Origin of the sequence: Pseudoalteromonas phenolica, from assembly GCF_005886345.1 — a bacterium.
In the GTDB taxonomy this organism is placed as follows: domain Bacteria; phylum Pseudomonadota; class Gammaproteobacteria; order Enterobacterales; family Alteromonadaceae; genus Pseudoalteromonas; species Pseudoalteromonas phenolica_A.
The window spans coordinates 1-57,671 of record NZ_PNEC01000062.1; the positions used below are offsets into that span (position 1 = coordinate 1).

Sequence of the window (57,671 nt, forward strand, 5' to 3'; positions counted from 1 at the left end):
CACCCCTAGGACCCTCACCTACTTCAACAGTTTCTTCTGCTTTAGGTGCTTCAACTACTTCAACAGTGTCTTCTGCTTTAGGTGCTTCAGCTACTTCAACAGTTTCTTCTGCTTTAGGTGCTTCAGCTACTTCAACAGTTTCTTCTGCTTTAGGTGCTTCAGCTACTTCAACAGTGTTTTCTGTTTCAGGCGCTTCAACAACCTCTTCTGTTACCTGCTTAGCTTTAAGCTCTGCTTCGTATTCTGCTGCAGCTTGATCTGCTACAGGGATGAATGCAGGCTCTTGCTCTTTTTCTGCAGATTCAGGCTTTCTTCTACGCTGACCGGCTGCACGAAGGTGGCGAGGAGAGCGACGAGAACGTGTTCTAGGTGCTTCTTCAGCTTGCTCGACAGATTCAGTTATCACTTCAGTTTCCGGAGTTGCTTCTGTAGAAACAGCCTCTATAGGTTTATCTTCTGCTTGAGCTGCTTTTTTAGGCTTCTCAGCTCGCTTTGTTTCAGAACGTGCAGCTTTTTCCTCAGCCTGAGCTTTAACTTGGGTTTGCTCTTGAGAAACACTCGTATTTTCAGACTCAGAGCCTACAGCTGTATTGTTACTATCTTGATTTTCAATAGTCGCTTCTTGATCAGCAATACGTACTTTTTTGCGAAGGTTGCGACGTTGACGTCTCGGTTTTACGCGAACTTCAGCATTTGCAGTCTCTTCGGTATTAGTTTGTTGCTTTTCATCAGCTTCTTTATTAGTGCGATTGTCAGGACGACGACGCGTGTTTTGACGACGGCGCTTATTGCGATTCTCCTGACCTTCTTTCTTCTCACTCTGGTCTTTGCTTTCAGAATTGTCTTTAGCTTGGGCATCATCACGTTTTTTGTGATTGCGACGCTTCTGCTGATTGCGACGACGATTATCATTATTGCGACGCGGTTTACGTTCTTGGTTTTTGTTCTCTGTTTCTTTCTTCTCTGGTTCTTCCTCTGATGAAAACAGACCTTTTAACCAATTGCTTAAGCGCGTTAATAACCCTTCGGACTTAACCTCTTCTGCTTTAGGAGCAACTGTTGCAGGTTGAGGTGCAGGCGCTGGTGCAGAAGGCATAACTACACCTTTAAGTACCGGCTCTTCTTTAGGAGTTGTGTTTACAGCAACTTCGATTACTTCAGGTTCAGGTGTAACAATTTGTTCGTAACTTGCCGTCTCTGGTGTTTCATCCTTGCGCAAACGAACCACTTCATAGTGAGGTGTTTCTAAATGCTGGTTTGGAATGATGAATACATTACAGTTATGACGTTTCTCGATACGATGAACAGACTTGCGCTTTTCATTTAGAAGATAAGCTGCAACAGCTACAGGCACTTGCGCATTGACTTGTGCAGTATTCTCTTTAATCGCTTCTTCTTCGATTAAACGTAAGATAGAAAGGGCGATAGATTCGTTTGAGCGAATTGTACCTTGGCCACTACAACGCGGGCATGAATGCTGGCTTGCTTCACCTAATGAAGGGCGAAGACGTTGACGTGACATCTCAAGTAAACCAAAGCGTGAAATTTTTCCAATTTGAACGCGCGCTCGGTCCGGACGTACAGCATCTTTTAGACGGTTTTCAACTTCACGTTGATGACGTGGTGGAGTCATATCGATGAAATCGATAACAATTAGACCACCTAAATCACGCAAACGTAATTGGCGTGCAATCTCATCAGCCGCTTCGAGGTTAGTATTTAACGCGGTTTCTTCAATGTCGCCACCTTTGGTCGCCTTTGAAGAGTTGATGTCAATTGATGTTAGTGCTTCTGTTGGGTCAATGACAATTGAACCACCAGAAGGTAAGCGCACTTCACGTTGGAAAGCAGATTCAATTTGGCTTTCGATTTGGTAATGCGTGAATAGTGGCACGTCGTTTTGATAAAGTTTAACGCGGTTGATGAAGTCAGGGCGGAAGCGCTCGATATGTGCTTTAGCTTCTTCAAAAACACGTGCTTTATCAATTAAAATTTCACCAATGTCGCGACGTAAATAATCACGAATCGCTCTGAAAATTACATTACTTTCTTGATGAATTAAGAATGGTGCTTTGTCACTGTCAGCAGCTTGTTGGATTGCATCCCAATGAACAAGCAGTGCTTTTAAATCGTACTCTAGTTCTTCGAATGATTTACCAACACCCGCTGTACGAACAATAAGTCCCATGCCTTTTGGTAAATCCAAACGGCTTAGCGCTTCTTTTAGTTGAATTCGCTCGTCACCTTCAATACGGCGAGAAATACCACCTGCTCGAGGGTTATTCGGCATTAGAACTAAGTAACTACCTGCAACACTGATGAATGTTGTTAAAGCAGCCCCTTTTTGGCCACGCTCTTCTTTATCTACCTGAACGATAACTTCTTGGCCTTCTTTTATCACATCTTTGATGTTAGGGCGGCCATTAAATGTGTAACCTTCTGGGAAGTAAGTTTTAGCGATTTCTTTAAGAGGAAGGAAACCGTGTCTCTCAGCACCGTAATCAACAAATGCAGCTTCTAGAGATGGTTCGATTCGAGTGATTTTACCTTTGTAAATATTGGCTTTTTTCTGTTCGTGGCCAGGACTTTCGATATCTAAGTCATATAATTTCTGACCGTCAACCAGTGCGACGCGCATTTCTTCTTGCTGCGTAGCATTGATCAGCATACGTTTCATATTGTTAACTCTACTTTCAAATTAAGTCGAGTCTGATGTGCAAAGCGTGGACCTGACGAGTGCCCCATATTTAATGATGCAGTCTCACGACTGGGGTCAATGGAATGTTCTTACAACTTATTTTTTTTAAGCACACGGTGACGGTTATCACTACCAGTTTATTCGCACGGTAAGGGCGCTTCTTAGTGAATAAGTTTTATCTCGTTTTTGGCTTTTACTTACGCAATCAGACATTTATTTCTATTTTTGCTTTCTTTTTTAATCATGCTTAGCCTTCACAGCGATCTGTTACGCGCATCGAAGTGAGCTAAAGGCACGTGTTATTCGGGTGACAAAAGCTTTGGAAATCCAAGCTGCTATCTGTATGATCGTCACCCATGATGTGCATCACGATTATTGTCTTTGCGATAAAAAGCAGTTTCGCAAAAAAATTGCGCGTCGATTATCCCATTAATAACGTCGTGATAGCAACTAAATTATTACTCAAATCAGTGATTAGGCAATGTCAGAAAAATCTCCTTTAAAAGTCAGCTTTGTAACCGTAACTGAAGATCAGCAAGGTCAGAGAATTGATAACTTCTTAGTGACCCATTTGAAGGGGGTGCCTAAGAGTGCAATTTATAAAATTCTTCGCAAGGGAGAGGTAAGAGTTAATAAGAAGCGCGTTAAGCCAGTTTACAAATTGCAAATCGACGACTTAATTCGTATTCCACCTATTAAAGTGGCTGAGCGCGAAGAGTTTGTACCAAAAAATCTAGATAAAATATCAGCTCTAGAAGATGCAATCTTATTTGAAGATCAATATCTCATTGTGATCAATAAGCCTTCAGGCATGGCTGTGCATGGTGGCAGTGGCTTGAGTTATGGCTTAATTGAAGCGTTACGCGTTTTAAGGCCCCAAGAGAAAAACCTAGAGCTGGTGCATCGTTTAGATAGAGATACATCAGGTTGTCTTCTAATTTCAAAAAAACGTTCTATATTAAAAGGACTCCACGAGCAGCTCCGTGAAAAAACCATGGAGAAAAACTATTGGGCATTAGTAGTGGGTGAGTGGGCAGCGAAAATTAAAAATGTTACCGAGCCACTTCGCAAAAATACCCTACAGTCTGGCGAACGTGTTGTTCGAGTAGATGAAGAGCAGGGAAAAGCATCTCATACTCGCTTCAGAGTACTTGAGCGATTTGCGGGTTGCACGTTGGTACAAGCATCGCCAGTGACAGGTCGAACTCACCAAATTCGTGTTCACACTCAATGTAAAGGCCATCCTATTGCTTGTGATGATAAGTATGGCGACCAAGTTTTCGATAGCCGTATGAGAGAAATGGGACTTAGCCGTTTATTCTTACACGCCCATGATCTTCGCTTTTTGCATCCGAAACATGAAACAACCATGCATGTTGAGGCACCGCTAGATAAGGCATTAAATAATGCCTTAAAAACATTAAGAGCCAAGTAATGCAGTACAAACTTGTTATTTTTGATTGGGATGGCACTTTAATGGATTCAGTGCCAAAAATCGTCAATGTTTTAAAGCTTGCTGCCAAGCAATGTGGTGCTGCGATTCCGACTGATGATGCTGCCAAATCTATTATCGGCTTATCTCTGCTTACCGCAGTTGCAAAGCTGTTTCCAAACGATGAAGAGAAGTGGGAAGCGTTAGCTCAAGCTTATAAAAAGGTTTATAAAGAGGGTGACAATACACCGACGCCGTTATTTACAGGTGCAAATGAGTTATTAAATGCTTTAGCTGAAAGTCAAGTGCAACTGGCTGTTGCGACAGGTAAGTCTCGTACAGGGTTAAACCGCTTAATGGCTGAAACATCGACAGAAGAATACTTTGTTACCACTAAAACAGCTGATGAAGCGCAGTCTAAGCCAAATCCTGATATGTTAAATCAAGTTCTAGCAATGACAGGTGTGGCTGCTGAAGATGCCATTATGATTGGTGATTCATTATTAGATATCGAAATGGCCAAGCAAGCGGGTATTGCAGCGGTTGGATTGACCCATGGCGCAGCAACTCGGGCAGCGCTTGAAAAAACGCAAGCGCTGACAGTACTAGACAGCCTAACTGAATTACATACTTTTCTGTTGGCTGAGCAACACATCGACGTCAAAGCGAGCTAATAACTCGGTTAATCTAATTAATGGCAGCCCAATCAATGAATTTGGATCGCTGCCTTCTAATTTTTCAAACAAACAAATCCCCAAACCTTCGCTTTTAAAGCTGCCAGCACATTGATAGGGCGTTTCAGCATCACAATATGCCTCGATTTGTGCGAGAGTTAACTTCTTAAAATGAACGTTGAACGGTTCAACAATGACTTCATGTCGGCCGGTTGCTATATCGTATAGGCACAATCCAGTTAAAAACTTCACTTTATTACCACTAAAACTTTGCAGCTGTTTGATGGCATTTTCTTTTGTATGGGGTTTACCAAGGATTTTTCCTTCGTGAACAGCTACTTGGTCTGAACCAATCACTAAACCTTCTTTGAATTTGTCATTGCTTGCTTTTGCTTTTAACACACTTAACCTTGCCACTAATTCGTCAGGCGACTCATCGTATAAATGACTTTCATCAACATCAGGTGAAAACGATGAGAAAGGAAGGTTTAATTTTTTTAAAATTTGCTGCCTAAATGGCGAGCTTGACGCTAAAATAAGAGGAGTTTTCATAAACACTTAGTTGTCAAAATACCAATAGCGCTAGAATAGGGCGCAATAGAGCGAAAAACAAAGGAAACTTTGATTTTTATTTTGACTAAAACATTAACTATCTATATGATGCAGCCCCTATGCAAAAGGTGAAAATTCCCATCACTCTTGATCCTTGCAGAGCAGCTCAACGCAGACTCAATTATGACGGCGTTGTTCAGCTCGAAGAACTTTCTCGTTTAGAGCAAGTTGTGCAAGATCAAACTGGTGAAATAGCGGTAGAAATTCATTGCAGTAATGATGAACAAGGGTTGGTTGTAATTCGCGGTTCTTTCCGTGCACATCTGACCGTTATTTGTCAGCGTTGTAATGGAGATTTAGGGTTGGATTTGGAACATGACTTTGCTTATTCACCGGTTAAATCGGGTGATGAGTCGGACCATCTTCCTGATTGCTACGATGTGGTTGAACTGGATGAAGAAGGTGAAATAAATCTTCGTCAACTTATAGAAGACGAGCTTATTTTAGCGATTCCTATAGTACCAACACATGACGAAGCATCTTGCGCTTATTCCGAAGAGCCTGCGAGCTTTGGTGAAGTAGTTGCAACAGAGAGCAAACCAAATCCATTTGAAATTTTAAAACAACTTAAGAAAGATTCTTAGGAGAAGGCTAATGGCTGTACAAAAAAGCAAAAAGTCTCGCGCAAGACGTGGCATGCGCCGTTCACACGACGCAATCAGTGGACCAGCTCTAACTGTAGATCAGGTTTCTGGTGAGACTCATCTTCGTCACCACGTGACTGCTGATGGTTACTACAAAGGCGAAAAAGTAATTTCTAAATAAGAGATTGCTTTTATGCTGACTCATCTAACCATTGCGTTAGATATGATGGGGGGCGATTACGGCCCCCGTTCATCTATTCCTGCCGCAATTTCTGCGGTATATAAATATCCCAACCTTACATTGCTCCTTTGTGGCGATGAAAATTGCATTTCTGATGCTTTAAGAAAACATAAAGCAGACACACACCCTAGATTGATCATTAAGCACTGTAGTGAAGTTGTTTCTAATAATTGCGAACCTGCGCAAGCACTTCGAAACAAGAAAGACTCCTCAATGCGTGTCGCTTTAGATTTAGTAAAAAACAAACAAGCTCAAGCTTGTGTTAGTTCAGGCAATACTGGCGCACTGTTACTGATTGCGCACTTTGTGTTAAAAATGCTTCCTGGCATCAAACGACCGGCACTCATTTCTGCTGTACCTACAGAAAAAAAACAACCTGTCTATTTACTGGATCTTGGTGCTAATGTGCATTGTGATGCACAGACATTGTTTCAATTTGGTATTATGGGCAGCATTGTTGCCGGTGAGACATGTAAAGGAGATAGACCAAAAGTTTGTTTGCTTAACATTGGCTCTGAAGACATTAAAGGCAATGACACAATTAAAGAAGCCGCAAACATGATGAAGGCAACGCCTCATATCAACTACACAGGTTTTTGTGAAGGCAGTGATATGTTTTCTGGTAAGGCCGATGTTGTGGTATGTGAGGGCTTTGTGGGTAATGTCGCTCTAAAAACATGTGAAGGTATTGCTAAACTTATTATGCATAAGTTTACAAAAGCGTTGAAAAAACGTTTTTTCTACCGATTATTAGCTGTATTACTCAGTCCAATCATAAAAAAACTCTATAGAAGGGTGAACCCCGACCAGTATAACGGTGCAAGTCTGGTAGGATTGCGTGGTATTGTTGTGAAAAGTCACGGAAATGCTTCGAACAAGGCGTTTCTTGCTGCAATCGAAGAAGCTATCAGAGAAGTTGAAAAACAGGTTCCTGAAAAAATAGAAGCGACCTTCGAACAAATTGCGTTAGATGAAGAACACTCGCCATCGTCCCTCGAAAATCACTGACTTGGGGTGAGGGTGGCATAACTATTATTATAAAGAGCATTATATGTCACAGAAAATTGCACTTTTATTCCCAGGTCAAGGCTCACAAGCAGTTGGTATGCTTGCAGAGTTACTTGAATCATCAGAAATTGTAAAAGCAACATTTGCAGAAGCATCACAAGCGCTTGGTTATGACTTAGCAAGTCTTGTTGTTAACGGCCCAGCTGAAGAACTAAATCAAACTCATCGTACACAACCAGCACTACTAACTGCGAGCGTTGCAGTTTACCGTGAATGGTTATCAAACAATGCAGAAGTTGAGACTGTTCTTGCTGGTCACAGCTTAGGTGAGTACTCAGCTTTGGTGTGTGCAGGTGTAGTAAGCCTTGCTGAAGCAGTAAAATTGGTTGAGAACCGTGGTCTTTACATGCAAGAAGCGGTACCAGCAGGCGTAGGTTCAATGGCTGCTATTATCGGTCTTGATGATGACAATATCCAAGCAATTTGTGCTGAGCTTTCGGGTGAGCATGTGGTTGCACCTGTTAACTACAACTCTCCTGGTCAAGTTGTTATTGCGGGCCACAAAGAAGCGGTAGAAAAAGCGTCTGAGGCTTGTAAAGAAGCGGGCGCAAAACGCGCACTTCCACTGGCTGTAAGCGTGCCTTCTCACTGTGAACTAATGAAGCCTGCAGCAGAAAAACTGGCTGCTGATTTAGAAGCTCTTGCATTCAATACACCGAAATCAAGCGTGATAAACAACGTTGATGTTGCCAGTGAAACAGAAGCAGCAGCGATTAAAGATGCGCTAGTACGTCAGCTTTACAGCCCTGTTCGTTGGACTGAAACAGTTCAAGAACTTGCAAAGCTTGGAATTACACAAAGTTATGAATTCGGCCCTGGTAAAGTACTGAGTGGCCTAGTTAAACGTATTGATAAGTCAATTGCATGTGCATCTGTGAACGATGCAGCAGCAATTGAATCTGCTAAATAAGAAGAGATAAAGAATGAGCAATCTATTTTCATTAGAAGGTAAAATTGTTTTAGTAACAGGTGCAAGCCGTGGTATCGGTAAATCTGTTGCTAATGCACTAGTTTCACAAGGTGCGATTGTTGCGGGTACTGCGACGAGTGAATCTGGCGCTGAAAGAATTAGTGAATATTTAGGCGAAAACGGTAAAGGTTACGCGCTAAACGTGACGGATGCTGATTCAATCACAGCAACGTTAGCGGCAATTAAAGCTGATTTTGGTGATATTGACGTGCTTGTTAACAACGCAGGTATCACACGTGATAACCTACTTATGCGTATGAAAGACGATGAGTGGAACGATATCATTGATACCAACCTAAGCTCTATCTACCGTCTTTCTAAAGCGGTTCTTCGTCCTATGATGAAGAAAAAAGCTGGGCGTATCATTAACATTGGTTCTGTTGTGGGCACAATGGGTAATGCAGGTCAAGCAAACTATGCTGCTGCAAAAGCGGGTGTAATTGGTTTTTCTAAGTCTCTAGCGCGTGAAGTGGCTTCTCGTGGTATTACAGTGAACGTTGTTGCTCCAGGTTTCATTCAAACCGACATGACTGACGAGCTAACTGACGAACAAAAAGCAGCAACACTTGCTAACGTGCCTGCAGGTCGTTTGGGTCAGCCGGAAGAAATCGCAGCTGCTGTATGTTATTTAGCGTCTGATGCGGCTGCGTACGTATCAGGTGAAACTTTGCACGTAAATGGTGCGATGTACATGGTTTAATTGCTGTAGATCATAAAAAACATTCAATTAATTTTTTATGATCTTGCTGCAATCTTACTTGAAATTGCTATTAAAATAAGCGATAAAAGTATAAATTAATTTATAACAGGTTTGACCAGATCAAAATATCTGAGCAAATCCTTGAAACACAGAATTATGCGCCGTACACTACGCCGCAATCTGAAAATAACGCAAATGCGTTTTAATAAAGGAAAGAAGAATGAGCGATATCCAAGAACGCGTAACGAAAATCATTGTTGAGCAACTAGGTGTTAAAGAAGAAGAAGTTAAAAACGAAGCGTCTTTCGTAGACGACTTAGGTGCTGACTCTTTAGACACTGTTGAGCTAGTAATGGCTCTAGAAGAAGAATTCGACACTGAGATCCCTGACGAAGAAGCAGAGAAAATCACTACTGTTCAAGCAGCGATCGACTACGTTACTGCTCACGCTGAGTAATCAAACGTATCACTTGGGGCAGCATTCGCTGCCCTTAGTCTTTTCTACCCCCTCATAAAAATAATCAATCCCTTTTGGAGGAAACCGTGGCTAAACGTCGAGTCGTAGTAACTGGCTTAGGTATGTTGACGCCGCTAGGTAATGATGTTGCATCAACCTGGCAAGGCTTACTAGAAGGCCAAAGTGGCATTTCTAACATCACGCACTTTGATACCACAAATTTTGGAACTAAATTCGCAGGTCTGATCAATGACTTTGAAGTCACTGAGTACATGCCTAAGAAAGAAGCCAAAAAAATGGACTTGTTTATCCAATATGGTGTAGCAGCAGGGGTTCAAGCTTTAAAAGACTCTGGTATTGAAATCACTGACGAAAATGCACCACGTGTAGGTGTAGCTGTAGGTTCAGGTATCGGTGGTTTAACTTTAATCGAAGAAAACCATGTAAAACTACTCAATAGTGGCCCACGTAAGTTGTCACCGTTTTATGTGCCTTCGACAATTATCAATATGATCTCTGGTCACTTGTCTATCATGCATGGCTTGAGAGGTCCAAATATTTCAATCGTAACTGCTTGTACAACTGGTTTGCATAACATCGGCCATGCTGCGCGCATGATTGCTTATGGTGATGCAGATGCGATGGTTGCAGGCGGTGCGGAAAAAGCATCTACGCCAATTGGTATGGGTGGTTTCAGTGCAGCACGTGCACTTTCAACACGTAATGACGATCCACAAGCTGCTTCTCGTCCTTGGGATAAAGACCGTGATGGTTTTGTATTAGCAGATGGTGCGGGCGTGATGGTACTTGAAGAGTACGAACACGCAAAAGCACGCGGAGCAAAAATTTATGCTGAGCTAGTTGGCTTTGGTATGAGTGGCGATGCATTCCACATGACGTCACCACCTGAGGATGGTTCAGGTGCGGCACTTGCGATGGAAAATGCTCTTAAAGACGCTGGTGTAAACGCAGAAGAAGTGGGCTATATCAACGCACATGGTACTTCAACGCATGCGGGCGACAAAGCTGAAACGCAAGCGGTTAAGTCTATCTTCGGTGCTGCTGCTGATAAAGTGATGGTTGGTTCATCTAAATCAATGATGGGTCACCTTCTTGGCGCTGCAGGCTCTGTTGAGTCAATTATCACAGCGCTATCGTTACACGATCAAAAAGTATCACCGACCATTAACCTAGATAACCCAGATGAAGGGTGTGATCTAGATTATATTGCTCACACCGGTCGTGACGCAAAACTTGAGTACGCTTTATGTAACTCATTTGGTTTTGGTGGAACCAATGGCTCGTTGCTATTTAAAAAGGTATAATCCTTAAATACGGCCACAAACTACTAAAGAAAGCCTGGCGATGCCGGGCTTTTTTGTGATTAAAATGAGCTTAAAAATAACAACCACAATCACACCTCAAGACCGCGGCTTTCAATATGGCGATGGCTTTTTTACCACTGCAGCCATTAAATCAGGCAAAGTCGAACACTGGGATTTACATCTCACACGCCTGCAATCATGTGCCAAAGTGTTATATTTTCCAAAAATTGATTGGCAACAGTTGCAATTCGAGTGTGAAAAGCATGCTATAGGTCATGAATTAGCCGTATTAAAAGTGGTTATCACTAGAGGTGAAGGAGGGCGTGGTTACCAAGCACCTGACGAGCCAAGCCTCAATGTTATTGTTTCCGTCCTTCCTTTTCCTACACATTATGCTGATTGGCAGGCTCAAGGGATCAAAGTAAGTACTTCAAACGTAAAATTAGGTCATCAGCCATTGTTGGCTGGTTTAAAAACGTTAAATAGACTTGAACAAGTAATGATAAAACAAGATGCCAAGCAGTTTACTGATAGCCATGATGTGATAGTGTTAGACATTCATAATCAAGTGATTGAAACATCAGCAGGAAATTTAATTGGTTTTAATAATGGTGAGTTATTTACGCCTAAATTGTCAAAAGCAGGAATAAAAGGTGTTTACCTTAGTGCATTGCAGCAATTAAATACCATTACTGAAGTTGAAGAGAGCATCGGTTTTTGGACTGACATGGACGCGATGTTTACTTGTAATAGTTTGATGGAGTTAGTGCCAATTATTCAATTAGATGCGAAACAGTTTGAGCTTGAAGCTGCTTTAATCGTCCAACAGAGTTTAATGAGTTCCTTACATGCTTAAGGAGATAACCGCAGCCTTTGTGCTTTTGATGTTATTTGCTGCAGTATTCATTCAACAGCAAATCACACAATTCAAGCAGTTACAACTGACAAACATCCCTGAACTGTTTGAAGTTAAACGTGGTACGGGTGTTCATCGACTTTGTAATGGGTGGTTAGCGAAAGGTAATATTGATTCGTGTTTTGCACTACAAGTATATGCCAAGTTATATCCTGCGAACACCTCGCTAAAACCAGGCTTATATGAGCTACAAAATTTAACCGTGTTAGAGGCCATTGACAAAATTCACCAAGGTCAGCAAAAACAGTTTAGTTTTACTGTTATTGAAGGTGACACTTTAAAAATGGTCCTCAATAAGCTCAAATCGGCTGATTTTATCGATTACGATATTGACGAGGCAAAGCTTTCAGAGCAATTAGGAGTGATTAACTATGCGGAAGGCTGGTTACTACCTGAAACTTATTTTTATCATGCAAACAATAGCGCATTGTCAATAATTACTCGGGCACATGAGGCAATGAAAACAGAACTCGCGCAAGTGTGGGAAAATCGAGTGGCTAATTTGCCGCTGAAAAATGCTTATGAGGCGCTAGTATTGGCATCGATCATTGAGAAAGAAACGGGTTATGCTGGAGAGCGCAAAAAAATCGCTTCAGTGTTTATTAATCGACTCAATAAGAAAATGCGTTTGCAAACTGATCCTACTGTAATTTACGGATTGGGAGAACGATTTGATGGCGATATTAAACGCAAAGATTTAAAAGAGCATACGCCTTATAACACATACAGAATAAATGGTTTGCCGCCAACACCCATTGCCATGCCTTCAAAAGAGGCCATCATAGCGGCGACTCAACCTGATACAACTGATTACTATTATTTTGTTGCCAAAGGCAATGGCCAGCATCAGTTTTCTAAAAACTTAACGGATCATAATAAGGCCGTAAGACAGTATATTTTAAAGAGAAGTAATGACAGCTAAATTTATTGTGATTGAAGGTCTTGAAGGGGCTGGTAAATCAACAGCAATGCAAATTTGCCAGCAGTTTCTAGCAGACAAGCAAATTGACTTTATTAACACCCGTGAGCCGGGTGGCACGCCAATGGCTGAAGCACTTCGAACGCTCGTTAAAAGCCAGTATGAAGAAGAGGTGGCAGGTGAAACTGAGCTTCTTATTATGTATGCTGCACGCGCGCAGTTAATTCATAATGTGATCAGACCAAATCTTGCTGCCAACAAGTGGGTACTGGGTGACAGACATGACATGTCTTCACAAGCATACCAAGGTGGTGGCAGAGGCTTAACCCAAGCAACATTGAATAGTCTTTCTGATATTGTGTTACAAGGTTTAAAACCCGATCTGACTTTATATTTGGACATTTCACCAGAGGTTGGTTTAACACGCGCGCGTGGGCGCGGAGAATTAGACAGAATTGAGTTAGAGGCGATTGAGTTTTTCGAAAAAACTCGCGCACGTTATTTAGCATTAGCAGAATCTGATGAAAACTGCGTGGTCATAAACGCCGAGCAATCGATGGATAGAGTGCACGCTGACATTCTGGCGGCACTAGAAAACTTTTATCAGCAGGTTAGTTTGTGATGATGCCTTGGCTAGAGCGCCCTTGGCAACAGTTCAATACGAGCTTTAAAGCGGGTCGCTTTCATCATGCTCAGTTACTTGCAGGGTTGCAAGGAGTAGGCAAGTTAGCATTAGCACAGGGGCTAGCTGATGCCATTCTGTGTGAAAATACTTCAGAGCTTTTGGCATGTGGTCAGTGTAAAAGCTGCGCCTTAATTGCAGCACAAACTCACCCTGATAAACTGCTTGTCGGCTCTGAGGGGGCGACCATAGGTGTCGATGAAATAAGAGCAATCGCCGATTTCATCTATCATTCAGCGCAGCAAGGTGGCAACAAAGTGGTTATAGTTCACCAAGCACATAAAATGACGCATTCAGCGGCCAATGCGCTGCTAAAGACCCTTGAAGAGCCAAACGCAAAACGCTTTTTAATTTTAACTTGTGATGATGTCGCGCAATTGCCAGCGACGATTGTGAGTCGCTGTGCAAAGAGCGATATAGCGGTTCAATCCGAGCAGCAAGTTAGGGCTTGGTTGACGCAGCAATTAGGTGATTTTTCTGAACAGCCATGGATTAACTTGTTTATATCGCAGCCTTTAAAAATTGAGCATTGGTTTGAAACGGGTCAAGTTGAACAAATTAACCAATTATTCCATAGTATTGACACACTAAATCATGCGGCGGATGTGTCGCAATGTGTTGAATTATTGATAAAATCGCCAGAATTGGTCAATGAAATGGGGCGCTTTGTTCAAGGGCGAATAAAGCAAGCTTTATACGATGGTGCTGACTTCTCAAAGATTACATTCGCACAACAGGCTTTGGCTGACTTTATAAAGGATCATCAACAGATCCCAGGCTTGAATTTACAATTAGCCTTGCTTAAGTTATTTACAGCGCTAAAACAGGCTTTGCAGTAGGGGAGCACTATGCAAATTTTACTTCTAGATTTTGAAGATTTTGACGAGTTATATCGTTGTTATATGCCCGCATTAAAGCACGGCGGCTTGTTTGTTAAAACTAACTCTCGTTTTGATATGGGGCAGCCTTTATCGCTTCGCGTGACTTTGCCAGATGCATTAGAAGAAGATGTAATTGAAGGTAAAGTAGTATGGATAACACCGCAAGGCGCACAAAATTCAAATCCACCTGGCGTGGGCGTTGGCTTTTCTGAGGGCAATGAAACCGTCAACGATAAAATCATTAAGTTGCTGGGGACAGCACTTAATTCAGAAAAACCCACCTACACCATGTAAGAGTAGTTATGATTGTAGATTCGCACTGCCATTTAGATAGATTAGATTTCGATAAACTTGGTTTATCACTCCCAGAAGCATTAGATGCAGCAAGACAAAAGCAAGTCGAGCACTTTTTATGTGTGAGCGTCACACTTGATCAATTTCCGAGTATGCTTGAAAAAGTACAAGTATTTGATGATATTTCAGTCTCATGTGGTGTGCACCCTTTAAACCAAGATCAAGCTCTCGATAAAAGTCAGTTATTGTCATTGGCTCAACACGATAAAGTGGTTGCGATTGGCGAAACGGGCCTAGATTATTATTACTCAAAAGATACGCATTCAGTGCAACAAGAGAGTTTTGTTGGACACATTGAAGTGGCCAATGAACTACAAAAGCCACTGATTATTCATACTAGAGATGCCAGGACTGATACCATCGAATTGATGAAAGCCCATGGTGCCGATAAGTGCGGTGGTGTTTTGCATTGTTTTACTGAAGATTGGTCAATGGCAAAGCAAGCTCTTAATTTGGGTTTTTATATTTCAATCTCAGGTATTGTGACATTTAAAAACGCGGTTGAATTAAAAGAAGTGGTGAAACAAATTCCACTAGATAGATTGCTCATAGAGACTGATTCACCTTACCTTGCACCAGTACCTTATCGTGGCAAAACCAATCAGCCAGCTTATGTGCAAGATGTTGCTTATTATATTGCTGACTTAAAAGGCATCACATATAAAGAGCTCGCAACGGCAACAACAAACAACTTCTATGATTTATTTAGCTTAGCCAAGCGCAAATAATCGTCATGTCAGTTGTAAACACACATCTTCCTGAACTTTTACTTGGCCCGATGGTTCGTCGGGCGGAAATTAATAATGTGTGTTTGCAACTTGTTACCTCAATGCCTCGGGCTGTGCGTTTTGAGTTTACGGGCACTGAGGTTGAAAACGAAGTACTCGAAATACCACTGGGTAAGCATTGTTTTTTCTACATAGTGAATGTAAAACCAACAAGTGGTGAGCTTATTGCCGATACAGCAATAGGCTATACGTTGTATCTCGATGAGATTAAAACGGATTTATCAGCTTATTGTTACCCTGATGCAGATACGCCTAAGTTTGTGATCCCAAATGTTTTAAAGCAGGTATTACACGGCTCTTGTCGCAATCCGCATTATCCTGTTGAAGATTCGTTGGCGAGTGCAGATGAAACGCTTTCTCAGGCGAGACTCAATCAAACAACAACACCAACCTTATTACTGCTTTCTGGCGATCAAATCTATGCCGATGATGTGGCTGGGCCAATGCTTCAGGCTATTTACACAGTCATCGAGCAACTCGGTTTATACAAAGAAGCACGGACTGAGTATATAACTTTGCCTGATAATTTATCAGAGCAATTATTTGCAAGAACGCCGTACTTACCAAAAACACCATGGCAAGATCGTTCAAAGCGCAGTTTAGGATATTGGCTTCGCAAAGATGATCCACACTTCACCAGCAGCCATGCGGTGAATCACCTCATTTATCTTGAAGAGTTTGTTGCTTATTACTTATTGGCGCATAGTGAAGCATGCTGGCAGTTATTTGATTTTGAAAAAGCACATTTCAAAACTGCCAACGCCAAACAAACTGAGTTATATGAATTACAAAAAAATAGCCTTAAGGGGTTTGTAAAGAGTTTACCAAAGGTAGCAAGGTTATTTGCTAACATCTCAACTTTAATGATGTTTGACGATCATGATGTTACCGACGATTGGAATTTAACCGCTCAATGGGAACAAAACATTTCGTCTAACCCTGCCAGTCAACGCATTATCAGCAATGGCTTGCTCTCTTATTGGCTCTTCCAAGGGCTGGGTAATGACGCAGGTTCAGTGTCTAAAACGCTGTTAACCCATTTCAGCTCCAGCTTAAAGTCAAGAGAATGGGATCTGACAAAGTTTGATATGCACCTTCATCAGTTCGATAACTGGCATTACTGCCTTGAAACAACGCCGAAGCTGGTTGTATTAGATACAAGAACCCACCGTTGGCGCAATGAGCAAGACTTTAATGAGCCCAGTGGCTTAATGGACTGGGAAATGCTGATGTTTCTTCAAACTCAACTTCAGCATCAAAAAGAAACAATTATAGTGTCTCCTGCGCCAGTATTTGGGGTAAAAGCCATTGAAGCGGTGCAAGCCATTTTCAACGCCTGTGGGCATCCTTTGGTGGTGGATGTTGAAAACTGGATGGCCCATGAAGGCGCGGCAAGAAAACTAATGGACATTTTTAGACGTAGTGACACGCCGATAGAGACCATTATTTTGTCTGGTGACGTACATTATTCGTTTTGTTTTTCTGTGCAAGCACGCTTTGGTCAACACGATAACCGTATTTGGCAATTAACTGCATCAGGGATTAAAAATGAGTTCCCTAAAACCCTGTTGAAGTGTTTTGACCACTTAGACTCATTTTTATATGCGAGATGGAGTCCGCTCAACTTTTTTACCAAGCGCTGGCAAATGAAAGTGACCAAGCACCTATGCCGTTCTGAGCACTTGCGATCACCTTATCTCCTATCTCACGCTGCAATTAGCCTTATAAAGCTTGAAAACAATAAACTCGCAGGCTACTACCTATTACACGCTGACGGCACAAAGAGCGACTTTGAACTCTAAAAACTTGTTTATTTTTTAGTGAGTTTTAATTGCTTTGCTATATTTAAAACACTTTGGTGTGTTTGATGGCAGGGTATGAGAGCGACAATTCTATCTTTTTTATTTCTGCTTTTTTCTAGTCAATTGGTACTGGCTGTGCCTCAGTTTACCGATACGGCGCAGATTATGCGGTCTTACGATTATAGTGCCGGCCTTACGCAAAGCTCTATTACAGCGCTAGCTCAAGATCAGTTTGGTTATATTTGGGTTGGCACGCAAGCAGGTCTAAATAGATTTGATGGCCATGAGTTCAAGCAGTTTCAACCAAAACAGCAAGATAGAAATAGTCTCTCTGGCGGCTTCGTCAACGATATTTGTATTAATGGTCAAGATGTGTGGATTGGAACACATACAGGTCTGAGTCGATATAATACACAAAATGGTCAGTTCACTTCATTCTTAGCAAATGATTACAAAGCCATTAATTCTGACAGGGTACATCACTTAGCATGTCAAGGTGCGTTTGTTTTAGTTTCAACAGCCAACGGTGAAACTTATCAAGTAGAGAAAAGCAATTTATCAGTAACAAGCACTGGGCTTAAAGGCAACTTTATACGCTCACCAATTATCACTCAGTCAAACATTTTTTATCTTACCGACCAAGGGTTAACAAAACGTGATGATAAACACGAAATTAAACTGTTACTCGAAGGTGAGTTTAAAATGCTTAAAGTTCGAGAGCAGAGAGCTATTTTGATCACAAAATCAGAAGAGCTGTTAGTGTATGACTTACTTTATGATCGTATATTGTGGTCTAAAACATTTGCCGAAGTCCCTAACATTACTTTAAACAATTTAAATATTTCAAATGATGAAATTTTACTTGCAACTAACAATGGTGTTTATCTATTCCAATTTAGCGGTAATTTACTAAATCATTGGTACAAACGACAACAAGCAAATGGCTTACAAGATAACAACATCTTGTCAGTAATGAGAGATAAAAATAAGGGGTTATGGATTGGCACAGAAACAAGGGGCTTACATTTTTTTAGTCAATTAAGTGAATCATTTGGTCATGTCAGTACAGACAACTATCCGGATTCACCGCTTTCTACACCAGATACGAGAAGTTTTGCGATTGATAAACAGGATAGGGTATGGATTGCAACGTCTTCGGGGTTGTTTACTTTTAATGGTGAAGGCTTTATTGAATCTCATTTTATTTATAAGCCTCTTAATCAAATTCAAGGAAGTTTTGTCACGAAATTGCTAATGCATAATGATTCTTTATGGGTTTCGACGCGTGGTAATGGAGTATTTCGTTTTTCATTTAAAGACGAAAAATTAACACATTTTAAGCCTGACTTTGGAAATGGACCAGAGTTGAGCTTTAATGACATTATTTTGTTTGACGATATTTTATTACTTTCTTCAAGAACTATGGGGGTGATGTTTTATAATGAAAACACAGACAAATTGATGCCTTATTTTGCAGACACACAAGATGCCCCTTCGCATGTCTCTTCTATGTTAGTTGTCAAAGGTGAATTGTGGTTCGGCAGTATAGGCAATGGCTTATTTCGTTTCAAAGATGACGAATTACAGCAAATTGATACCTCGGATGGTTTGCTTTCTAACCTAGTTTTTATGCTGGTTGAAGATGCATATGGCAGAGTTTGGGCAGCGAGCGAGCAAGGTATAAATTTAATATTAAATGATTTCAGTATTTTTAAGACTTTTACTCAGGTAGAAGGATTGAATAATACGGCTATATGGGGATTAATTTTTGATGGTATTGGTCATATTTGGGCTGGCACCAGTGGTGGTTTGAGTCGCATAGATATCAGTAATTTTAATATTCATAATTTCTCCCCTACAGATGGCATTCAAGATAATGAGTTTAACTATAATGCTGCTTGGCTCGCACCTGATGGCCGACTCTTTATGGGAGGAGCTAAAGGTTTTAATCAATTTTATCCTCAAAAATTAGATATTGATAATTCGGCAAGGCCTTTGCTCATTAGCGAAATTGAACTATTAGGAGAATCGCTAGAACCTGCTGATAACTCTGTATTATCAATGGCTCCAGAATTATCGGATGGGTTAAAACTCGCGCACAATCAAGACATCATATCGCTTAACTATTCTAGTCTAGATTATGGTGCTGAGCAGACACAATTTTACTATCGTGTGAAAGGACTTAGCGAACAATGGTTAAAGCTTGCAAGTGGTGTTCGTCAGGTGAGTTTGTTAAAGCTCAAACCTGGTGAATATATTATTGAAGCTTATACAATTAATCGATTTAATGTTGCATCTCCTATACATTCTTTTGCCATTAATATTTCAGCACCGTGGTGGTGGAATACAAGCTCGAAAAGCTTTTATATTTTCTTTTTACTTACTTTAATCGTATCAGTCATCTATGCTCGACAACTTAGATTCAAAAAAGTAGTACGAGACAACCAAAAAATGTCTGAACTTCGGCAGCGTTTAGAGTGGTCATTGTGGGCCAGCGGTGATGAACTTTGGGATTGGCATATAAACAGTAATCAGATTTATCGTCATACAGTGTCTAGTAAAGTGGATTATGGCGATGCAAATACGGTTATGACAATTAATGATTTCGATCAGTTTGTGCATCCAAAGGATTGCATTCTGATAGAAGAAAAGCTACTCGACTGTGTAGAGGGCCGTTCAGATAGTTATGAAATTGCTATTAGGGTAAAAGATTTATCTGGGCAATGGGCCTGGGTGCTTGATAGAGGAAAAGTCGTTAAACGAGATAGTAACGGTAAAGCAACAAGAATTGCTGGAGCTTTAAAAGATATTGCGGAATTAAAGAAAAATCAAGAAGCATTACAAAAGCTAAACGAACAGTTAGAAATCAATGTCGCAATGCGTACCGATGAGTTATATAAAAAGAATCAAAAACTCGAGCAAGCTATGATGGAATTACAGCATACTCAGCAAGAGCTGATTGAAAGTGAAAAAATGGCTTCACTGGGTGGCTTGGTTGCTGGGGTCGCTCACGAAATAAATACGCCTTTAGGTGTTGCATTGACTGCCCTTACATACAACCAAGAAAGTTTGGCTGCGATAGAGCATAAGCTCGAAAATAAGTCACTTAGACAGCAAGATTTAGATAATGCAATCAATGAACAAAACCAAGGCTATGCACTGATTTTAAGAAACTTAGATAGGGCGCAAAGCTTAATTAGTAATTTCAAGCAAGTTGCTGTTGACCAATCGAGTGAACAAGCAAGAAACATCTTTATAAAATCTTATCTAAAAGAGGTATTTGATTCATTGGCCCCCTTAACAAAAGGAAAGCAACTAGAGATAGATATAGAAGGCGAAGATTTTGAATTACACACATATCCTGGCGCAATATATCAAGTAATGACTAATTTATTAAACAATTCGATGATCCATGGCTTTGAAGGCGTTGAGACCGGCAATATTAAAGTATCTATTTACCAAGACAAAGAGTTTTGGCATCTGTGTTATGACGAAAATGGCAAGGGAATGAGTGCTGAAATACTTAAAACAGTTTTTGACCCTTTTGTAACTACTAAGCGGAATCAAGGCGGATGTGGTTTGGGTATGCATATAGTTTATAACCTGATAACGCAGCTTTTAAAAGGGGAAATCAAGTGTAACTCTACATTAGGGGAGGGCATCAGCATAAAACTCAAATTACCAATCGAGTTACTTTAAAATTACTGATATACATTGCTTAATATCAACTTTTCGGCTGTGTAGCATTTTAATGTGTTACCTGATTTTATATACTCACCACTCTAGATTATTCTAATTACTTTGAGGTTATAGATGACTCAGCTTTTTCCAAAATCACGACTAAAATGGGCCTGTAGAAGGGGAATGCTAGAACTAGATGTACTGCTTGGACCGTTTGTTGATGAAGCTTTTGATGAGTTGCCTGAACCTGACAAACTAATTTTTCAACGATTACTCGAAGTAGAAGATCCTGATTTATTTGCTTGGTTTATGGGTCATGAAAAGTGCCCTGATCCAGAGCTAAACAAAATGGTTCAGTTTATACTTGGCCGCGTCAAAGTATAAAATTATATTTGCAGATAACCGGCAAGACTTCAGGGTCATAGCACTGTTCTTGTCGGTTTTAAGCTTTGCTACCTTTCTCGTTTCTGCACATCTGTTTTCTTTCTTGTTTATTAGCATCGCTACAGTTTTAGCGTTTTTACTTTTTTATAAAATTACCCAAAATACGACGCCACTTAGTGGAACGCTGTTACTTGACTGTGCAGATAACTATATTGAAGTACATAGTGAAAAGGTGGTGACTGGGAATCTTAATTCAGCACGGCTGCAGTTTTCTGTCTTATCTTTAAAAATCAGAATCAGCCAAGAAAAATCAGAAACCATACAATTTTTGGCTTCTTCGATGAGCGAAAAGGATTGGCGAAGATTGTGTCGATTCGCTTTGAATAAAAAACATACCAATCCTCAAAGTGACCCGAACATTTAGAGGATTGGTGTTGAAGAGCGAGAACAGATTTTTTTATGGTTTTAAAACAGTGGGTGTTGGGTTATCACTCTGTTCAGGATAGTCGAGTGTGTAGTGCAAGCCACGACTCTCTTTACGTTCTAACGCACTACGAATAATTAACTCAGCAACTTGTACAAGGTTTCTAAGTTCTAACAAGTTATTACTAACCCTGAAGTTGGCATAATATTCTTGGATCTCTTGTTGTAACAGCTCAACACGTCGCAATGCACGTTCTAATCGTTTTGTTGAACGAACTATGCCGACATAATCCCACATAAATAGCCTCAGTTCGTGCCAGTTATGGGTGATCACGACTTCTTCGTCTGAATTGCCTACTTGGCTTTCATCCCATTGAGAAATTGTTGCTGAATTCTCTGCATTTTCAAGTTTAGATAAAATGTCTTTCGCTGCAGCATGTGCAAAAACAATACATTCAAGTAAAGAATTACTCGCCATACGGTTTGCACCATGTAAGCCAGTATATGCCACTTCACCGATGGCATATAAGTTCTGTAGATCAGTTTTCCCGTTAAAGTCTGTCATCACGCCACCACAGGTATAGTGTGCAGCAGGTACTACAGGTATTGGTTCTTTCGTGATGTCTAACCCTACACTCAAACACTTTGCATAAATTGTTGGGAAGTGCTCAATGATAAAATCTTTATCTTTGTGTGAAATGTCGAGATATACACAATTGGCACCCAAACGTTTCATTTCAAAGTCTATTGCTCTGGCTACAATATCACGAGGCGCTAATTCTTCTCGCTCATCAAAATCTGGCATAAAGCGTGTGCCGTCAGGGCGTCTCAAATATGCTCCCTCACCACGCATTGCTTCAGTGATCAAGAAGTTTTGTAATTCAGGATGATAAAGGCTGGTTGGATGAAATTGATTAAACTCCATGTTAGCAACACGACAACCAGCGCGCCAAGCCATTGCGATACCATCGCCACTAGAGACATCAGGGTTTGAAGTATAAAGATAGACTTTACTTGCTCCACCGGTAGCTAGTGCGACAAACTTTGCTGAAATGGTTTCAACTGAATCTTTACTGCGGTTATACGCATAAACCCCTTTAATAGGTTGTGTAGAATTCTGAATGTCTTTTACTAAGTCAATAGCATTATAATTTTCTAGCAGTTTTATATTTTTGTGGGCTTGAACTTGGCTAACTAAGGTTGTTTGCACAGCTTTGCCTGTTGCATCTGCTGCGTGCAAAATTCGCCTATGGCTATGGCCCCCTTCTCGGGTTAAGTGATAACGCTCTTTGCCTTTGCTATCAAACTCCATATCAAACGGTACGCCTTGCTCAATTAACCATTTTAAACAGACTTTAGCGTTACTTGCAGTATAATGCACTGTTTCTCTATCACATAAGCCACCACCTGCAGCAAGGGTATCTTCAACATGTGATTCAATACTATCATTCTTTTTATCAAAAACTGCCGCAATGCCGCCTTGTGCATACAGTGTTGAACCTTCTTTTAAGGAACCTTTACTGATGACTGTAACGTTACAATGTTCAGCAAGTGAGAGAGCAAGGCTCAGTCCGGCAGCACCACTACCAATGACAACTACGTCGGTATCATGGTTATTGATTTGTTTCATATTTGAATCTTCGTTTTTTCTATGTGATGTACACCTACTCAGTGTACTATGATCGTAAAAGTACGAAAGTAAAGCCAAAATAGACTTTGTATAAAAAGCTCTTTTTAGGCGTTTGAATGATATTTTAAAAAAAATTTCAAAAAAACAGAACTTTTTATTTATTAGTGTGTCTCAATTGCTGTGAATTATGGCAACTCACATTTAGTTACAATTACAAAAAGAGGAGTACCGGCTCGAATGAGCGAGCAGGAATTGGATTTAGCATTGGTTAAGCGGGTACAGCAAGGAGATAAAAACGCCTTCAACCTCTTAGTTGCCAAGTATCAAAACAGGATCGCAGGTCTTATCTCTCGATATGTATCAAATCAGAGTGATATTGCAGATGTGGCTCAAGAGGCATTCATAAAAGCATATCGTGCATTGCCTAACTTTAGAGGTGAGAGTGCTTTTTACACTTGGCTGTATCGAATAGCGGTTAATTGTTCAAAAAATTATTTGGTGGCTCAAGGTCGTAAACCGCCAGCCAACGATATTGATGCTGAAGAAGCTGAACTCTACGACAACGCAGATTCTCTTCGTTCAAATGCATCACCAGAGAATTTATTGCTGAGTGATGAAGTTAAAGCGGTTATTTATAAAACCATTGATGGTTTGCCAGATGACTTGAAAACTGCCATCACCCTAAGAGAGATTGAGGGTATGAGCTATGAAGAGATTGCGGTTATTATGGATTGTCCTGTAGGGACGGTACGTTCACGCATCTTTAGAGCTCGAGAAGCAATTGATAATAATTTAAACCCAATAGTTAGTGAGTCTTAAATATGACCCAAGCTAATAAAGCTGAAAATAAACAAACATCTACATCTGAGATTTTTGACGGTGAATTTGCTTTAACTGACGCTACCTTAAGTCAGTTGGATGACGAAAAGTTTTCGCGCTATGCAATGATTGGCGATGCTATGAGAGCAAAAGCAGGCGGTGATATTACGATTGATATTACGGCTAGCATTACAGCAGCTTTGGCTGACGAGCCTTGTCATGATGTTAAAGGTATTGAAGAAGCAAAAACTAACCCTAAAAATTCAAATGTGGTAAGTATCAGTAATTGGAAAAAGCCTTTTTCTCAAATTGCGATAGCTGCAAGTGTTGCTTTAGTGGCTGTATTGGGTGTAAATACCATGCAACAATCACCGGTTGTGTCTGACGACCTACCAGTATTACAATCAATACCAGTTGCTGGTGGCGTAGCACCTGTTAGTTTTTCATCGGAAGGCACAGCTTTACAAAGTGCTCAACAAGGCGTAAGAGCGCTTCAACAACAACGTATTGGTGCATTAGTCTTAGAGCATCAGCGTCAATCAAGAATGGCTCAAGCACTTCATGAAGTGAAGTCTGAGCAAGAACAAGAGAGTAAAGACCCTAATTAATGAAGCAGTTCATATTTTTTATTATCTTTAGTTTTACATTGGTGGTTCAAGCTTCTGAGTCACCATCGGCTAAGCAACTTCTTCAAAACATGGCTACAGCTGTGCATCAAAGAAACTTTGACGCTTCTTTTGTAGTAATGAAAGAAAAAGGGATGGAACCATATCGTTGGTTACATGGGCTTCACAATGGGCAAGAGCTTGAATTACTAAGTTTACTGAATGGTGCTGGGCTTGAAATTGTCAGAGTAGATAATAAAGTGACTTACTTTGAACCACAATCAGCACCATATTCAATTCAAACAAACTCTATAACAGGGCCAATTCCAGAAGTCCTTTTTAAAGATATCTCAGTTTTGAATAAAGGTTACGATTTTGTCTTAGGCGGAAAGGGCAGAATTGCAGGACGTCCAGCTCAATTAGTACGATTAGAGTCAAAAGACAGTAACAAATACAACTATTGGCTTTGGATTGATACAGATTCATCGCTGCTCTTAAAAGCTGCTTATGTCAATCAAGCAGGAGAATTACTTGAGCAACTTCAGTTGACGCATATCAGCGTATCACCCGAGCCCGGTGAGCAATTGTTAGAGTTGCTAAGTAAGAGTTTTCCAGAAGCGCGTAAATTGGAAAATAATACGCCGCCGACCTTAAACAACTCCAATTGGCAAATAGAATGGTTACCTGATGGTTTTACACTATTAAAAGCCGATAGACACAAATTAGACCTTAATAATGAGTTAGCAGACTATTATTTATTTTCAGACGGGTTAGTTGAGTTTTCAGTGTTTGTGCAAAGACCGCTGGCTGGTAAAAGACCGAGTGGCGCGTTATCATCAGGCGCAACAACTGTTTATGTTCACAACTCAGGTGCTTTTGATGTATCTGTGGTAGGTAAAATTCCACCGCAAACAGCGAAGAGCATTGCCGAGTCTGTAAAACGAGCTCTATGATAGAACAAACCTTAAGTGTCGCGAAAATTCGCGGCACGACTGCTTATCTTCAAGCCGAACCAAAACCAGCCTGTGAAGGGTGTAATGGTAAATGTGGCTCACAAATATTTAGCCGTCTTTTTGGTACACATAAGAAACTCTTTCCCATTGACCTAAGTGAGCCTGTTAAAGTAGGTCAAAAAATAAAACTCTCTCTTGATGATAGCCAGCTAGTAAATCATGGCGCGTGGGTCTATATGGCACCGTTAATGGGCGCATTTACGATGATGTTTATTGGCGCGCTGTTGTTAAATTTATCTGAACCGTTACAGATTTTGTTTGCGCTTATGGGTGGGGTGTTGGGGTTTTTAGTCGCTCGTTATCGAGTTAGTCGCATTAAGCACCAAGTAAAAGTGGTAAAAATTTACCCAATTAGTTTCTCTGTGAAGCAAATAGATGGTGATTAGCGCAAATAAAATGTAAAATCCCGCCCTAATATCTAATTTAATGACTTAAGAAGTTTAGAATCCAGAAATATGAAGCATATCCGTAACTTTTCTATTATCGCCCATATCGACCATGGCAAATCAACTTTGTCTGACCGCTTAATCCAAGTCTGTGGTGGTTTAACAGATCGTGAAATGCAGCAGCAAGTTTTGGATTCGATGGACATCGAGCGTGAGCGTGGTATCACCATCAAAGCTCAGAGTGTAACGTTAAACTACACAGCTGATGATGGTGAAACTTACCAACTTAACTTCATTGATACGCCAGGACATGTTGACTTCACCTATGAAGTATCACGTTCTCTTGCTGCGTGTGAAGGTGCACTATTAGTTGTAGATGCGGGTCAAGGTGTAGAAGCTCAAACCCTTGCAAACTGCTACACGGCGATTGAAATGGACTTAGAAGTCATTCCAATTCTAAACAAAATTGACTTACCTCAGGCCGATCCACTTCGCGTTGCTGAAGAAATTGAAGAAATCGTGGGTATTGACGCGTTAGAAGCCGTTCAATGTTCAGCAAAAACAGGTATTGGTATCAAAGATGTACTAGAAAATATTGTTCGCGATGTACCACCGCCAGTAGGCGATCCTGAAGCACCTCTTCAAGCGCTTATTATCGATTCATGGTTTGACCCATACCAAGGTGTTGTATCACTGGTACGTATTAAACATGGTGAATTACGTAAAGGCGATAAAATCAAGATTATGTCAACAGATCAAACACATATTGCTGATCATGTTGGTATTTTCACGCCTAAACAGACAAACACGGGAGTGTTGAAAACGGGTGAAGTAGGTTTTGTAATCGCAGGTATTAAAGATATCCATGGTGCACCAGTTGGTGACACAATTACTCTGACACAAAACTCTGCGCCAGAACGTTTACCTGGTTTCCAACGCGTTAAGCCTCAGGTTTATGCGGGTATGTTCCCGATTGCTTCAGACGAGTATGATGCATTCCGTGATGCGCTTAACAAACTAAGCTTGAATGATGCATCATTATTCTTCGAGCCAGAAAACTCAACGGCACTTGGTTTCGGTTTCCGTGTAGGCTTCTTAGGCATGCTACACATGGAAATTATTCAAGAGCGTCTTGAACGTGAATATAACATGGATCTTATCACTACTGCGCCGACAGTAGTGTATGAAGTAGAAACAAAAGATGGCGTTATTCAAATTGATAACCCGTCAGAGCTACCACCAGTCAACGACATTATCGAAATTCGCGAGCCGATTGTGGAAGCAAATATCCTTGTGCCGCAAGAATACCTTGGTAATGTAATTACACTTTGTATTGAGAAGCGTGGTGTTCAAACTAAGATGGCTTACCACGGTAACCAAGTTGCTGTGACTTACGAGCTACCAATGGCGGAAGTTGTGATGGACTTCTTTGATAAGCTTAAGTCAACAAGCCGCGGTTTTGCGTCACTAGATTATAACTTTAAGCGCTTCCAAGCTTCTGATATGGTTAGGGTTGATATTCTAATCAACGGCGACCGTGTTGATGCATTGGCGATTATCGCGCACCGTGAAGGCTCGCAGCAGCGTGGCCGTCAGCTGGCTGATGCGTTGAAAGAGCTTATTCCTCGTCAAATGTTCGATATTGCGATCCAAGCAGCTATCGGTACGCATGTTATTGCGCGTACAACAGTTAAGCAGTTACGTAAAAACGTAATCGCGAAATGTTACGGTGGTGACGTGAGTCGTAAGAAAAAGCTACTTCAAAAACAAAAAGAAGGTAAAAAGCGAATGAAGCAATTGGGTAACGTTGAAGTTCCTCAAGATGCATTCTTAGCAATCCTTAAAGTAGGTAAATAACAGGATTTATTAATGGCAGGCTATTTTTCTGTATTCTTGGTGCTTTTGACTCTTGGGTCTGGCTTGATTTGGTTGATTGACCACTACATGTTCGCACCAAAGCGAAAAGAACGAATTGCGTTGGCACAAGGTGCCACGCAAACTCCTCTTGATAATGATGTGATTGCGCAGATAGCCCCTGAGCCTGCCATTGTAGAAGGTGCAAAATCGATTTTTCCGATGATTGCTGCGATCACCATCTTCCGTTCGTTTATTTTTGAACCATTTCAAATCCCATCAGGCTCAATGATGCCGACGCTATTAGATGGTGATTTTATTTTGGTTCAAAAATATACGTATGGCATTAAAGATCCGGTTTGGCGTTCACAGATGATCGAAGTCGGTGAACCAGAACGCGGTGACATTACGGTATTTAAATTCCCACTGGATGAGCGAATTGATTTTATAAAGCGAGTTATAGGCTTACCAGGAGATCGAGTTGTATACCGTAATCGTCAGTTATTTATTAAGCCTTCTTGTGAAGCAGGTCAAGAACGTAAAGATAATCTTATATGTGGTGAATATAATAAGATCGCACTTGATATTGTTGACCGTGAGTATATGCATGGGCCACGACAATTAGTGAGACTATCAGAGGATTTATCTGGCGTTCAGCACGATATTCTAATTGACCCACAGGCAGCTGAACTAACAGCAAGATATTATCAACAACCCAACACGCGTGTTGATGAATGGGTTGTACCTGAAGACAGTTACTTTGTGATGGGAGATAATCGCAATAACAGCCAAGATGGCCGTATGTGGGGTTTTGTACCTAAAGAAAACTTAGTGGGCAAAGCTGTATTTATATGGATGAGTTTTGATTTTGATAATGGTCCAGATAGTTTGTTGCCAGGGTGGGTTCCAACCGGTGTTCGTTTTGAACGCCTAGGTAATATTCAATAAAATGAAAAGAAGTGTAGCAGAATTATATAAAAAAATAGGCTATGAATTTAGTGATGAGTCACTGCTTGAACAAGCCATGACTCACCGTAGCCATAAAGGTCAACATAACGAGCGCCTGGAGTTTCTGGGTGATTCTATTTTGAGCTACGTGATCGCCGATGCGTTATACAAAAAGTTTCCCAAAGCACGTGAAGGCGATTTAAGTCGCATGCGTTCGACGCTTGTACGCGGACAAACTTTAGCTGAATTTGGTGTTGAGTTTAATTTAGGTGATTATCTTCGTTTAGGGCCAGGCGAATTGAAAAGTGGTGGTTTTAGACGTGAATCAACACTTGCCGATGCTGTTGAGGCGATCATTGGTGCAGTTTTCTTAGATTCAGACATTGATTCTTGTACTAAGCTTATTTTGTCTTGGTACGAATCACGTTTAGCGGCAATTTCACCGGGCCACAACCAAAAAGACCCGAAAACATTACTGCAAGAGTTTCTACAGGCGCGTAAACTGCCTTTACCAAATTACACGGTGATCGACACTAAAGGTCAGGCACATAACCAGACATTCACGGTTGAATGTGAAGTGGAAGGGATGGAAAGCATTATTTCTGTGGGCAGTTCTCGTCGTAAGGCGGAACAAAAAGCAGCAGAGCAAGCATTGAAGATTTTAAAGAATGACGCCTAATACGCACTGCGGCATGATCGCAATCGTTGGTCGCCCTAATGTAGGTAAATCAACGTTACTAAACAAAATTGTTGAACAAAAAGTCAGTATCACCTCGCGTAAACCGCAAACTACCCGTCACCGTATCATGGGTATTCATACTGAAGACAACTATCAAGCCGTTTATGTCGATACGCCGGGTCTTCATATTGAAGAAAAACGTGCGATTAACCGTTTAATGAACCGTGCAGCATCAAGCTCAATTGGTGATGTTGAACTGATCATCTTTGTGGTTGAAGGCACGCTGTGGACGAAAGACGATGAAATGGTACTAAAAAAAGTCCAAGATAGTGGTCGTCCAGTGCTCATCGTTATGAATAAAACGGATAACGTAAAAGACAAAGAAGCCGTGCTTCCACACATGCAGTGGTTGAGTGAACAGGGCAACTTTGTTGGCATCGTCCCAATTTCTGCTAAGAACGGTAAAAATATCGATTTAGTAAAAGATGAAGTTCGTAAACGCCTTCCTGCGTGTGAATTTTATTTCCCAGAAGATTATGTTACCGATCGCTCAATGCGATTCTTAGCGGCTGAGATTATTCGTGAAAAGCTCATGCGTTTTATGGGTGACGAGCTCCCTTACTCTGTTACCGTAGAAATCGAACAGTTTAAATGGCAAGATAACGGTGTTTGGCAGATCAATGGATTGATCTTAGTCGAACGTCAATCACAAAAGCGTATGGTAATCGGTAATAAAGGCGAAAAGCTAAAAGTTATTGGTCGCGAAGCCCGTAAAGACCTTGAAGATATGCTTGATAACAAAGTATTTCTTGAATTATGGGTAAAAGTGAAATCTGGCTGGGCTGACGATGAGCGAGCACTTCGCTCTCTGGGCTACGGAGAAGACTGATTGCATAACGACTTTCGACAAGCTTACTTGCTGCATAGGCGTCCGTACAGTGACTCTCAGGCCATGCTAAGTATGCTTGTTGAAGGTGTCGGCCATCTAACTATGTTGGCTAGACTTAAAGGTAAACAGTCGGTTAAACACAGTGCTGAACTTCAACCATTCACCCCAATTTTGTGCCGTTATGCTGGCAATTATGACCTTAAATACTTAAACCAATTCGAATTAGTACAAAACCCACTTCCCTTAAAAGGTAAGCCACTATATTGTGCTTTTTATTTGAATGAGCTCAGTTATAGAGTGATCCCAGCCAGCGAGCCGCAAGAATATATTTACGAGCTATATCAAAAGCACCTAAAACAATTAGTAGACTGTAATGACTTCGAACCCGTATTACGTTCGTATGAGTATCAGTTACTTGAAGCTTTGGGATTTGGGGTTGAATTTGACATGGATGCAGATGGTGATGAGATAAAAGATAAGTATTATTACCAATATATTCCAGAATTAGGCTTTGTTGTTACCGACAACTCGCAAATGGGCTTTAATGGTAAAATACTTAACCGTATGGCTAGTGGGGAGTTTGCAGATCCAGAGGTACGCAAACCTGCAAAGTATTTAAGTCGGTATTTATTAAAACCACTTTTAGGAAATAAGGCTTTAAAGAGCCGAGAATTATTTTTATCAAGGTAAGGCAATGAAAGATATTTTATTAGGCGTTAACGTCGACCATATTGCAACGCTAAGACAAGCTCGTGGTACCAGTTATCCAGATCCTGCACATGCGGCAGCGATTGCTGAACATGCCGGTGCTGATGGTATCACCATACATTTACGTGAAGACAGACGTCATATTCAAGACCGAGATGTCTATGTGATGGCTAAAACCATTCAAACTCGCATGAATCTTGAAATCGCGCTGACTGAAGAAATGATCAATATCGCGCTTGAAGTGAAACCCGCATATGTGTGCCTAGTACCTGAAAAGCGTGAAGAATTAACCACTGAAGGCGGCCTTGATGTAATTTCACACCAAGCAGCAATCACTGACGCTGTAAGAAAACTAGAAGCTGCGGGTATAAAAGTATCGTTATTCATTGATGCAGACAAAGCACAAATTGATGCTGCAAAAGCAACTGCTGCACCTTATATCGAAATCCACACAGGTGCTTATGCTGATGCTGAAACAGACAAAGAAATGACACAAGAGCTTGAGCGTATTCGTGAAGGCGTGAAATATGCACACAGTTTAGGGATCATAGTGAATGCAGGTCATGGTCTGCATTACCACAATGTAAAGCCGATTGCTGAAATGCCTGAAATCTATGAGCTAAACATTGGTCATGCCATAATTGCACGCGCAGCGATTGACGGCCTTGAAAAAGCCGTGCGTGATATGAAACGTATCATGTTAGAAGCAAGACAAGCTTAATAAGTTTACATGTACTCTAAAAGGCCGCCCATGCGGCCTTTTTTATATGTGTTTCATTCAAAAGAGGTCAATATGTGTTGGCAAACAGAGTTTTTAGAAAAACATAATCTGTTAAACAGTTACTCAGAAAATGTGCAATGTGTGATCGATTGGCTTGAGCCAGTGTTATCATATCAAAAGGCCCCATTTTGTTTAGCCATTAACGGTGCTCAGGGCAGTGGTAAATCAACATTATCGGATTATTTAAAGGCATACTTAGAGAGTCAAGCTATTGCCACTGAGGTTGTTTCTTTAGACGACTTTTATTTATCAAAAGCACAAAGAGCAGAGCGAGCTAATCAATACCATCCGCTTTTTAAAGTGCGAGGCGTGCCTGGTACGCACGATGTTTCTTTTGCCATTGAGCAAGTAAAACGATTTAAAAATAGTGAGGATTTTATCCTGCCTCGTTTTAATAAGGCGACCGATGAGCCATATAGCAGTGCTATGTGGTTAAAATGCACAAATAAGCCCAAGGTTCTTATTTTTGAAGGTTGGTGCTTAGGGCTACTGCCTCAAAGTTCTGACCAGTTAAATGTGCCGGTGAATGACCTTGAAGCAACGAAAGACTCAAATGGGGAGTATCGTGCTCGAGTGAACCAATTTCTATCGGATGAGTATCAAGTCTTGTTTGCACTTTTTGATAACTTGGTCTTTTTGAATGCGCAAAGCTTCGAGCGTGTTTATAGTTGGCGTTTGCAGCAAGAGCATCAGCTAATAAAACGAGCAGGGAGCGGCATGAGTGATGAAGAGGTCACTACTTTTATTCAATATTTTGAGCGATTAACCCGTTGGGGTATCGAAAGCCTGAGTGCGCGTAGCGAATTGCACATCAAGCTTGATGAAAACCGACAATTTAACTTGGCTACTTGAACTCAGTTTAAGTTAGCTCACTTCATTCAATAGAGGTTTGTTTTGACTAAAGTCGCTCAAGTTACTAACTGTCACATCAGCAATTTGCTCCAGTGCTTCTTCTGTGAAGAAACCCTGATGACCTGTAATAAGTACATTAGGAAAACTCACTAGGCGAGCGAATAAGTCATCTTGTAAAATTTCCTCACTGCGATTTTGGAAGAACAACTCAGATTCTTGTTCATAAACATCTAAGCCCAAGTAACCTAATTTTCTTGATTTAAGTGCTCGAATACAGGCTTGAGTATCTATGAGTGCACCGCGGCTAGAATTAATTAGCATGACTCCGTCTTGCATTTTGTTAAATGCAGTTTCATCGAAAATATAATGAGTGGCTTCATTTAAAGGACAGTGCAACGAAATGATGTCACTTTGGGCCAGTAACATATCTAGGCTAACTTGAGTATAAGAGCCTTCACCAATATTAGGGTCAAACACTAAAACTTCTGCACCAAAGCCATTGAGAATTCGGATCAAGGCTTGGCCAATCTTCCCAGCACCAACAATACCGACTGTTTTCTTATGTAGATTAAAACCGAGTAAGCCATTTAGGTCGAAGTTATCTTCTCTAACACGGTTATAAGCTTTATGGGTTTTACGGTTGAGTGTTAGCATTAAGGCAATACAGTGTTCTGCTACGGCTTCGGGGCTGTAGGCCGGTACACGAACCACGGTGATACCGAGTTTTTTAGCGCATGCTATATCGACATTATTAAAGCCTGCGCATCTTAATGCGATACAGCGTATGCCCTGATCAGCTAATAATTCCAATACTGGGCTTGATAAGTCATCGTTTACAAAGACGCAGACAGCTTGAAAGCCCGAACATAGTGGTGCAGTTTGCACATTTAATGCTTCGCTAAAATGCGACACGCTAATATTACTGGTATTTGATAATGCGTGTTCGAAATAGGGCTGTTCATACCTTTGCGAGCTGAACAAGGCGACTTTCATCATAAAGCTGACTCTCAATAGCTGTTTTTAGTGATTCAGGTTTAGTTCTAGGCGCATAACGTGCGACGAGTTCACCTTTTGAGTTTACTAAAAACTTAGTGAAATTCCATTTAATTGCCCGATTTTGCACTATGCCACGTGTATGCGTTTTCAAATAGTTAAAAATAGGGTGTGCATCAGGGCCAAGCACATGATGTTTCTGAGAAATATAAAAACTGGCAGTGAAGTACTTATTATAAGAATCGAGTAAAGGCTCACCAGACAAAGGTTCGCTATGACCAAATTGATCACAGGGTACTGCTAATATTTCAAAACCATCTTTCTTGTATTCTCTATAAAGAGACTCTAATCCGGCAACTTGGTTTGCAAAGCTGCATTTACTGGCAATGTTTACGATGAGCAAGGTTTTACCTTCAAAGGTACTCATTGGAAGTTTTTTGCCATTAAGTAAATCAATACTGTATCTATAAATGTTATCCATAATTAATACATCCAAAGCGAGTAGATTGCTTTTTATTTTTAATCCGCATGTGTCTATTTCATTTGCCATACCCAAGCGTCTTGGGTATAAAAGCTCCAATCTTCATACCCTAACAAACAAATAGGACAATTTTATGTCAATGAATGTGGCTTTTATCGGTTTAGGTGTCATGGGCTTTCCAATGGCTGGACATTTACAGAAAGCGGGTTACCAGGTAACCGTGTTTAATCGCACCACAGCCAAAGCTGAAGCTTGGGCTAAAGAGCATGGCGGTGATTTTGCAATTACGCCAAAATTGGCAGCTGAACAGGCTGAAATTGTATTTATGTGCGTTGGTAATGACGATGATCTACGCTCGGTTGTGTATGGTGAAGAAGGCGTGCTTGCGGGTATGAAGTCAGGTGCTATCTTAGTCGACCATACAACCACATCGGCAAAAGTCGCGAAAGAAGTGGCTGAAAAGGCAACAGAGCAATCAGTTGCATTTCTTGATGCGCCAGTATCAGGTGGTCAGGCAGGGGCAGAAAATGGCGTATTGACTGTTATGGTCGGTGGTGAACAATCAGTGTTTGATAAAGTACAACCTGTCATGGCTGCATTTAGTCGTTTTAGCCAACTATTAGGGTCAGTTGGTGCAGGTCAAACCTGTAAAATGGTCAATCAAATTTGTATTGCAGGTGTAGTACAAGGTTTAGCAGAGGGACTCCATTTTGCTAAACAAGCTGGCCTTGATGGTGAAAAAGTGATTGAGACAATTTCAAAAGGCGCTGCTGGTTCATGGCAGATGGAAAACCGTTATAAAACCATGTTAGCGGGTGAATATGAATTCGGCTTTGCGGTAGATTGGATGCGTAAAGATTTAGGTATTGCCCTTGATGAAGCGCGAAACAACGGCGCAAGTATTCCACTGACCGCAATGGTTGACCAATATTATGCTGACGTTCAAGCTTTAGGTGGTGGACGTTTTGATACATCGAGCTTATTAGCACGCTTAGATGCGATTCACGACAAGAAGTAATTTAGGTCGAGCGTAAAACAAAAAAGGTATGCGTATAGCATACCTTTTTACTTTTAGAAGAATACGATTATGCGTTTTCTTTTAGGAAGTTAATAACGACTTCGTGATGGTCTTTCGTCTTAAATTTATCAAACACATGTTTGATTTTGCCATCTTGAGACACTAAGAAACTAATTCTGTGAATACCGTCGTATTCTTTACCCATAAACTTCTTTAAACCCCACACACCGAAGGCATCTGCAATGGCATGATCTTCGTCAGATAATAGCTCAAAGTTTAACTCTTTCTTAGTTTCGAAGTTCTTTAAACGCTTGATTGGATCTGGGCTAATACCAACCGCAACAGTATTAAGTTCAGCAAGTTGTGCTTTTTCGTTACGCAGGTTTTCAGCCTGTACCGTACAACCAGGCGTTGACGCTTTAGGGTAGAAGTAAACTAAAACTTGATTTGATTCTAATAAGGTGTTTAGCTCGATTGTTTCGTCATTTTGGTTTTGTAACGAGAATAAAGGTGCGTTGTCACCTGCTTTTAATGTGTTCATATATATCCTTAGCGAATACGTCTTAAAATGTAATCTACATTGAGTGTACTTGAAAGTGCTTCGAATTGTACTTTGAAATCGTCAAGATCGATCTGTGCAGGTAAATTTAATTCTAACTCGCAGCGCATATGTAATTCGTTATCTTGATCGTATGTGTCAGATTTTAAAGATGCAATACTGACATTGTGCTCAGCAATAAAACGAGTAACTTTGCTTAATGTACCAGGAGTATCGACACCTGAGTATTCTAAATTATATGCACCTATGTAATCGTCTTCACAATGCGAGCTGGTGCGCTTCATCATAGTTAACAGGCCTAACTCCATGCCTTTAATTGGTAATGTGTGCTCGACACGGCTCATAGCGGCCATATCACCACTAAGTAACATGATGAAAGTGAATTCTCTACCTAGTATGGCTATGCGACTATCAATGATATTGCAATTACAATCACTTACTAATTGAGTTAGTTCACTTACTATACCTGAACGGTCTTCGCCAATGGCGGTTAAAACTAATTGTTGATTTGTAAACGCGGTCATTAAGCTGCCAAATTAATTTGTCTCTAATGAAAATCATCATTAAACCTAACAGTACGAAGGAATAGAGGTTTCAATGATACTAATATGCATATTTCGGTAAAGTTTTGATTCTACAATAAGGCTTAGACACTTCACCATCATAAAAAGCCGCGCGAGAGTCTAGCATATCGGAGCAGATAACGCGAAAGCATTCATTATTAGCAATAGCACTTTCTTGTGTTTAAACCAATAGACAAGTAACATATTGAGAATTTTTTAATAAAGATATTCTAAGTGGTTAAAATTTATAAAGAAGTTTAACCACATTAATAATTTTCGCTTTTACAGTGAACCAAACTAAGCATTCCCGACTCATACAACTAAATAAAAGGGTCTGCTAAGGAGAATAATCAGTGCAGTATTGGATCCCAAAAGCGGTCGCGTTAGGCGTGGTCCTTGGTTTATCTGGATGTAGTGTTTTTACAAATGACACCCACCATGAAAGAAATTATCGTATTAATAAAGCCGTACAAGTACCAGGTGATTTAAAACAGCCTTATAAAGATCCAACTTATGAAATGTCTGAGGCGCAATACAATAATGATCTGGAAGCACTTGCTTTGAGACCTCCTCAGCAGGTACTCACACTGGCAACCGGTTCTTGGGTGGAACAAAAAGATAAAATAGCTCGAGTTTTCTTTGATAAAAACGATGGTATTGAAGACTTGCAAGATTTTATTTGGCAAGCAGTAGAAGGGGTTGCTCAAGATGAGCAATTCACATTTGCGCAGAAAAATAAGTCTGAAGGTGTTGCTGTTACAGACTGGTATTCAGTTATAGAGCCATCTTCAAAATGGTTTTGGCAAGAAGAGACTACGCCTTCGACGCAGAAATATAAGTTCACAGTTTCACAAAGTGAGCACCAAAGAACCGCTTCTTTGCAAGCCGAATTAGTTGACTACCGAAGTGATGACATTGAGCTGACCGATTTGCTTAAGCAGCAATTAGAAGTACGCGCATTAAACCAAGTGATTGCTGAGTTTGATTTTAAATATCGTATTCTACTTGTTGAACTGCGCAAGCAACAAGGTGAGTTGGCACTAGATGTGGGCTTTGACCCCCAAGGTAACGCCGCAATGGTTGCGCCACAATCTGCGAACTTGGTACTTGTAAATCTAAGTAATGTTCTCGAAAGGTTAAACTTCATTGTTATCAAGGTGGACAGTGAAGAAAATGAGCTACATGTTCGTTATGAAAAGCCTGAAGACAGTGTTTGGGATTCAATTTGGGGTGATGAAGTAGTCGCTTTACCAATAGAAGATGGTGATTACAAAATCAAGATATCTTCACTTGGAGATAGGCAATCTTCGGTGACTTGGCGAGATAATAATGCTGATTTATTATCTGCAGAGCAACTAGCTCAGCTGCAACAGAGCTTAGCAAAAGCAATTGGTAACAAAGGCTTATCTATTTAATTTTTAATTAAGTTTGATTCAGAAAAGAGCTACGGCTCTTTTCTGCGTTTTTGAAGGTATATAAAAATGACAACTGAGCTGTACCAGCAATCTAAAGTACATTGGCGTACTTTGTTTGCTTTTATTGTGCCATCTCTAATTGGCGTATTTTTGTTTATGACACCAATTTCAGAAGGTGAGGGGATGACTATCCCTATCGCAAAATTAGCCAAAGAGTTACAGGCGTTTATTTCACCTTTTGTTCAAGCTATGATTGTGGGGATTGTTTGTGTTACTGCAGTTTTTAGCTTAATAGCTAAGCTTTTGAAACCAAAGGTTTTGATGAAGTTTACTCTGTTTAAACATTTGTTTGATGTGAGTTTGATTTGGTTAGTTACCCGTTTGTTGGGTGCAGCATTTATATTAATGACTTTCTTTAAAGTGGGTCCTGCTTTTATTCATGCTGAGCATACCGGTGCATTGGTATTAAATGATCTTCTGCCTGTTCTTTTTTCAGTCTTTGTTTTAGCGGGTTTATTACTGCCACTATTACTTAATTTTGGTCTACTTGAACTCGTAGGTACTTTGCTTACTAAGGTAATGCGTCCACTATTCGGTGTGCCAGGTCGAAGTGCAGTTAACTGTGTTGCTTCTTGGTTAGGTGACGGCAGTGTGGGTATTTTAATGACAGCTCGCCAATACGAAGAAAAGTATTATACACAAAAAGAAGCTGCCATTATTGGGACGACTTTCTCAGCTGTTTCGATTACTTTTTGCTTAGTTGTAATTGGCCAAGTGAAGCTTGAGCACTTATTTGCACCCTTCTATTTAACTGTATGTTTAGCTGGTCTAGTGGCTGCGATTATCGTGCCTCGATTACCGCCTTTAAGCTTTAAAAAATCAACTTATATTGATGGTACTGAGCCTGCTCATGATGCAGAAGCAGTACCAGAAGGTAAAACCTTATTCCAACATGCGTTATCTGTTGCACTTCAAAAAGCTGAAAAAGCACCAGGAGTTAAAGGCACAGTGAAAGAGGGGATGACCAACGCACTCGATATGGTCTTTGCTGTGCTTCCAGTGGTGATGGCGGTGGGGACGTTTGCACTGATCATTGCTGAATATACGCCTGTTTTTCAGTATTTAGGGATGCCATTCGTTCCATATCTTGAAGTGTTACAAGTGCCAGAAGCGGCGCAAGCTGCACAAACTATCGTTGTTGGTTTTGCTGATATGTTTATTCCTTCAATTCTTGCTGCAAGCAGTATTGAAAGTGATGTAACGCGCTTTATAGTTGCAGCTATGAGTGTGACACAGCTTATCTACATGTCTGAAGTGGGTGCTTTACTTCTGGGTAGTAAAATTCCGGTTAACATCCTTGAACTATTCACAATCTTTATTTTAAGAACCTTAGTAACACTTCCTGTTATTGCTTTAATGGCGCACTGGTTAGTGTAAGGTGTTCAGGAAGAGTAAAGGTTGTAAGCTTTACTCTTCTTTTTCATTATCTGGTTTTATCTGCTTATCAATTTTCTTCTTTATATCAAATTTAGCTGAGTATTTGAGCAGCGCGATATTACTCCAAATAATACCTAGAACACCAATAATGATAAGGATGACTTGCCAAGTCTCGAATTTAGTTGATGCCATGATAGGGCCCTTAAATCGGTTTCAAATTATATTGTTATTATAATTTCGAAAGTTTCATTAAGATACCTTGAATTCAGCTGAAAAAATAAGATTTTATATATATGAGCTGCTATGATCTGCGCATTTAAGATTAATACAGATAGCTTCAAACTTTGTGAGTAATTGATGGAAAAAGTTTTAATTTGGCCTGCACAATATCCATTACTTCTTAAAGGACTTGCGGAGCAAAATGGCGCATTCATTCTCGATGCACTAGAAGCTTGGCCTGAATGTCAGACCTTAACCGATGAGCAAGGCGTTGAAAGTACCATTTTACCGCCAGTTTTCTATTTGATTTGGCTTAAGCCACTCGACCCATTTGAAGCGTGTCATTTTCAACATATCGATGAATATGAAGAAGAGCACCGCACGTATACAGAAATGCTGGTTTCTCATTTCAATCAGGCAGGGCTCGATCATCAAGCAATCGTTTTAATGCTCATTCAGCGTCTAGCTCAATACAGTCAAATTAACGCCCAGCTCAACTGTGTTTCATACCCTGATTTTTTCGAGTTGTTGTCTGATAAAGCTATGGCTGGTGTCATACTTTGGACGATTCAAGATGGCGTAAATTTGTCACCAAAACAACTGCTCACCTGTTGGCGACAAGATGTTTTAAAAGAGCCACTGATAGCACTTCTTCCTGACTGTTTGCAGGGTCTAGATGAAACGACCCAATATTTACTTGCTCAAACTAATACAGAAGAGCCTGTTTTTGATTTACTAAGCCACTTAATTGATGAAGATGAAGTAAAGAATCTTTTAGAACAAGCTTTACTCAATTTGATCACCTCTGAGCATGTAAAACAAGCAGAACTGATTGAATATATTAAGCAAGGTGCAAGAGGTACATTAGTTGACGAGCAAGGCAAAAGCGCATTTATGTATGCCATTGAGCAGGGCTTTGTGAGTATTGTCGAACAACTTATTGATTCACAAGTTCTTAGCCAAAAAGACTATAAGGACAACGGGTTAATGCACTTCGCGGTTCTGTCTAATTCTTCAGCTATGATTTCTTTGCTATTTAAGCATGGTTGCAAGGCAAAAGTTGTTAATGAATTAGGGCAGACACCTTACCGTTTAGCATTGAAGCACGGTGCATTTATTGCCAAAAAGACGCTTGAACAGCATGGGATTAAAGAGCTGTCTAAACATGAGCAGTATAATAAAATCAGATTAGTGCATATATTCGTGGCAATAGTGTGCTTTGCATTTCCACTTCAGTTGTCGTTATTCTTTAGTGATACTTTTGATTATAAAAGCGAATCTGTATGGCTGTTTTCTATCATCAGTATTTTGTTAGTGATCTTATCTAGAAAGATTAAAAATGGTTCGTTATATCCTGTAAAGCATCACCCCTGGTCCCTCAAGTTACTCTATGGCAAAGCTTATTTGAGTACCAGTTTGCAGGTGTTGTTATCATTGCTTGTTTTATTTACTGTATTAACGAGTTAATTGATAGTTTGTTTTAACAAGAAGTAAGGTAAATAAAAAAGAGCATCGATTGATGCTCTTTTTTATTAAAGACTTTTATTGCTCATCATTATGGTCGTGAGCAGCTTTTTCGTCTGCGAGGTCTTGTTTGAGTTTACGGATTCTTAACCCCAGTTCTTGGCCTCGATGTTTCGCGTAATAAGTACAGCCAACAAACATCAAACTTGCAAAGAGTAGCTCTAACAGCACCCAAAGCAGTTCATCAGTTGCAATCCACAGTAACGTAAATCCATGTAAAAAGTAAATTAATACTATAAAGTTAGCCCATGCATACGTATAAGGGTTATCTTTGATAAACCCTCGTAAAGGTAATAGCAATGGAAGAATATATACTGTAAACATAAACCCAAGGCTATGACCTTCTCTTGGAGAAAGTACAAACAGCCACAGTGGCATTAAGATCAGTAACCCTACATAACCAACTAAGGCCATTTTTTGAAAGCGCTGAGTTAGCGGCTTTTTTTCTATAGATGTCATTTTAATTTATCAGCAATAGTGATGAGACGTTTTCCAACAGAGCGACAGATTTTCGTTTCTGTTTCACTGAGTATTGATGTATTTGCAGTGCCTGCGACATGACTGGCACCATAAGGTGTGCCGCCGGTCGTGGTTTGAGACAATTCAGGCACATCATAGGGTACACCTAACAACATCATGCCATGATGAAGTAGTGGCAGTGATAGATTCAACAAGGTTGCTTCATTACCTCCATGCATGCTACTTGAAGAAGTAAACACGCAAGCCGGTTTGTCAATAAGCTGACCTTTTAACCAGATATCACTGGTTGTTTCCCAAAATTGTTTAGCTTGAGCTGCCATCATACCAAACCGAGTCGGTGTGCCAAATGCAAGTGCGTCACAACACAATAAGTCGTCTTTTGAGACGACAATGTCATAGGCTTCTCGTTTCTCGAAAGTACGAAGCAAAACCGTTGCGCCAAGTGCCTCAGCAGCTTCTGCAATTTCATTGGCCATGGCCCTTACAGAACCATGACTAGAATGAAATAAAACCAGTAATGTGGTCATTAAAGAATAGCTAACACTGATTCTGGTGGACGACCAATCGCTGCTTTATTGCCTTTTACTACGATAGGGCGCTCAATCAGTTTAGGGTTGTCTAACATGGCTTGCTTAAGCGTGGCTTCATCTGTGTCTTTATTAAGACCCAATTCTTTGTAGAGCGTTTCTTTACTACGAACAAGTTGGTGGGCAGATTCGAAACCAAGTTGAGTGATCAAAGTGTCTAAGGTAATCAAATCGACAGGTGTTTTTAAATATTCAACAACATCTGGCGATACGTTATGGCTTTCTAACAATGCAAGTGTTTCACGAGACTTTGAGCAGCGAGGATTATGATAAATGGTAACTGACATAACTGAGTCCTATTAATTTTTTGCGTATTCTAAGGCAAGCTAGCCAAGACTTAAAGCTTGGCTATTTCTTTCTGCATTTGACGGTATTGTTTAAGCAGCGCCTTAAGACGTGTTTTTTTAACAGTTTCAGATGCTTTCACATGATTTAAAGCACGCTGAATTTCGTCGGCCGCTTTTAAGAAAGCACCGTATTCAGCCAATACATCAGCTTTAGCTTCGTAATATGCAGATTTGTTATCACTCCCTTTATAAACTTCAGTGAGTAACTCTTTGGCAAGGAGATGATTTTGTTCACTTAGTAAAAACAGTTTCAGAGTTTGCTCTGCTTTAGCGAATTTCTTCGCTTTAATTGCCGCATTGGCATAATTTAAAGCTAATACCTGGTTGTTTGGGCGAAGCTCATTATGATGTGTTAAATATTCTACAGCTTTTTTTGCTTCTCCTTTGGCGATTAAAATATCTGTATATACATCAAGATAAAAAAGGTTATTTGGGTCATCCTTTAGAAGTGGATAAAGTAGTTTTTCTGCTTGTTGAATTTTTTTCTGATCCAATAAACTAATCGCTAAGCCATAATGTAAATATGCTTTGTTTAACTCACTAGATTTTTTTAACTCATTTTCAAACAGTGCCTGCGCGTCTTTGCTATCAAGTTGGTACCTCGCTATGATGCGACTTTTTGCTAGTTTGAACTTTAAGCTTTCTTGTATTTGTTTCGCACTATATTGCTGAGCGCGTAAACGTACGTCAGAAACACGGGTATCAGGCAAAGGGTGAGTCAGTAAAAAAGTGGGTGGTTTAGTCTGGAATCGAACCTGATTCGCTAATTTCGATAAAAACTCACCGGCTTGGCTTGGGTCAAATCCAGCTTTATAAAGTGTTTGCATACCAAAACGATCGGCTTCTTGTTCAGCTTTACGGCTGTGCGAAAGTTGGCTGATCCCAGCTTGAGTTGTGCTCGCTGATAAAATTGCCATACCGGCATCTGGCGCAATGACTGCGGCAAGAATACCCGTAACTATGCCAGCGACAGTTAACGCAGAATTATCTTTTTGGTGTTGTAATCTTCTTGCAAGGTGTCTTTGAGTGACGTGTGCAATTTCGTGTCCTATAACCGAGGCAAGTTGACTTTCGTTATCTGATTGTGCGATTAGACCTGTATGTATCCCAACATGACCACCATAAAATGCGAATGCATTAATTGCCTGGTTATTGATCAGAAAAAATGTGAAGGGAAACCTGACATCATTAGCGTTTGCAACTAACTTATTACCTAATGATGTAATATACTCATCTAAGACTGGGTCTTGAACTAAAGGTGAGCCACCACGGATCTGCATCATCATGACCTTACCAAGTGCTTTCTCTTTATCTATAGGTAAGACCTCTAATGCAGAGGAGCCTAAATCAGGCAGTTTAAAATCTGTTTGTGCTTGAGCAAAACTGCTCAGGAAAACTGTTGAGCTAAGTAATCCGCCCAACAAAAAACGTTTGAACATACTATTCCTTATTACCGCTAAGTCCGAGCATAATTTGTGCTAAATCTACTTCGTCACTACACATGCGGCTATCTTTCTCGCAGAGTTGATAAAATTCTTTTATTGAGACACCTTCTACTTTCATAACGTTCATTTCTTTTTTTAAATAAGTAATGATTTTATGAACCACTTTATGTGAGTGTAGGATTAGAGCTTTATCGGCTACATCACCTCGTTCAAAATAGAAGGCGATAAATTTATGCAACTGATTAAAGCGCAGAAGTGTGCGCATTGAATGCGGGTCCCAAGTATTAAACTCAATGAACTTGTTGTCTTTAATGAGCATATCAGTTTCTAACTGTTTATCCTTGGCATAAGGCACAGCCCAAAGCTCAAAGCCGCGTTCAGTAAAGACTTGATGAATGGCTATGCGAGGTTTGTTGTCGCAGAAAATCGTCCCATTATCATCTTCATAGCCATCTAGAAGTGTAAGATTCCAATTTCTTTTATCTATTAAGCGAGTGACAGCGTTATCAAAGCCATGTTGAAAAATACCTTCACTTTCACTGACTGAAGAGGCAACCAAATGGTAAAAAGGAGGCAACTCTCCCCAGTTTAATTGTTTTTTATACCAGTTGATGTCCTTTAGCGTAGGGTTATCCGGTAACCTTGCTTTATTATTAACTCTTGCCATAAATACAACGTATAAAAAAATAAACTCTTGTTAAGAATAAACGATTGTTGCCAAGCTATCTACATAGAAGATAGTTAAGTGAGAATTTTTAGTGTTACACTGTGAGAAAGATGTTTTTATTAAACAACCATGCAGTTGAAAGTAGATTTAAGAGCTTATAAGTGCCCGCAAATGTTTGTTCAGTTTAGGTTCAACTTAAAACAAGCTGAGCAAGAGTTTCATTCAATCCGTTTCATTTACGAAAACAGCCAAAGAATTGATGATATTCTGGCTTTTTTAAATACAAAACAATATAAATTTGTGCACTGTCACAATACCGACTCTTTCTCTTACATTGAGGTAAATCTTTAATATGTTTGAACTTGTATCAAAGTGGTATAAAAATAAGTTTTCAGACCCGAACTCAGTTACGTTACTACTGATAGTTATCGCTTTAGCCACGTCATTATATTTTTTCGGTCCTTATATTTTACCTGTACTAGTCGCTTTAGTGATTGCCTACTTGTTGGAGTGGCCGGTTTCTAAAATTGAACTAGTAATAAAAAATCGGGTACTGGCAACAAGCTTTATTATTTTACTGTTCACAGGTGTTTTATTAGCGATGACTTTGGGTTTAATCCCTGTTTTATGGCAACAATTAAGTAACTTATTACAAGAAGCCCCTGCCATGCTAGAAAAGGGAAAGGAGTTTTTATTACATTTACCTGACCAGTATCCAACATTGATTTCGATAGAACAAGTTAAAGGGCTGGTGGCAACGACTGAAAATAAAATCTTAGAAGCAGGGCAAGTGATCTTATCTTTTTCGCTTACTTCTTTAAAAGATATTGTAGCCTGGATGATTTATTTAATTCTCGTGCCTTTGCTGGTCTTTTTTATGTTGAAAGATAAAGCTGTTTTAACGAAAAGTATGTCTGTTTTAGTACCAAAAGATCGTAGATTGATCCAACAGGTATGGCACGAAATGGATCATCAAATCATGAACTATATTCGCGGTAAAGTACTTGAAATACTTATCATTGGTACATCAACGTTTGTTGCTTTCTGGGTTTTAGATTTACGTTATGCAGCTCTGCTAGGGGCGTTGGTCGGCTTTTCTGTGCTTATTCCTTTTGTAGGCGCAGCCTTAGTGACTATCCCAGTTGCTGCTGTTGCGATGTTTCAGTTTGGCTTAGACACTCAATTCTGGACCATTTTGGTTGTGTATGGGGTTATTCAGGCTCTTGATGGTAACGTGCTAGTGCCTTTGTTGTTTTCTGAAGCGGTAGATCTAAATCCGGTCTTCATTATTGTCGCGGTGTTATTTTTTGGTGGCTTATGGGGGTTTTGGGGCGTCTTCTTTGCAATTCCAATGGCATCCTTAGTTAAAGCTTTATTTAATGCTTGGTCTGATAACTGGAAGCCTCAAACACCAGTCTAATTGTTCTCTATTTTGCGCTGCAGACACTGCAGCGTAAAAATTTTTTTGTTTTTCCCTTGAAGTTATTTTAGCTCGCCCCATATACCTCATAACACTGTGCAAATACTGGTTTAATCGGAGATAAAGATGACCACAGCTCAAAAAGAAACATTAGGCTTTCAAACAGAAGTCAAACAATTACTAAACCTAATGATCCACTCTTTATATTCAAATAAAGAGATCTTTTTACGTGAATTGGTTTCAAACGCATCGGATGCAGCTGACAAGCTGCGTTTTTTAGCGTTACAAAACGGTGATTTATACGAAGGTGATGCAAATCTTAGAGTTCGTGTTAGCGCTGATAAAGAAGCAAATACAGTAACTATTTCTGATAACGGTATCGGCATGACCCGTGAAGAGGTAATCAATTCTCTAGGTACGATTGCAAAGTCAGGCACTGCTGAATTTTTCCAAAACTTATCTGGTGATCAGTCAAAGGATTCGCAGTTAATTGGTCAGTTTGGTGTGGGTTTTTACTCTGCATTTATTGTTGCTGATGCAGTGACAGTGGTCACTCGTAAAGCTGGCGAATCAACGGCGACAGAATGGTATTCAAAAGGCGAAGGCGAGTTTACCCTTGCTGAAGTGGCTAAAGAAACTCGTGGTACTGAAATTACACTTCATCTACGTGAAGACGAAGCTGAGTTTTTGGAGGAATATCGTTTACGAGGTATCGTTACAAAGTATTCTGATCATATCTCTATTCCTGTTGAAATGTATAAGCAACCAGTTGAAGAGTCTGAAGGACCTGACGGTGATAAAATTCCAGCCCAACCAGGTGAATGGGAGGCTATCAACCGGGCTACAGCACTTTGGACACGTGATAAGTCTGAAGTAACGGAAGATGAATATAAAGAGTTTTATAAGCATGTAGGCCACGACTGGGAAGAGCCTTTAACTTGGGCACATAACAAAGTTGAAGGTAAAACTGAATATACCAGCTTGCTTTATATTCCAAAAAAAGCGCCATTCGATTTATGGAACCGAGACCGTCAAAGTGGTTTGAAACTTTACGTGCAACGCGTGTTCATTATGGATGATGCTGAGCAGTTTATGCCAAGCTATCTTCGTTTTGTGAAAGGTCTTCTTGATTCAAACGATTTACCGCTAAATGTATCTCGTGAAATTTTACAAGATAACAAGATAACCCAAGCAATTCGCAAGGGCTGTACGTCTCGTGTGCTTAAAATGCTTGACCGAATGGGTAAGAACAAACCAGAAGAGTATCAAACATTTTGGAATGAGTTCGGTAAAGTTTTAAAAGAAGGCCCAGCTGAAGATATCTCTAATAAAGAAGCCATTGCGAAACTGCTTCGTTTCAGCTCAACACATACTGATGAAAGCACTGAAAATGTGTCTTTAGAGCAATATATTGAGCGTATGAAAGAAGGCCAAGATAAGATTTACTATGTAGTTGCAGATAGCTTTGAAGCAGCTAAGAGCTCTCCTCACTTAGAAATTTTCCGTAAGAAAGGTATTGAAGTTTTACTGATGGCCGATCGCGTTGATGAGTGGATGATGAGTCATCTAACAGAATTCAATGACAAGCAGTTCGCGTCAATTACACGCGGTGACTTAGACCTTGGTGATTTAGACGACGCAGAAACAAAGAAAGCGCAGGAAGAAAGTGAAAAAGAAGTTGAAGGCTTAGTAGATCGCATTCAAACCGTACTAGGCGATAAAGTAAAAGAAGTACGTTTCACGCATCGCTTAACTGATTCTCCAGCATGTGTGGTTGTTGATGACAACGACATGAGCTCACAAATGCAAAAACTAATGGAATCAGTAGGTCAGGCAGTACCAGAAGCAAAGCCAATCTTCGAGTTAAACCCAGAACACCAACTTGTGAAGCATTTAAACGTTGAGCAAGACGAAGATAAATTTGCGCAATGGTCTGACGTATTACTTGACCAAGCTTTACTAGCCGAGCGTGGCAGCCTGAAAGATCCTGCAGCTTTTGTCGCTAAGCTTAATAAATTAATGCTCGATTTGAGTAAGTAAGTAAGTAAGTAAGTAAGTCGTATTCCGACGAGTAAAGGGGTTAATGTTTTGGCATTAGCCCCTTTCTTTTGTTTACATAATCAGCAATTAGTATAAGTTGCTTGAGATAACAAGCAGCTTGTGAAAAAATCTCATTAACTTCGAATAAACTCCCGATAAAGAGGAACACACTATGCGCATCATCCTTTTAGGCGCGCCGGGTGCAGGTAAAGGCACTCAAGCTCAATTTTTAATGGACAAATACGGCATTCCACAAATTTCAACTGGTGACATGTTACGTGCTGCAATCAAAGAGGGCACGCCTCTGGGTCTTGAAGCAAAGAAAGTAATGGACGCAGGTCAGTTGGTTTCTGATGAAATTATTATTGGTCTAGTGAAAGAGCGAATTGCTAAAGCTGATTGCGAGAACGGTTTTTTACTTGATGGTTTCCCGCGCACTATCCCTCAAGCAGATGCAATGAAAGAGAATTGTATTGCAATCGACCACGTTATTGAATTTGACGTTGCAGATGAGATCATCGTTGAGCGTATGGGCGGTCGTCGAGTACACCCTGGTTCTGGTCGTGTTTACCATGTAGTTTATAATCCACCTAAAGTGGAAGGTAAAGATGACGTAACGGGCGAAGACCTTATCATTCGTGATGATGACGTAGAAAAAACAGTACGTAAGCGTTTAGGTATCTACCACGACCAAACTAAACCGCTTATTGATTATTACCAAGCAGAAGCAGAGCAGGGTAATACCAAGTACCACCGTTTAGATGGTACTCAGGCTGTAGAAGCGGTAAGCGCTCAGCTAGGTGAATTACTAGGTTAATTAATTTTGTAGCCAGCAATTAAAAAGCCGCATTCGCGGCTTTTTTGGTTTTATTCAGTGCCAGTTTTTGGTTCTGTTGTTTTGCCAGACAGCTGATTGAGGTGTGTGATAACCTCTTCGTAATTTGGCTCTTTGGCAAGATTTGACACTAGCTGTTTATATGTAACTTTGTGCTCTTTGTCTAAAACCACAATAGCTCGGCTCAAAAGACCCATATCTTTTATATAAAGTCCATATTGCTTACCGAAATCACGCCAAACTGAATCAGATAACGTTTGAATTTTATCTATGCCTTCGGTTGCGCAAAACCTTTTCTGTGCAAAGGGTAAATCAGCACTGATTGTTAACATTTCAATGTTAGGGAATTTTTCAGCGATTTCTTGATTAAAGAATTTAGTTTGTAAACTACACACCCCAGTATCAAGGCTAGGGACTATACTTATTAATACAGCTTTTCCTGAGTAATCATTTAACGTAACAGTTTTAAAATGCGCATTAACGACTTTAAAGTTTGTTGCCTGTTGCCCAATTTTTATACCTTTTCCCAACAAAGTAACCTCTTTACCTTGCGCAAATACTTTACCTTTATCGATCTGATTCTCTTCGATTTCAAATGCAAGAGTTGTTGATGAAGCTAAACTTAATGTCAGTATGATTTTTTTCAGCATAAAGTATTCCTTATTGGGTTAACTTAATTATTTTAACTGTATTATACTAATAATTGGGTGATTTATTATTAAGAATAATTGCGTTGTAAATCTAAGCCAAATTTATTAACATTTGCAATCGTTTTGCACTTCAAATAATAATCAAAAGAGAATTACGATAACTTGTAGTTCAACGGTGAAGAGAGCTTTTATGTCAACATTGGTATTAATTTGTGATGATTCCAAACTTGCGCGTCGGCAATTGGCCCGTTCGTTACCAGAAGACTGGGATATAAAAGTTGAATTCGCTGAACATGGTTTAGATTGCCTTGAAAAAGTCAAACAGCTCTCACCTGAAATTCTTTTTCTTGACCTCAATATGCCCCACATGGATGGTTATGAAGTCTTACAAGCCATTAACGAGCAGGGCTTAAATGTTTTAACTGTAGTTGTGTCTGGCGATATTCAACCTAATGCTCATGAACGGGTCATGTCTTTGGGGGCTATCGACTTTATTAGAAAGCCATGTGATAGCGAAAAGCTGATAGAAATTATTGAGCAACATGGTATTCGTGATAGGGCAATCAGAGAAAGTCTAGTTCATAAACTCGGAGAGCAAGTTGACTCTGATTTACGTGACATCTATCAAGAGCTAACTAATATTGCAATGGGTCAAGCTGGAGATTTACTAGCCCGATTACTTAATGTGTTTGTAGAGCTACCAATACCTAATGTAAATGTGCTTGAAGTCAGTGAACTTCATATGGCACTACAAGCAATTGATGCAAACGCTTCAACTTCAGGAGTCTGTCAGGGATTTATCGGCGGAGGCGTGTCAGGTGAAGCTTTATTACTTTTAAATGATTCAAGTTTTAAAGAAATCGCTTCATTAATGAATTATTCAGGGGAGCTCAATGATAAAGTAGAACTTGAGTTACTTATGGATATTAGTAACATTCTAATCGGTGCTATTTTATCTGGTTTATCTCGTCAACTCGATATGCCATTCAGCCAAGGCCACCCAGTCGTTTTAGGACAACATTGTGAAGTTTCAGATTTAGTCAAAGCGAATAAAGAACGTTGGCAAAGAACTTTGGCGATAGAAATTAGTTACGGTATCGAAGCACATGATATTAAATGTGATTTGATGCTGTTATTTACAGAGGACTCTATCAAGACCCTCAAATATAAAGTTGCTTACTTACTAGAAGAATAATTTTATGCCTGCTGCAGATTTTGACATGAATGAAGTTCATTGGCTTATGGATATGTTTAATACCGTAGATATAGGTCTGGTGGTGTTAGATAGAAATTACCAAGTCTGTGTATGGAATGGTTTTATGGAGAATCATTCAGGACTATTGCCGAGCGCAGTTAAGGATAAAGACATTTTTGATTTATTCCCAAGTCTCGATGAAAAGTGGTTTAGGAGCAAAACTGAGCCTGTTTTTGTGCTTAAAAATCGCTCTTTTACTATTTGGGAGCAGCAACCTTATATCTTCAAATTCAAGAACTACCGCCCTATAACAGGTAAAGCTGATCATATGTATCAGAACTCAACCATTATCCCATTAACGACTCTGACTGGAGAAGTGAGTCATATATGTTTGATAATTTACGATGTCACGGATGAAGCGGTTAATAAACAAGATCTTGAATTGGCTAATAAACAATTAGAAAAAATGAGTCGTACAGATAGCCTTACTAAACTTTCTAATCGAGGATATTGGGAATCTCAATTAAAGAAAGAGTTTATGCGACTACAAAGAAGCCAGGGTATGAGCAGCTTGTTGATGTTTGACATAGATTTCTTTAAGAAAATAAATGATGAATATGGTCACGGTGGAGGAGATGAAGCCATAAGACATATTTCAGATTTACTTAAAAAGACATTGCGAGAATCAGATACAGCGGGTCGTTATGGTGGTGAAGAATTTGCAGTTACCTTGGTGGATACACCACAAGATGGCGCTGTTATGTTTGCCGATAGGCTAAGATGTTTAATAGAAAAGTCTTCAATTTTTTATGATAACAAAGAGATAAAAGTGACAGTAAGTATTGGTGTAGCTACCTTTTCTAGTGACTTTACTAAACATGAAGAATGGATAGAAGCAGCTGATACCGCTTTATATCACGCTAAAGAAACAGGTCGTAACAAGGTTGCGAGCTATAACTCAGATATGAAAGAGTAAGCTGATAAGTCAGCTTACCTTTTGAGCTTCTTCTGTTGGGCACTGTGCAATAACTTCAACACTATCAGAGTCGTTAACTTGTTCCAATTTTACTTTAAATCCCCATAGTCTGTACAAATGCTTCATAACTTCATCTTTAGATGTGTGTAATGGAATGCCATTCTGAGGCACGTATCTTAAAGTTAAAGAGCGATCGCCTTTTACATCAACATTATAAACTTGTATGTTTGGCTCATGGTTACTTAAGTTATATTGAGCTGATAAAGCTGAGCGTACTTTTTGATATCCTTCTTCATTGTGAATAGCCCCGACTTCTAAATGTGGTGCTTTTTGTTTATCGATAATGGTAAAGAGCTTGAAATCTCTAATTAGTTTCGGGGATAAAAACTGACTAATAAAGCTTTCATCTTTAAAGTTCTGCATGGCAAAATGCAGCGTATCAAGCCAATCTGCACCAGCAAATTCTGGAAACCAACGTTTATCTTCTTCGGTTGGGTTTTCACAAATACGTCTAATATCTGTCATCATATTAAAACCAAGCGCATAAGGGTTTATACCTGAATAAAATTTACTATTATAAGGTGGTTGATAAACAACATTTGTATGGCTTTGCAAGAACTCAAGCATAAAGGCATCCGAAACTTTACCTTCATCATACAGATGATTGAGAATAGTGTAGTGCCAAAACGTGGCCCACCCTTCATTCATTACTTGGGTTTGTTTTTGTGGGTAAAAATATTGTGAAATTTTACGAACAATACGGATCACTTCACGTTGCCAGGGTTCTAATAGTGGTGCATTTTTCTCTATAAAATATAGAATGTTTTCTTGAGGTTCAGATGGAAAGCAAGATTGATTTATTGTCTCAGTTTGTTGGCTTTGAGGTATTGTGCGCCAGAGTTCATTAACTTGAGACTGTAAGTAGTCCTCCCTCTCTTTTTGCCTCTTTTGTTCCTCATACATAGATATTTGCTGAGGGCGCTTGTATCTATCAACACCAAAGTTCATAAGAGCATGGCATGAGTCAATTAAGTTCTCAACTTCATCAATGCCATATTTTTGTTCACATTCTGCTATGTAATTTTTTGCAAAAAGTAAGTAATCAATGATAGAGGAGGCGTCTGTCCAAGTCTTAAAAAGATAGTTACCCTTGAAAAAGGAGTTGTGACCATAACATGCATGGGCCATAACTAGGGCTTGCATGGGTAAGGTATTTTCCTCCATCAAATAAGCGATGCAGGGATTTGAGTTAATTACAATTTCATATGCAAGGCCCATTTGGCCTCGACGGTAATTTTGCTCAGTTTGGATAAACTTTTTTCCGTAGGACCAGTGACTGTAACCAATAGGCATACCTACACTTGAATAAGCATCCATCATTTGTTCAGCTGTGATCACTTCTATCTGATTTGGATACGTATCTAAACGATAATGCTCCGCAACACGTGCAATTTCAGCTTGGTATTCTTCTAGTAATTCAAAGGTCCAATCTGGACCATCGTTGATCGGATTATAGGTCATAACCCCTCCTTACAGACTATGCAGCGCCTTGTTGTTGCTTTTGATTCTTTTTAAACAACTCTCTAAATATTGGATAAATATCTTCAACATTTCTAATATGTTGCATTGCAAAGTTATCATGTGTTTGCGCAATACCTTGATATTCTCTCCAGAGACTTTGGTGCGCTCGAGTTGTTATTTCTATATATGCGTAGTAGCGCACAGTTTTTAAAAGTTGATTGGTTAAAATGTCGGTACAGTGTGGTGAGTCGTCAGCCCAGTTATCTCCATCAGATGCTTGTGCAGCATAGATATTCCAATCACCCTGTGAATAACGTTCTTTGACAATTTCATCCATTAATTTAAGTGCACTTGAAACAATTGTTCCACCGGTTTCTTGAGAATAGAAAAACTCTTGCTCGTCTACCTCTTTAGCTTGGGTATGATGCCGAATGTAAACGACTTCAATGTCTTTGTAGGTTCTAGTTAAAAATTGATAAAGTAGAATATAAAAACGTTTAGCCATATCTTTAGTCGCCTGATCCATTGAACCAGATACATCCATTAAGCAAAACATAACGGCTTTACTGGTCGGGTGGGGACGTTTCTCATAATTACGAAAACGTAAATCATAATCATCGATAAAAGGCACAGCTGCGATTTTTCGTTTTAATTCTTCTATTTCTATTTTGAGATTATTAATTTGATGCTCAGGAGGTACGTTTTCATTCATCAATGCATTGAGTTCCTCCTCAGCCTTTTTTAAACGACGCTTTTTCCCGGCAGACATTGCAACTCTTCTTGCTAATGACCCTTGCAATGAACGTACAATATCAAGGTTACTGGGCATACCATCATTACAAAACCCAGCTCTGTGAGTTTTCATCTGAACCAGTTTATCCAGCTGACTCTGCTGAAGGTTTGGTAATTCTAGGTCTTCAAACAATAAATCAAGATACTCGTCTTTTGAAATCGAGAACACAAAATCGTCTTGTCCTTCACCCTGATCACTTGCTTCACCTTCACCACCACCTCCTCCTTGTCCAGAAGGTGGACGTTGTATTTTGTCACCAGTACTAAATTGATCATTACCGGGGTGGATCATATCTCGATCGCCCCCTTTTCCTTGGTGAAAAATAGGTTCACTGATGTCCCTCTGTGGAATTGAGATACTTTCACCACTACTTATATCAGTGACACTTCTTTTGTTGATAGCATCTGAAACAGCTTCTTTTATCTGTTTTTTATATCGCCTGATGAAACGCTGGCGGTTCAACGTACTTTTATTCTTCCCATTCAGGCGACGGTCTATAAAATGTGCCATAAATCACCCTCCAAGAATATGAATCTACTGAGACTTTCTTACTCTTAAGTACCATTCGGAAAGCAAGCGAACTTGCTTTTCAGTGTAGCCTTTTTCAACCATTCGATTTACAAAGTCTTCATGTTTCTTTTGATCTTCAGCGGATGTCTTGGCATTAAATGAAATTACTGGCAATAGATCCTCAGTGTTTGAGAACATTTTTTTCTCAATCACGGTACGTAATTTTTCATAACTCGTCCAAACTGGGTTTTCACCGTTATGATGCGCTCTTGCTCTTAAAACAAAATTAACGATTTCATTTCTGAAGTCTTTCGGGTTAGAAATGCCAGCAGGTTTCTCAATTTTTTCAAGTTCAGCGTTTAAAGCCGCTCTATCAAATAATTGGCCTGTATCGGGATCTCGATATTCTTGATCTTGGATCCAGAAGTCAGCATAGGTAACATAACGATCAAATATATTCTGACCGTATTCTGAGTAAGATTCTAAATAAGCGGTTTGTAACTCTTTTCCTATAAACTCAACATATTGAGGAATTAAATAGCCTTTCAGATGACTTAAATAGCGCTCTTGTATTTCTGCACTAAACTGTTCTCGCTCAATTTGTTGTTCTAAAACATAAAAAAGATGTACGGGGTTGGCAGCTACTTCAGCATGATCGAAATTGAATACGCGTGATAAGATCTTAAATGCAAAGCGCGTCGATAGTCCTGTCATACCTTCATCGACACCTGCATAATCTCGATACTCTTGATACGACTTAGCTTTTGGATCTGTATCTTTAAGACTTTCACCGTCATAAACTCGCATTTTGGAATATAAGCTGGAGTTTTCAGGTTCTTGTAACCTTGAGAGTGATACAAACTTGGCAAGTGTTTCAAGTGTTCCAGGTGCGCAAGGTGCTGTAGATAGTTCACTGTTATCAATAAGTTTCTGATAAATTTTGACTTCTTCAGAAACTCTTAGGCAATAAGGGACTTTAACAATATATACACGGTCTAAAAAAGCTTCATTGTTTTTGTTGTTCTTAAAACTTTGCCATTCAGACTCGTTTGAGTGAGCCAAAATCATACCATTGTAGGGTAAAGCAGAAATGCCTTCAGTGCCGTTGTAATTACCTTCTTGTGTTGCTGTTAATAAAGGGTGTAACACTTTAATCGGAGCCTTGAACATCTCAACAAACTCCATTAGGCCTTGGTTCGCCAAACACAAAGAGCCTGAATATGCATATGCATCAGGATCATTCTGAGCGTAATGTTCAAGTTTGCGTATATCAACTTTACCAACCAAAGCCGAAATATCTTGATTGTTTTCATCACCAGGTTCAGTTTTTGCAATCGCAACCTGATCAAGAATAGACGGGTAACGTTTCACGACTTTAAATTGAGTGATGTCTCCACCAAACTCATGTAATCTCTTGGTCGCCCACGGAGACATAATTGTTTTTAGGTAGCGAGGCTTAATGCCATATTCTTTCTCTAATAAATTTGCATCTTCAACTGGATTGAATAAAGAAAGAGGGTGGTCGTTAACTGGTGAACCCTTTATGGCGTAAATAGGAACTTGCTGCATTAGGTATTTCAGTTTTTCTGCGATCGATGATTTACCACCACCAACTGGACCTAACAGGTAAAGAACTTGTTTACACTCTTCTAAACCTTGCGCAGCGTGTTTTAAGTAAGAAACGATTTGTTCAATGGCTTCTTCCATACCATAAAATTCGCTAAAAGCAGGGTATCGAGCGATAACACGATTAGAAAATAAACGGCTTAATCTTGCATCTGTTGAAGTATCAACCATCTCAGGCTCACCAATAGCCATGAGCAGTCGTTCTGCCGAGCTAGCATATGCCGATTTGTCGTTCTTACATATTTCTAGAAATTCAGCGATTGAATATTCTTCTTCTTGGGAAGCTTCATATCTGGCTTGATAATGTTCGAAAATTGTCATAACGACCTCCAAATAACCTGTGTGAGCTTAGAATAAGAAACTATTTAATAGTAAAAGGTATAATTAAAGCTTAGACATGAAATTAGGAAATTGCCTAAAAAATCCAGATATTTAATTGATGAATGATAAAGAGGGAAATATAAAAAAGGCGTCTATAGACGCCTTTATTCAATTATCTGCAATGAAAGAGGTGTTAAGCTAGGTTGCTGTTAGCAAATTCCCAGTTTACTAGTGCCCAGAAACCTTTTAGGTATTCAGGACGAACATTGCGGTAATCGATATAATAAGCGTGTTCCCAAAGGTCAACAGTTAGGATAGGCGTTACACCTTCTTCTGTTAGTGGTGTAGCTGCATTTGAAGTATTTACGATATCTAATGAACCGTCAGCTAGTTGTACTAACCAAGTCCAGCTTGAACCGAAGTTGTTAACTGCTTTGTCGTTGAAAGCTTCTTGGAATGCTGCGAATGAGCCCCATTTCGCATTAATTAGTTCAGCAACTTTACCAGTTGGTTCGCCACCTGCATTTGGTGCAAGGCTGTGCCAGTAGAAAGTGTGGTTCCAGATTTGAGCTGCGTTATTGAAAACGCCGCCTTCAGAGCTGCATACTACTTCTTCAAGAGTTTTATCAGCAAAGTCAGTACCTTCAACTAAACCATTTAATTTCACTACATAAGTGTTGTGGTGCTTACCGTGGTGAAATTCTAAAGTTTCTTTAGAAATATGTGGTTCTAGCGCATCGATTGCATAAGGTAATGACGGTAGTTCAAAAGCCATGGTTATCTCCATTTGTTATGTATTTTGCTAATTACGACTGAAACATAGACTACTGAAGCCCAGATTTCTATACGAATTAACTTTATAGTGATACTATAATTCCTGAGTATTTTACTCAAGTTTAGGCAAACAGCAATGGCGTAGTTAGAGACTATTTGTTTTATTTGCCAAAAATGCGTGTTTTACCGCGCAACGAATTCGATTTTTCATGGCTACGCATCGTCACATAGAGGTTAATAAATGGAAACCATTGATAAAATTAAGCAACAAATTTCTGAAAACCCAATCATTCTATATATGAAAGGCTCACCTAAATTGCCTAACTGTGGTTTTTCTTCACAAGCATCTCAGGCATTAATGGCTTGTGGTGAACAGTTTGCTTATGTTGATATTCTTTTAAACCCAGATATTCGTGCTGAGCTACCTCACTACGCGAACTGGCCGACTTTCCCTCAGCTTTGGGTTGAAGGTGAGTTAATCGGCGGTTGTGACATTATTCTAGAAATGTTCCAAAAGGGT

The 57,671-nt window shown here is 39.9% G+C and carries 59 protein-coding genes (1 of these 59 running past the window's edge); 41 read left to right on the forward strand and 18 right to left on the reverse strand.

Features of this window, described 5'->3' with window-relative positions:
• Positions 1–2,677 (reverse strand): ribonuclease E (gene rne / locus CWB72_RS18475; RefSeq protein ID WP_138634485.1); only part of this gene is annotated, 2,677 nt, incomplete at its 3' end.
• Positions 2,678–3,179: 502 nt separating this feature from the next.
• On the opposite strand from rne, the gene rluC reads away from it, so the two are divergent.
• Together rluC and CWB72_RS18485 are read left to right on the forward strand one after the other, a co-directional pair.
• Positions 3,180–4,133, forward strand: a complete 954-nt coding sequence (gene rluC / locus CWB72_RS18480; RefSeq protein WP_138634488.1) for a 23S rRNA pseudouridine(955/2504/2580) synthase RluC — start codon at positions 3,180–3,182, stop codon at positions 4,131–4,133.
• Positions 4,133–4,804 carry an HAD-IA family hydrolase gene (locus CWB72_RS18485; protein ID WP_138634491.1) on the forward strand — a complete coding sequence of 224 codons (672 nt, stop codon included), beginning with the start codon at positions 4,133–4,135 and terminating at the stop codon, positions 4,802–4,804. The genes rluC and CWB72_RS18485 overlap by 1 nt, the downstream gene beginning before the upstream one ends.
• Here CWB72_RS18485 and CWB72_RS18490 read toward each other — a convergent pair.
• The gene (locus CWB72_RS18490) at positions 4,754–5,356 is read right to left on the reverse strand and encodes a Maf family protein (RefSeq protein WP_138634494.1); all 603 of its coding nucleotides are present in this window, start codon (positions 5,354–5,356) and stop codon (positions 4,754–4,756) included. The two genes, CWB72_RS18485 and CWB72_RS18490, sit on opposite strands and share 51 nt — an antisense overlap.
• A gap of 119 nt (positions 5,357–5,475) precedes the next feature.
• Between CWB72_RS18490 and yceD the strand changes: the two genes are divergently transcribed.
• The 17 genes from yceD to CWB72_RS18575 all read left to right on the forward strand — a co-directional run bounded on the left by yceD (position 5,476) and on the right by CWB72_RS18575 (position 21,592).
• Positions 5,476–6,000 carry a 23S rRNA accumulation protein YceD gene (yceD, locus tag CWB72_RS18495; RefSeq protein WP_138634497.1) on the forward strand — a complete coding sequence of 175 codons (525 nt, stop codon included), beginning with the start codon at positions 5,476–5,478 and terminating at the stop codon, positions 5,998–6,000.
• 10 nt (positions 6,001–6,010) lie between these two features.
• The gene (rpmF, locus tag CWB72_RS18500; protein ID WP_058030134.1) at positions 6,011–6,181 is read left to right on the forward strand and encodes a 50S ribosomal protein L32; all 171 of its coding nucleotides are present in this window, start codon (positions 6,011–6,013) and stop codon (positions 6,179–6,181) included.
• A 12-nt stretch (positions 6,182–6,193) separates the two neighbouring features.
• On the forward strand, positions 6,194–7,249 hold the full coding sequence (plsX, locus tag CWB72_RS18505) for a phosphate acyltransferase PlsX (protein WP_138568879.1): 1,056 nt from the start codon (positions 6,194–6,196) through the stop codon (positions 7,247–7,249).
• A gap of 43 nt (positions 7,250–7,292) precedes the next feature.
• Positions 7,293–8,219 carry an ACP S-malonyltransferase gene (gene fabD, locus CWB72_RS18510; protein ID WP_130255838.1) on the forward strand — a complete coding sequence of 309 codons (927 nt, stop codon included), beginning with the start codon at positions 7,293–7,295 and terminating at the stop codon, positions 8,217–8,219.
• A 13-nt stretch (positions 8,220–8,232) separates the two neighbouring features.
• Entirely contained in the window at positions 8,233–8,979 is a 747-nt protein-coding gene (fabG, locus tag CWB72_RS18515) for a 3-oxoacyl-ACP reductase FabG (RefSeq protein ID WP_130255839.1), read from the forward strand.
• Positions 8,980–9,199: 220 nt separating this feature from the next.
• Positions 9,200–9,436, forward strand: coding sequence for an acyl carrier protein (gene acpP / locus CWB72_RS18520; RefSeq protein ID WP_058030130.1), 237 nt, complete (start codon positions 9,200–9,202; stop codon positions 9,434–9,436).
• A gap of 86 nt (positions 9,437–9,522) precedes the next feature.
• Positions 9,523–10,761, forward strand: coding sequence for a beta-ketoacyl-ACP synthase II (gene fabF, locus CWB72_RS18525; protein WP_130255840.1), 1,239 nt, complete (start codon positions 9,523–9,525; stop codon positions 10,759–10,761).
• Positions 10,762–10,825: 64 nt separating this feature from the next.
• Positions 10,826–11,617 carry an aminodeoxychorismate lyase gene (gene pabC, locus CWB72_RS18530; protein ID WP_171037359.1) on the forward strand — a complete coding sequence of 264 codons (792 nt, stop codon included), beginning with the start codon at positions 10,826–10,828 and terminating at the stop codon, positions 11,615–11,617.
• Positions 11,610–12,599, forward strand: a complete 990-nt coding sequence (mltG, locus tag CWB72_RS18535) for an endolytic transglycosylase MltG (protein ID WP_138634504.1) — start codon at positions 11,610–11,612, stop codon at positions 12,597–12,599. Before pabC ends, mltG begins: the two co-directional genes overlap by 8 nt.
• Positions 12,589–13,218: a dTMP kinase gene (gene tmk, locus CWB72_RS18540; protein WP_138634507.1), complete on the forward strand. Its 630-nt coding sequence runs from the start codon at positions 12,589–12,591 to the stop codon at positions 13,216–13,218. Before mltG ends, tmk begins: the two co-directional genes overlap by 11 nt.
• The gene (gene holB, locus CWB72_RS18545; RefSeq protein ID WP_252371595.1) at positions 13,218–14,117 is read left to right on the forward strand and encodes a DNA polymerase III subunit delta'; all 900 of its coding nucleotides are present in this window, start codon (positions 13,218–13,220) and stop codon (positions 14,115–14,117) included. Before tmk ends, holB begins: the two co-directional genes overlap by 1 nt.
• Before the next feature lie 9 nt (positions 14,118–14,126).
• A complete protein-coding gene (locus CWB72_RS18550) occupies positions 14,127–14,453 on the forward strand; it encodes a PilZ domain-containing protein (protein WP_138568887.1) in 327 nt (108 codons plus the stop codon).
• 8 nt (positions 14,454–14,461) lie between these two features.
• A complete protein-coding gene (locus tag CWB72_RS18555; protein WP_138568888.1) occupies positions 14,462–15,241 on the forward strand; it encodes a TatD family hydrolase in 780 nt (259 codons plus the stop codon).
• A gap of 5 nt (positions 15,242–15,246) precedes the next feature.
• Positions 15,247–17,103, forward strand: a complete 1,857-nt coding sequence (locus tag CWB72_RS18560; protein WP_138634513.1) for a metallophosphatase — start codon at positions 15,247–15,249, stop codon at positions 17,101–17,103.
• 75 nt (positions 17,104–17,178) lie between these two features.
• On the forward strand, positions 17,179–20,802 hold the full coding sequence (locus tag CWB72_RS18565; RefSeq protein WP_138634516.1) for a sensor histidine kinase: 3,624 nt from the start codon (positions 17,179–17,181) through the stop codon (positions 20,800–20,802).
• Between the two features lie 114 nt (positions 20,803–20,916).
• Positions 20,917–21,168, forward strand: a complete 252-nt coding sequence (locus CWB72_RS18570) for a succinate dehydrogenase assembly factor 2 (protein ID WP_130255848.1) — start codon at positions 20,917–20,919, stop codon at positions 21,166–21,168.
• A gap of 49 nt (positions 21,169–21,217) precedes the next feature.
• Positions 21,218–21,592, forward strand: a complete 375-nt coding sequence (locus tag CWB72_RS18575; protein WP_138634527.1) for a hypothetical protein — start codon at positions 21,218–21,220, stop codon at positions 21,590–21,592.
• A gap of 33 nt (positions 21,593–21,625) precedes the next feature.
• Here the strand turns inward: CWB72_RS18575 and nadB are convergent, their stop codons facing one another.
• Positions 21,626–23,221: an L-aspartate oxidase gene (gene nadB / locus CWB72_RS18580; protein WP_130255850.1), complete on the reverse strand. Its 1,596-nt coding sequence runs from the start codon at positions 23,219–23,221 to the stop codon at positions 21,626–21,628.
• 237 nt (positions 23,222–23,458) lie between these two features.
• On the opposite strand from nadB, the gene rpoE reads away from it, so the two are divergent.
• The 11 genes from rpoE (at position 23,459) to CWB72_RS18635 (ending at position 32,755) form a co-directional block, all read left to right on the forward strand.
• Positions 23,459–24,040 (forward strand): RNA polymerase sigma factor RpoE, encoded by a 582-nt coding sequence (gene rpoE / locus CWB72_RS18585; RefSeq protein WP_130255851.1) that lies wholly within the window; start codon positions 23,459–23,461, stop codon positions 24,038–24,040.
• A 2-nt stretch (positions 24,041–24,042) separates the two neighbouring features.
• The gene (locus tag CWB72_RS18590) at positions 24,043–24,648 is read left to right on the forward strand and encodes a sigma-E factor negative regulatory protein (protein ID WP_130255852.1); all 606 of its coding nucleotides are present in this window, start codon (positions 24,043–24,045) and stop codon (positions 24,646–24,648) included.
• Positions 24,648–25,598: a MucB/RseB C-terminal domain-containing protein gene (locus CWB72_RS18595; RefSeq protein WP_138634530.1), complete on the forward strand. Its 951-nt coding sequence runs from the start codon at positions 24,648–24,650 to the stop codon at positions 25,596–25,598. Before CWB72_RS18590 ends, CWB72_RS18595 begins: the two co-directional genes overlap by 1 nt.
• Positions 25,595–26,044, forward strand: coding sequence for a SoxR reducing system RseC family protein (locus CWB72_RS18600; RefSeq protein WP_138634533.1), 450 nt, complete (start codon positions 25,595–25,597; stop codon positions 26,042–26,044). The genes CWB72_RS18595 and CWB72_RS18600 overlap by 4 nt, the downstream gene beginning before the upstream one ends.
• 69 nt (positions 26,045–26,113) lie before the next feature.
• Positions 26,114–27,901 (forward strand): translation elongation factor 4, encoded by a 1,788-nt coding sequence (lepA, locus tag CWB72_RS18605; protein WP_130255855.1) that lies wholly within the window; start codon positions 26,114–26,116, stop codon positions 27,899–27,901.
• 12 nt (positions 27,902–27,913) lie between these two features.
• Complete coding sequence (lepB, locus tag CWB72_RS18610; RefSeq protein WP_138634536.1) at positions 27,914–28,846, forward strand: signal peptidase I; 933 nt, start codon at positions 27,914–27,916, stop codon at positions 28,844–28,846.
• A gap of 1 nt (position 28,847) precedes the next feature.
• Positions 28,848–29,525 carry a ribonuclease III gene (gene rnc, locus CWB72_RS18615; RefSeq protein ID WP_138568896.1) on the forward strand — a complete coding sequence of 226 codons (678 nt, stop codon included), beginning with the start codon at positions 28,848–28,850 and terminating at the stop codon, positions 29,523–29,525.
• Positions 29,515–30,414: a GTPase Era gene (gene era / locus CWB72_RS18620; protein WP_138562540.1), complete on the forward strand. Its 900-nt coding sequence runs from the start codon at positions 29,515–29,517 to the stop codon at positions 30,412–30,414. Before rnc ends, era begins: the two co-directional genes overlap by 11 nt.
• Positions 30,415–31,104, forward strand: a complete 690-nt coding sequence (gene recO, locus CWB72_RS18625; protein WP_138568897.1) for a DNA repair protein RecO — start codon at positions 30,415–30,417, stop codon at positions 31,102–31,104.
• Between the two features lie 4 nt (positions 31,105–31,108).
• Positions 31,109–31,843 carry a pyridoxine 5'-phosphate synthase gene (gene pdxJ, locus CWB72_RS18630; protein ID WP_138568898.1) on the forward strand — a complete coding sequence of 245 codons (735 nt, stop codon included), beginning with the start codon at positions 31,109–31,111 and terminating at the stop codon, positions 31,841–31,843.
• Between the two features lie 72 nt (positions 31,844–31,915).
• Positions 31,916–32,755: a kinase gene (locus CWB72_RS18635; RefSeq protein WP_138634539.1), complete on the forward strand. Its 840-nt coding sequence runs from the start codon at positions 31,916–31,918 to the stop codon at positions 32,753–32,755.
• Positions 32,756–32,767: 12 nt separating this feature from the next.
• Here CWB72_RS18635 and CWB72_RS18640 read toward each other — a convergent pair whose 3' ends face one another.
• Together CWB72_RS18640 and CWB72_RS18645 are read right to left on the reverse strand one after the other, a co-directional pair.
• Positions 32,768–33,748 (reverse strand): 2-hydroxyacid dehydrogenase, encoded by a 981-nt coding sequence (locus tag CWB72_RS18640; protein WP_138634601.1) that lies wholly within the window; start codon positions 33,746–33,748, stop codon positions 32,768–32,770.
• Positions 33,714–34,298: a glutathione peroxidase gene (locus tag CWB72_RS18645; RefSeq protein WP_432760890.1), complete on the reverse strand. Its 585-nt coding sequence runs from the start codon at positions 34,296–34,298 to the stop codon at positions 33,714–33,716. The genes CWB72_RS18640 and CWB72_RS18645 overlap by 35 nt, the downstream gene beginning before the upstream one ends.
• 64 nt (positions 34,299–34,362) lie before the next feature.
• On the opposite strand from CWB72_RS18645, the gene CWB72_RS18650 reads away from it, so the two are divergent.
• Positions 34,363–35,247, forward strand: a complete 885-nt coding sequence (locus CWB72_RS18650; protein WP_138634542.1) for an NAD(P)-dependent oxidoreductase — start codon at positions 34,363–34,365, stop codon at positions 35,245–35,247.
• Between the two features lie 67 nt (positions 35,248–35,314).
• On the opposite strand, the gene bcp is transcribed toward CWB72_RS18650, so the two are convergent.
• Complete coding sequence (bcp, locus tag CWB72_RS18655) at positions 35,315–35,788, reverse strand: thioredoxin-dependent thiol peroxidase (RefSeq protein ID WP_138634545.1); 474 nt, start codon at positions 35,786–35,788, stop codon at positions 35,315–35,317.
• 8 nt (positions 35,789–35,796) lie between these two features.
• Positions 35,797–36,330 carry a glycine cleavage system protein R gene (locus tag CWB72_RS18660; RefSeq protein WP_138634548.1) on the reverse strand — a complete coding sequence of 178 codons (534 nt, stop codon included), beginning with the start codon at positions 36,328–36,330 and terminating at the stop codon, positions 35,797–35,799.
• Positions 36,331–36,722: 392 nt separating this feature from the next.
• Between CWB72_RS18660 and bamC the strand changes: the two genes are divergently transcribed.
• Entirely contained in the window at positions 36,723–37,784 is a 1,062-nt protein-coding gene (gene bamC / locus CWB72_RS18665; protein WP_138568903.1) for an outer membrane protein assembly factor BamC, read from the forward strand.
• Between the two features lie 66 nt (positions 37,785–37,850).
• A complete protein-coding gene (locus tag CWB72_RS18670) occupies positions 37,851–39,221 on the forward strand; it encodes a YjiH family protein (protein WP_138634551.1) in 1,371 nt (456 codons plus the stop codon).
• 30 nt (positions 39,222–39,251) lie between these two features.
• Here the strand turns inward: CWB72_RS18670 and CWB72_RS18675 are convergent, their stop codons facing one another.
• Positions 39,252–39,413, reverse strand: coding sequence for a DUF2897 family protein (locus tag CWB72_RS18675; RefSeq protein ID WP_130256720.1), 162 nt, complete (start codon positions 39,411–39,413; stop codon positions 39,252–39,254).
• A gap of 165 nt (positions 39,414–39,578) precedes the next feature.
• Here CWB72_RS18675 and CWB72_RS18680 point away from each other — a divergent pair, with 165 nt between their 5' ends.
• Positions 39,579–40,907: an ankyrin repeat domain-containing protein gene (locus CWB72_RS18680; protein ID WP_138634554.1), complete on the forward strand. Its 1,329-nt coding sequence runs from the start codon at positions 39,579–39,581 to the stop codon at positions 40,905–40,907.
• A 75-nt stretch (positions 40,908–40,982) separates the two neighbouring features.
• Here CWB72_RS18680 and CWB72_RS18685 read toward each other — a convergent pair whose 3' ends face one another.
• Genes CWB72_RS18685 through CWB72_RS18705 form a run of 5 tightly spaced genes read right to left on the reverse strand, consistent with a single transcriptional unit; the run spans position 40,983 to position 44,490 of the window.
• The gene (locus CWB72_RS18685) at positions 40,983–41,423 is read right to left on the reverse strand and encodes a DUF2069 domain-containing protein (protein WP_138634556.1); all 441 of its coding nucleotides are present in this window, start codon (positions 41,421–41,423) and stop codon (positions 40,983–40,985) included.
• Positions 41,420–41,971: an NAD(P)H:quinone oxidoreductase gene (gene wrbA / locus CWB72_RS18690; protein WP_130256717.1), complete on the reverse strand. Its 552-nt coding sequence runs from the start codon at positions 41,969–41,971 to the stop codon at positions 41,420–41,422. Before wrbA ends, CWB72_RS18685 begins: the two co-directional genes overlap by 4 nt.
• Positions 41,971–42,318 (reverse strand): arsenate reductase (glutaredoxin), encoded by a 348-nt coding sequence (arsC, locus tag CWB72_RS18695; RefSeq protein ID WP_138634559.1) that lies wholly within the window; start codon positions 42,316–42,318, stop codon positions 41,971–41,973. Before arsC ends, wrbA begins: the two co-directional genes overlap by 1 nt.
• 50 nt (positions 42,319–42,368) lie before the next feature.
• Positions 42,369–43,817, reverse strand: coding sequence for a beta-barrel assembly-enhancing protease (locus CWB72_RS18700; RefSeq protein ID WP_138634562.1), 1,449 nt, complete (start codon positions 43,815–43,817; stop codon positions 42,369–42,371).
• A 1-nt stretch (position 43,818) separates the two neighbouring features.
• The gene (locus CWB72_RS18705; protein WP_138568911.1) at positions 43,819–44,490 is read right to left on the reverse strand and encodes a hypothetical protein; all 672 of its coding nucleotides are present in this window, start codon (positions 44,488–44,490) and stop codon (positions 43,819–43,821) included.
• Positions 44,491–44,619: 129 nt separating this feature from the next.
• Between CWB72_RS18705 and CWB72_RS20755 the strand changes: the two genes are divergently transcribed.
• From CWB72_RS20755 to adk, 4 genes are all read left to right on the forward strand, one after another.
• Entirely contained in the window at positions 44,620–44,841 is a 222-nt protein-coding gene (locus CWB72_RS20755; protein ID WP_138634565.1) for a hypothetical protein, read from the forward strand.
• Between the two features lies 1 nt (position 44,842).
• The gene (locus CWB72_RS18715; protein WP_138634568.1) at positions 44,843–45,910 is read left to right on the forward strand and encodes an AI-2E family transporter; all 1,068 of its coding nucleotides are present in this window, start codon (positions 44,843–44,845) and stop codon (positions 45,908–45,910) included.
• Positions 45,911–46,036: 126 nt separating this feature from the next.
• Positions 46,037–47,950, forward strand: a complete 1,914-nt coding sequence (gene htpG / locus CWB72_RS18720; protein WP_138634571.1) for a molecular chaperone HtpG — start codon at positions 46,037–46,039, stop codon at positions 47,948–47,950.
• Positions 47,951–48,122: 172 nt separating this feature from the next.
• Positions 48,123–48,767: an adenylate kinase gene (gene adk / locus CWB72_RS18725; protein WP_138634574.1), complete on the forward strand. Its 645-nt coding sequence runs from the start codon at positions 48,123–48,125 to the stop codon at positions 48,765–48,767.
• A gap of 50 nt (positions 48,768–48,817) precedes the next feature.
• On the opposite strand, the gene tpx is transcribed toward adk, so the two are convergent.
• A complete protein-coding gene (tpx, locus tag CWB72_RS18730) occupies positions 48,818–49,435 on the reverse strand; it encodes a thiol peroxidase (protein WP_138634577.1) in 618 nt (205 codons plus the stop codon).
• 190 nt (positions 49,436–49,625) lie between these two features.
• Between tpx and CWB72_RS18735 the strand changes: the two genes are divergently transcribed.
• Both CWB72_RS18735 and CWB72_RS18740 read left to right on the forward strand, forming a co-directional pair.
• Positions 49,626–50,630, forward strand: coding sequence for a response regulator (locus CWB72_RS18735; protein ID WP_138634580.1), 1,005 nt, complete (start codon positions 49,626–49,628; stop codon positions 50,628–50,630).
• 4 nt (positions 50,631–50,634) lie between these two features.
• Complete coding sequence (locus tag CWB72_RS18740) at positions 50,635–51,606, forward strand: sensor domain-containing diguanylate cyclase (RefSeq protein ID WP_130256708.1); 972 nt, start codon at positions 50,635–50,637, stop codon at positions 51,604–51,606.
• Positions 51,607–51,615: 9 nt separating this feature from the next.
• Here the strand turns inward: CWB72_RS18740 and CWB72_RS18745 are convergent, their stop codons facing one another.
• The 4 genes from CWB72_RS18745 to CWB72_RS18760 form a co-directional block, all read right to left on the reverse strand.
• Entirely contained in the window at positions 51,616–53,127 is a 1,512-nt protein-coding gene (locus CWB72_RS18745; RefSeq protein ID WP_138634583.1) for a SpoVR family protein, read from the reverse strand.
• 16 nt (positions 53,128–53,143) lie between these two features.
• Entirely contained in the window at positions 53,144–54,430 is a 1,287-nt protein-coding gene (locus CWB72_RS18750; RefSeq protein ID WP_138568918.1) for a YeaH/YhbH family protein, read from the reverse strand.
• Positions 54,431–54,454: 24 nt separating this feature from the next.
• Positions 54,455–56,377: a PrkA family serine protein kinase gene (locus CWB72_RS18755; protein WP_138634586.1), complete on the reverse strand. Its 1,923-nt coding sequence runs from the start codon at positions 56,375–56,377 to the stop codon at positions 54,455–54,457.
• Positions 56,378–56,570: 193 nt separating this feature from the next.
• The gene (locus CWB72_RS18760) at positions 56,571–57,152 is read right to left on the reverse strand and encodes a Fe-Mn family superoxide dismutase (protein ID WP_138634589.1); all 582 of its coding nucleotides are present in this window, start codon (positions 57,150–57,152) and stop codon (positions 56,571–56,573) included.
• 240 nt (positions 57,153–57,392) lie between these two features.
• Here CWB72_RS18760 and CWB72_RS18765 point away from each other — a divergent pair, with 240 nt between their 5' ends.
• Positions 57,393–57,671, forward strand: partial view of a Grx4 family monothiol glutaredoxin gene (locus CWB72_RS18765; RefSeq protein ID WP_130256703.1) — the 5' portion only. 63 nt of this gene lie beyond the right edge of the window; the window shows 279 of its 342 coding nt (coding positions 1–279); the start codon lies at positions 57,393–57,395; its stop codon lies off the right edge, out of view.

Excerpts from the sequence above, each read along its gene's own strand:
- rluC (WP_138634488.1), top strand. The coding sequence starts at position 3,180 with ATGTCAGAAAAATCTCCTTTAAAAGTCAGCTTTGTAACCGTAACTGAA.
- CWB72_RS18485 (WP_138634491.1), top strand. The coding sequence starts at position 4,133 with ATGCAGTACAAACTTGTTATTTTTGATTGGGATGGCACTTTAATGGAT.
- CWB72_RS18490 (WP_138634494.1), bottom strand. The coding sequence starts at position 5,356 with ATGAAAACTCCTCTTATTTTAGCGTCAAGCTCGCCATTTAGGCAGCAA.
- yceD (WP_138634497.1), top strand. The coding sequence starts at position 5,476 with ATGCAAAAGGTGAAAATTCCCATCACTCTTGATCCTTGCAGAGCAGCT.
- rpmF (WP_058030134.1), top strand. The coding sequence starts at position 6,011 with ATGGCTGTACAAAAAAGCAAAAAGTCTCGCGCAAGACGTGGCATGCGC.
- plsX (WP_138568879.1), top strand. The coding sequence starts at position 6,194 with ATGCTGACTCATCTAACCATTGCGTTAGATATGATGGGGGGCGATTAC.
- fabD (WP_130255838.1), top strand. The coding sequence starts at position 7,293 with ATGTCACAGAAAATTGCACTTTTATTCCCAGGTCAAGGCTCACAAGCA.
- fabG (WP_130255839.1), top strand. The coding sequence starts at position 8,233 with ATGAGCAATCTATTTTCATTAGAAGGTAAAATTGTTTTAGTAACAGGT.
- acpP (WP_058030130.1), top strand. The coding sequence starts at position 9,200 with ATGAGCGATATCCAAGAACGCGTAACGAAAATCATTGTTGAGCAACTA.
- pabC (WP_171037359.1), top strand. The coding sequence starts at position 10,826 with ATGAGCTTAAAAATAACAACCACAATCACACCTCAAGACCGCGGCTTT.
- mltG (WP_138634504.1), top strand. The coding sequence starts at position 11,610 with ATGCTTAAGGAGATAACCGCAGCCTTTGTGCTTTTGATGTTATTTGCT.
- tmk (WP_138634507.1), top strand. The coding sequence starts at position 12,589 with ATGACAGCTAAATTTATTGTGATTGAAGGTCTTGAAGGGGCTGGTAAA.
- holB (WP_252371595.1), top strand. The coding sequence starts at position 13,218 with ATGATGCCTTGGCTAGAGCGCCCTTGGCAACAGTTCAATACGAGCTTT.
- CWB72_RS18550 (WP_138568887.1), top strand. The coding sequence starts at position 14,127 with ATGCAAATTTTACTTCTAGATTTTGAAGATTTTGACGAGTTATATCGT.
- CWB72_RS18555 (WP_138568888.1), top strand. The coding sequence starts at position 14,462 with ATGATTGTAGATTCGCACTGCCATTTAGATAGATTAGATTTCGATAAA.
- CWB72_RS18560 (WP_138634513.1), top strand. The coding sequence starts at position 15,247 with ATGTCAGTTGTAAACACACATCTTCCTGAACTTTTACTTGGCCCGATG.
- CWB72_RS18565 (WP_138634516.1), top strand. The coding sequence starts at position 17,179 with ATGAGAGCGACAATTCTATCTTTTTTATTTCTGCTTTTTTCTAGTCAA.
- CWB72_RS18570 (WP_130255848.1), top strand. The coding sequence starts at position 20,917 with ATGACTCAGCTTTTTCCAAAATCACGACTAAAATGGGCCTGTAGAAGG.
- nadB (WP_130255850.1), bottom strand. The coding sequence starts at position 23,221 with ATGAAACAAATCAATAACCATGATACCGACGTAGTTGTCATTGGTAGT.
- rpoE (WP_130255851.1), top strand. The coding sequence starts at position 23,459 with ATGAGCGAGCAGGAATTGGATTTAGCATTGGTTAAGCGGGTACAGCAA.
- CWB72_RS18590 (WP_130255852.1), top strand. The coding sequence starts at position 24,043 with ATGACCCAAGCTAATAAAGCTGAAAATAAACAAACATCTACATCTGAG.
- CWB72_RS18595 (WP_138634530.1), top strand. The coding sequence starts at position 24,648 with ATGAAGCAGTTCATATTTTTTATTATCTTTAGTTTTACATTGGTGGTT.
- CWB72_RS18600 (WP_138634533.1), top strand. The coding sequence starts at position 25,595 with ATGATAGAACAAACCTTAAGTGTCGCGAAAATTCGCGGCACGACTGCT.
- lepA (WP_130255855.1), top strand. The coding sequence starts at position 26,114 with ATGAAGCATATCCGTAACTTTTCTATTATCGCCCATATCGACCATGGC.
- lepB (WP_138634536.1), top strand. The coding sequence starts at position 27,914 with ATGGCAGGCTATTTTTCTGTATTCTTGGTGCTTTTGACTCTTGGGTCT.
- rnc (WP_138568896.1), top strand. The coding sequence starts at position 28,848 with ATGAAAAGAAGTGTAGCAGAATTATATAAAAAAATAGGCTATGAATTT.
- era (WP_138562540.1), top strand. The coding sequence starts at position 29,515 with ATGACGCCTAATACGCACTGCGGCATGATCGCAATCGTTGGTCGCCCT.
- pdxJ (WP_138568898.1), top strand. The coding sequence starts at position 31,109 with ATGAAAGATATTTTATTAGGCGTTAACGTCGACCATATTGCAACGCTA.
- CWB72_RS18635 (WP_138634539.1), top strand. The coding sequence starts at position 31,916 with ATGTGTTGGCAAACAGAGTTTTTAGAAAAACATAATCTGTTAAACAGT.
- CWB72_RS18640 (WP_138634601.1), bottom strand. The coding sequence starts at position 33,748 with ATGAAAGTCGCCTTGTTCAGCTCGCAAAGGTATGAACAGCCCTATTTC.
- CWB72_RS18645 (WP_432760890.1), bottom strand. The coding sequence starts at position 34,298 with ATGGCAAATGAAATAGACACATGCGGATTAAAAATAAAAAGCAATCTA.
- CWB72_RS18650 (WP_138634542.1), top strand. The coding sequence starts at position 34,363 with ATGTCAATGAATGTGGCTTTTATCGGTTTAGGTGTCATGGGCTTTCCA.
- bcp (WP_138634545.1), bottom strand. The coding sequence starts at position 35,788 with ATGAACACATTAAAAGCAGGTGACAACGCACCTTTATTCTCGTTACAA.
- CWB72_RS18660 (WP_138634548.1), bottom strand. The coding sequence starts at position 36,330 with ATGACCGCGTTTACAAATCAACAATTAGTTTTAACCGCCATTGGCGAA.
- CWB72_RS18670 (WP_138634551.1), top strand. The coding sequence starts at position 37,851 with ATGACAACTGAGCTGTACCAGCAATCTAAAGTACATTGGCGTACTTTG.
- CWB72_RS18675 (WP_130256720.1), bottom strand. The coding sequence starts at position 39,413 with ATGGCATCAACTAAATTCGAGACTTGGCAAGTCATCCTTATCATTATT.
- CWB72_RS18680 (WP_138634554.1), top strand. The coding sequence starts at position 39,579 with ATGGAAAAAGTTTTAATTTGGCCTGCACAATATCCATTACTTCTTAAA.
- CWB72_RS18685 (WP_138634556.1), bottom strand. The coding sequence starts at position 41,423 with ATGACATCTATAGAAAAAAAGCCGCTAACTCAGCGCTTTCAAAAAATG.
- wrbA (WP_130256717.1), bottom strand. The coding sequence starts at position 41,971 with ATGACCACATTACTGGTTTTATTTCATTCTAGTCATGGTTCTGTAAGG.
- arsC (WP_138634559.1), bottom strand. The coding sequence starts at position 42,318 with ATGTCAGTTACCATTTATCATAATCCTCGCTGCTCAAAGTCTCGTGAA.
- CWB72_RS18700 (WP_138634562.1), bottom strand. The coding sequence starts at position 43,817 with ATGTTCAAACGTTTTTTGTTGGGCGGATTACTTAGCTCAACAGTTTTC.
- CWB72_RS18705 (WP_138568911.1), bottom strand. The coding sequence starts at position 44,490 with ATGGCAAGAGTTAATAATAAAGCAAGGTTACCGGATAACCCTACGCTA.
- CWB72_RS20755 (WP_138634565.1), top strand. The coding sequence starts at position 44,620 with ATGCAGTTGAAAGTAGATTTAAGAGCTTATAAGTGCCCGCAAATGTTT.
- CWB72_RS18715 (WP_138634568.1), top strand. The coding sequence starts at position 44,843 with ATGTTTGAACTTGTATCAAAGTGGTATAAAAATAAGTTTTCAGACCCG.
- htpG (WP_138634571.1), top strand. The coding sequence starts at position 46,037 with ATGACCACAGCTCAAAAAGAAACATTAGGCTTTCAAACAGAAGTCAAA.
- adk (WP_138634574.1), top strand. The coding sequence starts at position 48,123 with ATGCGCATCATCCTTTTAGGCGCGCCGGGTGCAGGTAAAGGCACTCAA.
- tpx (WP_138634577.1), bottom strand. The coding sequence starts at position 49,435 with ATGCTGAAAAAAATCATACTGACATTAAGTTTAGCTTCATCAACAACT.
- CWB72_RS18735 (WP_138634580.1), top strand. The coding sequence starts at position 49,626 with ATGTCAACATTGGTATTAATTTGTGATGATTCCAAACTTGCGCGTCGG.
- CWB72_RS18740 (WP_130256708.1), top strand. The coding sequence starts at position 50,635 with ATGCCTGCTGCAGATTTTGACATGAATGAAGTTCATTGGCTTATGGAT.
- CWB72_RS18745 (WP_138634583.1), bottom strand. The coding sequence starts at position 53,127 with ATGACCTATAATCCGATCAACGATGGTCCAGATTGGACCTTTGAATTA.
- CWB72_RS18750 (WP_138568918.1), bottom strand. The coding sequence starts at position 54,430 with ATGGCACATTTTATAGACCGTCGCCTGAATGGGAAGAATAAAAGTACG.
- CWB72_RS18755 (WP_138634586.1), bottom strand. The coding sequence starts at position 56,377 with ATGACAATTTTCGAACATTATCAAGCCAGATATGAAGCTTCCCAAGAA.
- CWB72_RS18760 (WP_138634589.1), bottom strand. The coding sequence starts at position 57,152 with ATGGCTTTTGAACTACCGTCATTACCTTATGCAATCGATGCGCTAGAA.